Annotated in this window: 29 protein-coding genes and 1 pseudogene; 20 read left to right on the top strand and 10 right to left on the bottom strand. The window is 74.1% G+C overall.

The window, feature by feature from the left end:
- The 3 genes and pseudogenes from ACSNN9_RS11755 to ACSNN9_RS11765 all read right to left on the bottom strand — a co-directional run.
- Positions 1–3,036 (bottom strand): non-ribosomal peptide synthetase (locus ACSNN9_RS11755; RefSeq protein WP_436673067.1); only part of this gene is annotated, 3,036 nt, incomplete at its 3' end.
- Positions 3,033–4,916 (bottom strand): annotated as a pseudogene (locus ACSNN9_RS11760) (non-ribosomal peptide synthetase); the annotation flags it as partial. The gene ACSNN9_RS11755 and the pseudogene ACSNN9_RS11760, both read right to left, overlap by 4 nt.
- A gap of 20 nt (positions 4,917–4,936) precedes the next feature.
- Complete coding sequence (locus ACSNN9_RS11765; protein WP_436673068.1) at positions 4,937–5,155, bottom strand: MbtH family protein; 219 nt, start codon at positions 5,153–5,155, stop codon at positions 4,937–4,939.
- 217 nt (positions 5,156–5,372) lie between these two features.
- On the opposite strand from ACSNN9_RS11765, the gene ACSNN9_RS11770 reads away from it, so the two are divergent.
- From ACSNN9_RS11770 to ACSNN9_RS11825, 12 genes are all read left to right on the top strand, one after another.
- The gene (locus ACSNN9_RS11770; RefSeq protein WP_436673070.1) at positions 5,373–6,377 is read left to right on the top strand and encodes a TauD/TfdA family dioxygenase; all 1,005 of its coding nucleotides are present in this window, start codon (positions 5,373–5,375) and stop codon (positions 6,375–6,377) included.
- 157 nt (positions 6,378–6,534) lie between these two features.
- Complete coding sequence (locus tag ACSNN9_RS11775) at positions 6,535–13,041, top strand: amino acid adenylation domain-containing protein (protein ID WP_436673071.1); 6,507 nt, start codon at positions 6,535–6,537, stop codon at positions 13,039–13,041.
- The gene (locus tag ACSNN9_RS11780; protein ID WP_436673073.1) at positions 13,038–20,162 is read left to right on the top strand and encodes an amino acid adenylation domain-containing protein; all 7,125 of its coding nucleotides are present in this window, start codon (positions 13,038–13,040) and stop codon (positions 20,160–20,162) included. Before ACSNN9_RS11775 ends, ACSNN9_RS11780 begins: the two co-directional genes overlap by 4 nt.
- A 59-nt stretch (positions 20,163–20,221) precedes the next feature.
- Complete coding sequence (locus ACSNN9_RS11785) at positions 20,222–21,112, top strand: acetaldehyde dehydrogenase (acetylating) (RefSeq protein ID WP_436673075.1); 891 nt, start codon at positions 20,222–20,224, stop codon at positions 21,110–21,112.
- Positions 21,109–22,140 (top strand): 4-hydroxy-2-oxovalerate aldolase, encoded by a 1,032-nt coding sequence (gene dmpG, locus ACSNN9_RS11790; protein ID WP_436673076.1) that lies wholly within the window; start codon positions 21,109–21,111, stop codon positions 22,138–22,140. Before ACSNN9_RS11785 ends, dmpG begins: the two co-directional genes overlap by 4 nt.
- A gap of 41 nt (positions 22,141–22,181) precedes the next feature.
- Positions 22,182–23,168 carry a class I SAM-dependent methyltransferase gene (locus ACSNN9_RS11795; RefSeq protein ID WP_436673078.1) on the top strand — a complete coding sequence of 329 codons (987 nt, stop codon included), beginning with the start codon at positions 22,182–22,184 and terminating at the stop codon, positions 23,166–23,168.
- Positions 23,168–23,953 carry a 2-keto-4-pentenoate hydratase gene (locus ACSNN9_RS11800; protein WP_436673079.1) on the top strand — a complete coding sequence of 262 codons (786 nt, stop codon included), beginning with the start codon at positions 23,168–23,170 and terminating at the stop codon, positions 23,951–23,953. The genes ACSNN9_RS11795 and ACSNN9_RS11800 overlap by 1 nt, the downstream gene beginning before the upstream one ends.
- Before the next feature lie 115 nt (positions 23,954–24,068).
- On the top strand, positions 24,069–25,364 hold the full coding sequence (locus ACSNN9_RS11805; protein WP_436673081.1) for an aspartate aminotransferase family protein: 1,296 nt from the start codon (positions 24,069–24,071) through the stop codon (positions 25,362–25,364).
- A gap of 44 nt (positions 25,365–25,408) precedes the next feature.
- Positions 25,409–26,335 (top strand): ornithine carbamoyltransferase, encoded by a 927-nt coding sequence (locus ACSNN9_RS11810; RefSeq protein ID WP_436673082.1) that lies wholly within the window; start codon positions 25,409–25,411, stop codon positions 26,333–26,335.
- A 187-nt stretch (positions 26,336–26,522) separates the two neighbouring features.
- Positions 26,523–29,681 (top strand): type 2 lanthipeptide synthetase LanM family protein, encoded by a 3,159-nt coding sequence (locus ACSNN9_RS11815; protein ID WP_436673084.1) that lies wholly within the window; start codon positions 26,523–26,525, stop codon positions 29,679–29,681.
- A gap of 12 nt (positions 29,682–29,693) precedes the next feature.
- The gene (locus ACSNN9_RS11820) at positions 29,694–29,897 is read left to right on the top strand and encodes a hypothetical protein (protein ID WP_436673086.1); all 204 of its coding nucleotides are present in this window, start codon (positions 29,694–29,696) and stop codon (positions 29,895–29,897) included.
- Between the two features lie 97 nt (positions 29,898–29,994).
- The gene (locus tag ACSNN9_RS11825; RefSeq protein WP_436673088.1) at positions 29,995–32,922 is read left to right on the top strand and encodes an ATP-binding protein; all 2,928 of its coding nucleotides are present in this window, start codon (positions 29,995–29,997) and stop codon (positions 32,920–32,922) included.
- A 90-nt stretch (positions 32,923–33,012) separates the two neighbouring features.
- Here ACSNN9_RS11825 and ACSNN9_RS11830 read toward each other — a convergent pair whose 3' ends face one another.
- The gene (locus ACSNN9_RS11830) at positions 33,013–33,717 is read right to left on the bottom strand and encodes a hypothetical protein (protein WP_436673090.1); all 705 of its coding nucleotides are present in this window, start codon (positions 33,715–33,717) and stop codon (positions 33,013–33,015) included.
- Positions 33,718–33,801: 84 nt separating this feature from the next.
- A complete protein-coding gene (locus tag ACSNN9_RS11835; RefSeq protein ID WP_436673091.1) occupies positions 33,802–34,245 on the bottom strand; it encodes a DUF6223 family protein in 444 nt (147 codons plus the stop codon).
- A 227-nt stretch (positions 34,246–34,472) separates the two neighbouring features.
- On the opposite strand from ACSNN9_RS11835, the gene ACSNN9_RS11840 reads away from it, so the two are divergent.
- Together ACSNN9_RS11840 and ACSNN9_RS11845 are read left to right on the top strand one after the other, a co-directional pair.
- Positions 34,473–35,600 (top strand): sensor histidine kinase, encoded by a 1,128-nt coding sequence (locus ACSNN9_RS11840; RefSeq protein WP_436673093.1) that lies wholly within the window; start codon positions 34,473–34,475, stop codon positions 35,598–35,600.
- Entirely contained in the window at positions 35,597–36,265 is a 669-nt protein-coding gene (locus ACSNN9_RS11845) for a response regulator (protein ID WP_436673095.1), read from the top strand. The genes ACSNN9_RS11840 and ACSNN9_RS11845 overlap by 4 nt, the downstream gene beginning before the upstream one ends.
- A 54-nt stretch (positions 36,266–36,319) precedes the next feature.
- On the opposite strand, the gene ACSNN9_RS11850 is transcribed toward ACSNN9_RS11845, so the two are convergent.
- Positions 36,320–36,583, bottom strand: coding sequence for a type B 50S ribosomal protein L31 (locus ACSNN9_RS11850; RefSeq protein WP_436673097.1), 264 nt, complete (start codon positions 36,581–36,583; stop codon positions 36,320–36,322).
- Positions 36,580–37,881, bottom strand: a complete 1,302-nt coding sequence (locus ACSNN9_RS11855; protein WP_436673098.1) for a CobW family GTP-binding protein — start codon at positions 37,879–37,881, stop codon at positions 36,580–36,582. Before ACSNN9_RS11855 ends, ACSNN9_RS11850 begins: the two co-directional genes overlap by 4 nt.
- Positions 37,882–38,091: 210 nt before the next feature.
- Here ACSNN9_RS11855 and rpmB point away from each other — a divergent pair, with 210 nt between their 5' ends.
- The 3 genes from rpmB to rpsN are packed head-to-tail and all read left to right on the top strand — an operon-like array spanning position 38,092 to position 38,800.
- Positions 38,092–38,328, top strand: coding sequence for a 50S ribosomal protein L28 (gene rpmB / locus ACSNN9_RS11860; protein WP_436673100.1), 237 nt, complete (start codon positions 38,092–38,094; stop codon positions 38,326–38,328).
- Positions 38,328–38,495 carry a 50S ribosomal protein L33 gene (rpmG, locus tag ACSNN9_RS11865; protein ID WP_013287204.1) on the top strand — a complete coding sequence of 56 codons (168 nt, stop codon included), beginning with the start codon at positions 38,328–38,330 and terminating at the stop codon, positions 38,493–38,495. The genes rpmB and rpmG overlap by 1 nt, the downstream gene beginning before the upstream one ends.
- On the top strand, positions 38,495–38,800 hold the full coding sequence (rpsN, locus tag ACSNN9_RS11870; protein WP_436673103.1) for a 30S ribosomal protein S14: 306 nt from the start codon (positions 38,495–38,497) through the stop codon (positions 38,798–38,800). The genes rpmG and rpsN overlap by 1 nt, the downstream gene beginning before the upstream one ends.
- A 38-nt stretch (positions 38,801–38,838) precedes the next feature.
- Here rpsN and ACSNN9_RS11875 read toward each other — a convergent pair whose 3' ends face one another.
- Positions 38,839–39,216 (bottom strand): ArsR/SmtB family transcription factor, encoded by a 378-nt coding sequence (locus ACSNN9_RS11875; RefSeq protein WP_436673105.1) that lies wholly within the window; start codon positions 39,214–39,216, stop codon positions 38,839–38,841.
- A gap of 145 nt (positions 39,217–39,361) precedes the next feature.
- Here ACSNN9_RS11875 and ACSNN9_RS11880 point away from each other — a divergent pair, with 145 nt between their 5' ends.
- The 3 genes from ACSNN9_RS11880 (at position 39,362) to ACSNN9_RS11890 (ending at position 41,678) form a co-directional block, all read left to right on the top strand.
- Positions 39,362–39,688: an ArsR/SmtB family transcription factor gene (locus ACSNN9_RS11880; protein ID WP_436673107.1), complete on the top strand. Its 327-nt coding sequence runs from the start codon at positions 39,362–39,364 to the stop codon at positions 39,686–39,688.
- Positions 39,688–40,185, top strand: a complete 498-nt coding sequence (locus tag ACSNN9_RS11885; RefSeq protein ID WP_436673109.1) for an N-acetyltransferase family protein — start codon at positions 39,688–39,690, stop codon at positions 40,183–40,185. Before ACSNN9_RS11880 ends, ACSNN9_RS11885 begins: the two co-directional genes overlap by 1 nt.
- Before the next feature lie 74 nt (positions 40,186–40,259).
- On the top strand, positions 40,260–41,678 hold the full coding sequence (locus ACSNN9_RS11890; RefSeq protein ID WP_436673111.1) for an FAD-dependent oxidoreductase: 1,419 nt from the start codon (positions 40,260–40,262) through the stop codon (positions 41,676–41,678).
- Between the two features lie 18 nt (positions 41,679–41,696).
- Here the strand turns inward: ACSNN9_RS11890 and ACSNN9_RS11895 are convergent, their stop codons facing one another.
- The gene (locus ACSNN9_RS11895; RefSeq protein WP_436673113.1) at positions 41,697–42,989 is read right to left on the bottom strand and encodes an MFS transporter; all 1,293 of its coding nucleotides are present in this window, start codon (positions 42,987–42,989) and stop codon (positions 41,697–41,699) included.
- 136 nt (positions 42,990–43,125) lie between these two features.
- Entirely contained in the window at positions 43,126–44,277 is a 1,152-nt protein-coding gene (locus ACSNN9_RS11900) for a SagB/ThcOx family dehydrogenase (RefSeq protein WP_436673115.1), read from the bottom strand.
- Between the last annotated feature and the right edge of the window lie 972 nt (positions 44,278–45,249).

Genomic DNA, 45,249 nt, shown 5'->3' on the forward strand with positions numbered 1-45,249 from the left:
GGCCTTGCGGTCGATCTTTCCGTTGGCGCTGAGGGGGAGCTCGGCGAGGGTGATCCAGTGGGTGGGGACCATGTACTCGGGCAGCTGCGCGCGCAGGTGGGCGCGCAGGGTGTCGTGCTCGACGGTGTGGCCGTCGGCGGCGGTGAGGTAGGCGGCGAGTTGCCGGTCGTCGGTCGGGCCGTGGGGGTGGACGACGGCGGTGTGGACGGTGGGGTGGTCGGCGAGGGTCGCCTCGATCTCGCCGAGCTCGATGCGGTTGCCGCGGATCTTGACCTGGTGGTCGAGCCGGCCGAGGTACTCGATGGTGCCGTCCGGGCGCCATCGGGCCAGGTCGCCGGTGTGGTAGGCGCGTTGGCCGTCCTGGGCGGGGGTGAAGCGCTCGGCGGTGAGGGCGGGTCGGCCGTGGTAGCCGCGGGCGAGCTGGACGCCGGTGAGGAGGAGTTCTCCGGGGACGCCGACGGGGACCGGGTTGTGCCACGGGTCCCGGATGTGGGCGCCGGTGTTGGCGATGGGCGCGCCGATGGTGACGGTGCGGCCCGGGTGGACGGGGGTGGCGGTGACGTCGACGGCGGCCTCGGTGGGACCGTAGAGATTGTGCAGCTCGACGTCGAGGTGGGTGTGCACGGCGATGGCGAGGTCGTCCGGGAGGGCCTCTCCGGAGCAGATGACGCGCCGCAGGTGGGGCAGGGCGGTGCGGGTGGTGGCGAGGTAGGTGGTGAAGGCGCGGAGCATCGAGGGTACGAAGTGGATGGTGGTGACGCGCCGCCGGTCGATGGTCTCGGCGAGGTAGGTGGGGTCGCGGTGCCCGTCGGGGCGGGCCATGACGAGGGCGGCGCCGGTGGTCAGGGGCCAGAAGAACTCCCAGACGCTGACGTCGAAGGTGTGCGGGGTCTTCTGCAGGATCCGGTCGGTGTGGTCGAGGCGGTAGGTGTCCTGCATCCAGCGGAGCCGGTTGACGATGGCGCGGTGGTCGATGAGGACGCCCTTGGGGCGGCCGGTGGAGCCTGAGGTGTAGATCAGGTAGGCGGGGTTGCGGTCGTCGGTGCTGACGCCGGGTCGTCCGGTGGGTTCGTCGGCGAGGGTGGGGTCGTCGAGGTGGACCCGCGGGCCCGGGTGCCAGTCGTGCTGGTCGGGGGTGTCGACCAGGGTGACGGGGCTGCCGGTGTCGGTGAGCATCCAGCGGAGCCGGTCGACGGGATGGGTGGGGTCGAGTGGGAGGTAGGCGGCGCCGGTCTTGAGGACGGCGAGGAGGGCCACGGTGAGGGCGACGCGGCGCCGCGCGCTGACGGCGACGATCCGTTCGGGGCCGGCACCGAGGGCGATCAGCCGGTGGGCGAGCTGGTTGGCGCGGGCGTCGAGCTGGGCGTAGGTCAGCTCGTGGTGCTCGTCGAGCACGGCGACCGCGTCGGGGGTGGCGTCCGCCTGCGCCTCCACCAGCCGGTGGAGCAGGGTCTCGCCGGGGTGGTCGACGGCGGTGTCGTTCCAGGCCGCGAGTTGGGCCGTTTCGGTGTCGGTGAGCATGGGCAGCCGGGTGACCGGGGTGTCCGGGTCGGCGGCGACCGCGGTCAGCAGCTGCCGGTAGTGCCCGGCGAGGCGCCGCACGGTCGCGCCGTCGAACAACGCCGTCGCGTACTCGACCACGGCGGAGAAGGAGCCGTCCGCCTCCTCGGTCATCTGCATGGTCAGGTCGAACTTGGCGGTGTGCCAGAGCGTCGGCACCTGCCGCGCGTGCAGTCCCGCCCCGGCGAAGTCGGCCGCCGTGGCGTTCTGCATCACGAACATGGTCTGGAACAGCGGGTTGCGGGACAGGTCCCGCTCCGGGGACAACGCGTCCACGATCCGCTCGAACGGCACGTCCTGGTGCGACTGCGCGTCCAGCACCGTCTCCCGGACCCGGGCCAGCACCTCGACGAAGGTCGGCTCGCCGGAGAGGTCGGTCCGCAGCACCAGCGTGTTGACGAAGTACCCGATCAGGTCCTGGACCTCGGGGCGGGTACGCCCGGCGGCCGGGGTGCCCACCGCGACGTCGGTCTGCCCGGTGTAGCGGGCCAGCAGGACCTGGAACACGGCCAGCAGCACCATGAACGGGGTCGCCCGGTGCTGCCGCCCGAGGGCGGCGAGGGCGCCACCGAGGTCGGCCGGCACGGTGAACGGCAGCGTCGCGCCCCGGGGGTCCTGCACCGGCGGGCGGGGCCGGTCGGTCGGCAGCTCCAGCGGCACGAGGCCGGCCAGCCGGTCGCGCCAGTGGTCGAGCTGCGCGGTCAGGCCGGCCGCCCGCTCCCGCTGCCGCACCGCGAAGTCCGCGTACTGGATCGGCAGCGGGGCGAGTGGGGACGGCTCGCCGGCGGCCAGCGCCGGGTAGAGCGCGCCGAGTTCCCGGGCCAGCACGCCGACCGACCAGCCGTCGAACGCGATGTGGTGGACGACCAGCACCATGACGTGCTCGTCCTCGGCGAGCCGGACCAGCCGGACCCGCAGCGGGGCGTCCCGACCCAGGTCGAACGGAACGCTCGCCTCGTTGCGGAGCAGCGAGTCCAGCAGCCCCCGCCGCTGCGACGGGACGCAGCCGCTCAGGTCGGTGACCGGCAGCTCGACCGGCTCGGCCGGGCCGACCACCTGGCTCGGCCGGCCGTCCACGACCTGGTAGCGGGTCCGCAGCACCTCGTGGCGCCGGACCACCTCCCGCCAGGCGTCGCGTAGGGCCACCGGGTTCAGCGCTCCGGTCAGCCGCCAGCTGAACGGCACGACGTACTCCGCGCCGCCGGGCCGGATCTGGTCGAGCAGCCACACCCCCTGCTGCGGATAGGACAGCGGCAGCGGACCTGCCGGCCGCTGCGGCGCGTGCGGGGTGGCCCGCGACCGGTCCGGGGCCCGCCCGGCCAGCAGCGCCTCCACCAGCGCCCGACGGCGGGCGTCGGTCGAGGTCGGGGGCGGGGTGCCGGTGGCGGGGACCGGCGGGGTGTGCGCGGGATCCGTGGCGGCGCCGCCGGGAGCCGCAGCGGGGACGGATCGGGACGGACCCTCGGGACTCTTCACTCCTTGCCCACCTGCGCCAACATCGTCTCCAGTTCGGACTCGGACATCTCCGCCACCCGTTCCTCGACGGCCTCCTGGAGCACCGTCGCCAGCTCTGCCACGGTCGGTGCCTCGAAGACCGCGCTGACCGGCAGGTCGACCGGGAACCGTTCGTGCAGCAACGCGACGACCTGGGTGGCCAGCAGGGAGTGACCGCCGAGGTCGAAGAAGTCGTCGTGTATCCCGCAGCGGTCGACGCCGAGCACCTCGGTCCACACCTCGGCGACGGCCTGCTCGGTGGGGGTACGCGGGGCCGCCGTCGGCCCGTCGGTCACCGGCCCGGCCGGGGCGGGCGCCGGTAGGCGCCGGCGGTCGACCTTTCCGCTGCCGGTCACCGGCAGGTGGTCGAGGGTCACCCAGCTCCGCGGGACCATGTGGTCCGGCAGCCGCTCGGCCAGGTACGCGCGGACCGCCGCGTGGTCGGGCGGTTCCGGGCCGGCCGGCAGCAGGTACCCGACGAGCTGCGGGCCGCCGACCGCGCCGTGGTGCACGTCCACCACGGCGGCGCGGACGGCCTGGTGCCGGCCGAGCACCGACTCGATCTCGCCCAGTTCGATCCGGAAGCCCCTGATCTTCACCTGGTGGTCCAGCCGGCCCAGGTACTCGATGCTGCCGTCGGGCAGGTACCGGGCCTGGTCCCCGGTGCGGTACACGCGCTGTCCGGGCCGGTCGGCGAACGGGTCGGGGACGAAGCTGGCGGCGGTCAGGCCCGGCCGGCCGAGATAGCCCCGGGCGAGCTGGACCCCGGCGAGCAGCAGCTCCCCGGGCGCGCCGACCGGCACCGGCCGCAGCTCGCCGTCCACGATGTACGTGCGCGTGTTGGCCACCGGCCGGCCGATGGTCACCGCCTCGCCGGGCAGGCAGCGGGTGCTGGTCACCTCGACCGCCGCCTCGGTCGGCCCGTACAGGTTGAACACCTCGCAGTCGAGCCGGTCGTGCGCCGCGGCCACCAGGTCCGCGGGGAGCGCCTCGCCGCTGCACAGAACCTGCCGCACCGACGGCAGGCTGGTGCGGCCGGCGGGCAGCACGTCCAGGAAGGCACGCAGCATCGACGGCACGAAGCGGATCGAGGTGACCCCGCGCTCGGCCACCACCCGGGCCAGGTACGCCGGATCGCGGTGCCCGCCGGGACGGGCCATCACCAGGGTCGCCCCGGTGGTCAGCGGGGAGAAGAGCTCACACACGGAGACGTCGAAGCCGAACGGCGTCTTCTGGAGCACCACGCCGCCGTCGGCGCCCCGGGCGTCCGGCCTCCAGCGCACCCGGTTGACGATCGACAGGTGCTCCACGACCACGCCCTTCGGGCGGCCGGTGGAGCCGGAGGTGTAGATGACGTAGGCGGCGTTGGCCGGGCCGGCGACCGGCTCCGGGTCGTCGTCCGGCAGCCCCCGGTGGTCGTCGTCGACCCGGACCGGGGCGCCGGTGGCGGCGGCCAGCGGCCCGTGGTCGACACCCGGGCCGGTGACGACGGTCGCCGCCGTCGAGTCGGTGAGCAGGTAGCGGATCCGGTCCGCCGGCTGGTCCGGGTCCACCGGCAGGTAGGCGCCGCCCGCCTTGAGCACCCCCAGCAGCGCGACCACCAGGTCGACTCCCCGGTGCAGGCACACGCCCACCACCGACTCCGCACGCACTCCGGCCGCCCGCAGCCGGTGGGCGAGCCGGTTGGCCTCGCGGTTCAGCTCGGCGTAGCGGACGGTCCGCTCGTCGGACACCACGGCGATCGCGTCCGGGGTACGCCGTACCTGCTCCTCGACCAGCTCGTGCAGGCACTGGTCGGCCGGGTACCCGACCTCGGTGTCGTTCCACTCCGTCGGGACCCGGTGCCCGTCGGTCGCGGTCAGCTTCGCCATGGCGGTCACGACTACCGGCCCGCCGCCTGCTCCATACGCCGGCGCAGGCTGAGCGGGCGCATGTCGGTCCACACCTCGTCGATCCGCTTCAGGCACTCCTCGCGGGTGCCCTCGGTGCCCTCCGCGCGCCACCCCAGCGGCAGCTCCCGGTCACCCAGCCAGATCGAGTACTGCTCCTCGTCGTTCACCACGACCCGGTACGTGCGCTCATCGGTGTTCTCGTCGGACATGCCGGCTCCTCATCGGGAAAGGGCAGCCGTGTCGTACGACACGACACTGGTCCCACTGCCGGTCACACCCTGCCGGGACGCCATCGCCGGCCGTAGAGAAGAACCGGCAGAAAAACGCGTACGAGCCTTGCCGGGGATTCTCTTTCTGACTCATGCCTCAGCGGAGAGGCTGAGCCCTGCCGCGCAACCGCCAGCCCAGCGGCCGACAGGAGAAGCGATGAGTACGCCCCGGATGACGGTGCCGCCGCTGCCGCGCGGGTCGGCCGAGAAGGCGCTTCCGTTCGTCCTGACCGCCGGCACGCCGGGGGAGCCGATCGCCGGGCGGCTGGCCGCCGACCGGGCCGCGATCCGGGCCCGGCTGCGGGAGCACGGGGCCGTCCTGCTGCGCGGGTTCGACGTCGGCGGGGTGGACGGCTTCGACGGGGTGGTCCGCGCGCTCTCCGGGGAGCCGTTGGACTACGTCGAGCGTTCGTCGCCCCGCAGCACCATCAAGGGGCAGGTCTACACCTCGACGGACCATCCGCCGGCCGAGGAGATCTTCCTGCACAACGAGAACTCCTACCAGGCCGACTGGCCGATGGTCCTGTACTTCCACTGCCTGCGTACGCCGGCCACCATGGGCGCCACGCCGCTCGCCGACACCCGCCTGGTGCGCCAGGCCATCGACCCGGCGGTGTGTGACGAGTTCGTCGCCCGGGGCTGGATGGTGGTGCGCAACTTCCACGAGGGCTTCGGCGTGCCCTGGCAGCAGGCGTTCAACACCGACGACCGGGACGAGGTGTCGCGCTACTGCGCCCGCAGCGGCATCGAGGTGGAGTGGACCAGCTCGGGGCCGCGCACCCGGGCCCGACGCGCCGCCATGCACCGGCACCCGGGCACCGGCGAGCTGCTCTGGTTCAACCATGTGACCTTCTTCCACGTGACCACGCTGGCCGGGGAGGTCTGCGCCGGGCTGCGGGAGCTGTTCGACGAGACCGAGCTGCCCACGAACACCTACTACGGCGACGGTGGGCGGATCCCGGACGACGTGGTGGCCCACCTGCGGGACTGCTACCGGGCGGCCCAGCGGCGCTTCGACTGGCAGCGCGACGACGTGCTGGTGGTGGACAACATGCTCGCCGCGCACGCCCGGGAACCGTTCACCGGCGACCGGCGGATCGCCGTGGCGATGGCCGAGCCGTACCGCGCGGCGCTCGCGGCGGCCGGCACCGCCCCGGGCTGACCGTCGGCGGTGTGCCGGAGGGCCCCCTTCGCACACCGGACCGACGGGCGGCCCGTTCCGCACCCATCCCGGCACGGCGGCGGCGTCGCCCACCCGGCAACGGCAACTCTCCACGGCATCGCAGCGATGCCCGGCCTGGACACGGAGGCGAAGACCCATGACAGACGGCGACAGCCGGTACGTCGGCACCGGCGGGGCGGTGCCACCCGATCACGGGGACGGCTACGCCGTGTCGTCGGCGCAGGAGCAGCTCTGGTTCGTCGACCAGCTCCGCTCCGGCGCCAGCGAGTACCTCCTGCACCAGGCGGTGCGGGTGCGCGGTCCCCTCGACACCACGGCGTTGGGGGCCGCGTGGACCGAGATCAGCGCGCGGCACGAGATCCTGCGGACCCGGTACGACACGGTGGACGGGCGTGCCGTGCAGGTGATCGACCCGCCCGGCCCGGTCGAGATCGAACTCGTCGACCTGAGCGACTCGCCGGCCGACGACCGGGACCGCCGCCTCGACGAGGTGGTGGCCGCGGCCCTCGACGTCCCGCTCGACCTGCGCAAGGACCCACCGCTGCGGACCCGGCTGATCCGCTGCGCGGCGGACGACCACGTCCTGCTGTTCGTGGTGCACCACATCGCCTTCGACGGCTGGTCCTGGGGCGTCCTCGCCAGGGAACTGCACGCCCTCTACGGGGCGTTCCTCGCCGGCCGGCCCAGCCCGCTGCCGCCGCTGCCCGTCCAGTACGCGGACTTCGCCGCCTGGCAGCGCGAGAACTGGCTGTCCGGGCCGCACGTCGACGCCCAGGTCGGCTACTGGCGGGAGCGGCTCTGCGGGCTCGGCCCGCTGGAGCTGCCCACCGACCGGCCCCGGCCCGCGCAGTGGCAGGCCGACGGCGACGGCCTCACCTTCACCGTGCCGGCGGAGCTGGCGGCGGCGCTGACCCGACTCGGCGCGGACCGGGGCGCCACCCCGTTCATGGTCTTCCTCGCCGCCTTCCAGCTCCTGCTCGGCCGGTACGCCGGGCAGAGCGACGTGGCGGTCGGGGTGTCGGTGGCGGGGCGGCACGAGGTCGAGCTGGAGGACCTCGTCGGCCTCTTCGTCAACACCGTCGTGCTCCGGGCCGACCTGGCCGCCCCGGCGTCCTTCCCCGACCTGCTCGACCAGGTCCGGACGACCACGCTGGACGCCTACGACAACCAGGAGGTGCCGTTCGACCGGATCGTCGCCGAGCTGGCCCCGGAGCGGGACCTGTCCCGCAACCCGCTGTTCCAGGTGGGTTTCGGGCTGCACAACGCCGACCCGGCCCCCTTCGCCCTGCCCGGCCTGACCGTCACCGAGCAGCCCACCTCGTGGACCTCCTCCGCGTTCGACCTCTCCCTGCAACTGGTCGGGCAACCGGACGGCTCGTACCACGGGGAGGTGGTCTTCCCCACCGCGCTGTTCGACGGCGCCCGGGTGCACCGGATGGTCGCCAACTACCTGCATCTGCTGGCCGCCGTCGTCGCCCGCCGGGTCCCTCTGGCCGAGTTGGACCTGCTGGCCCCCCGGGAACGCCGGGAGGTGCTCGGCGAGTGGAGCCGGGGCGCCGACCGGGCCGCGGGCCCGGGGCTGCCGGAGCTCTTCCTCGCCCAGGCGGCGGCGACCCCCGACGCGACGGCGCTGATCGCCGACGACGGCACCGAGGTCCGCTACGCCGAGCTGGCCGGCCGCGCCCGGGAGTTCGCCGCGCACCTGCACAGCGTCGGGGTCCGCGTCGGCACCCCGGTCGGGGTCGCGGTGCACCGCGGACCGGACCTGGTGACCGCGCTGCTCGGGGTGCTGCTCGCCGGCGGCGTCTACGTGCCCCTCGCCCCCGACCAGCCCGTCGGCCGGCTGGAGTTCATGGCCGCCGACGCGGGGGTGTCGGTGCTGGTCACCGAGTCGGCCCTGCGGGGCCTGCTGTCGGCCGGTGACGCCCCGGTGGTGCTCGTCGACGCCTTCCGCGACGCCGCGGTCGGGGCCGGTCGCCCCGACGGCGCCGCGGCGTCGCCGCCGGCCACCGACCCCGACGCCGCCGCCTACGTCATGTACACCTCCGGATCGACCGGCCGGCCCAAGGGGGTCGTGGTCACCCACGCCGGCATCCGCAACCGGGTGCTGTGGTCGGTCGAGCAGTACGGGCTCACCGCCGCCGACCGGGTGCTGCAGAAGACCGCCCTCGGCTTCGACGCCTCCATGTGGGAGTTCCTGGCCCCGCTGGTCAGCGGCGGCGCGGTCGTGCTGGCCGCCCCGGACGCCCACCGCGACCCGGGCGCGATGCTGCGGGCGGTGCGGGCGCACGACGTCACGGTGCTGCAACTGGTGCCGTCCGTGCTGCGGGTGCTGCTGCACGAGTCCGACCTGTCCGGGTGCGCCGCGCTGCGGCTGGTCTGCTCCGCGGGGGAGCCGCTGCCGGTGGCGCTCTGCGAGCAGCTCCGCGCCCTGCTGCCCGTGGAGATCTGGAACACCTACGGTCCCACCGAGTGCGCGATCGACGCGACCGCCTGGCGTTACCGTGGCGACGAGGGCACCGGGACCGTCCCGATCGGCCGGCCGCTGCCCGGCTGCACCGTCCTGGTGCTCGACGCCGGCGACCGGCCGGTGCCGGTCGGGGTGGCCGGCCAGCTCTGCCTCGGCGGGGTCGGCGTGGCGCGCGGCTACCTGGGGCGACCCGCCCTGACCGGGGAGAAGTTCACCCCCGACCCGTACGCCGCCACGCCGGGCAGGCGCCTGTACCGGACCGGCGACCTGGCCCGCTGGCGCGACGACGGCAGCCTGGAGTACCTGGGCCGCCTCGACGACCAGGTCAAGCTGCACGGGGTGCGCATCGAGCCGGGCGAGGTCGAGGCGGCCCTGCGTCGGCACCCGAGCGTCGACGCGGCGGTGGCGACCCTGTACCGGCCGCCCTCGGGCGACGCCGAGCTGGTCGCGTACGTGGTGCCCGCCGCCGGCGCCCGGATCGATCCGGGCGGACTGCGCGACGCGCTCGCCGACCGGCTGCCCGCCGCGATGGTCCCGTCCACCGTGATCAGCCTGGACGCCCTTCCGCTGACCGCGAACGGCAAGCTGGACCGGGCGGCCCTGCCAACGCCCGACGGCCCCCGACCGGGCGCCGACCGGAGGTACCTGCCGCCGGCCACCGACACCGAGCGGACCATCGCCGGGATCTGGGCCGAGCTGCTCGGCGTCGAGCGGATCGGCCGGGACGACAACTTCTTCACCCTCGGCGGCCATTCCATGCTCGCCATCCGGGGCGTGCTCCGGGTGCGTCGGGCCCTCGACGTGGAGCTGACCGTCGGGCAGCTCTTCACCGCCCCCACCGTCGCCGAGCTCGCCGCCCTGGTCGACGCGGCCCGCCCCGGCGCGGGTGGCTCCGCCGACGAGCCGGCCGGTGCGGCGATCCTGCCGGTGGCGCGGGACGGAGACCTGCCGCTCTCCCTCGGCCAGCGCCGGCTGTGGTTCCTGGACCAGCTCGAACCGGGCAGCCTCGAATACCTGATCCCGATCTCGATGCGGCTGACCGGCCCGTTCGACGTGGCGGTGTTCCGGCGGGCGGTGGACGAGGTGGTCAACCGGCACGAGATCCTGCGTACCCGCTACCACTCGGTCGACGGCGAGCCCGTGCAGGTGGTCGACCCGCCGGCACCGGTCGGGTGCGAGCTGATCGACCTCAGCGGGGACCCGGACGCCGCCGACCGCGCCGAGGCGCTGCTGCGGGCGGCGGCCAGGCGTCCCTTCGACCTGGCCGCCGAGCGCGTGATCCGGGCCCAGGTGGTCCGGGTCGCCGCCGAGGAGCACCTGGTCGCGCTGACCGTGCACCACATCGCGTTCGACGTCTGGTCGATGGACATCCTCCTGCGCGAACTCGACACCCTCTACCGTGCGTACGCCGGCGGCGGCGCGGTCGCCGCCCTGCCCGACCTGCCCGTGCAGTACGCGGACTTCGCGGCCTGGGAGGCGGCCCGCCAGGACAGCCCCGAACTGGACGCCCAGCTCGCCTACTGGTCCCGACAGCTGGCCGGCGCGACCCCGCTGGAGCTGCCCACCGACCGGCCCCGCCCGGTGCTGCGCGACCCGGCCGGCGACAACGTCGTCGTCGACGTACCGACCGACGTCGGGCGGGCGCTGGCCGAGCTGGGCAACCGGGAGGGCGCCACGCTGTTCATGGTGTTGCTGGCGGTCTTCCAGGTCATGCTCGGCCGGTACGCCCGGCAGCACGACGTGGTCGTCGGCACCCCGGTCGCCGGCCGGACCCGACAGGAGACCGAGGACCTGCTCGGCTTCTTCGTCAACAACCTGGTGATGCGCGCCGAACTGGTCGACGGCCAGCCCTTCCCGGTCCTGCTCGACCAGGTGCGCCGTACCGTGACGGACGCGTTCCGCAATCAGGACGTGGCCTTCGAGCGGCTGGTCGACACGCTGCGGCCGGACCGGGACCTGTCCCGCAACCCGCTGTTCCAGGTGATGTTCGAGCTGCAACACCTGGAGCGGATGACCGCGACCCTCGGCCCGGCCGCCATCGAGCACGTCGACAGCGCGTACCCGGTGGCCAAGTTCGATCTCACCCTCTCCGTGGAGCAGCACCCGGACGGCCGGCTGCGCTGCTGGTTCGAGTACGCCACCGCGCTCTGGGACCGCCGCACCGTCGAGCGGATGGCCGGGCACTACCTGCACCTGCTCGGCCAGTTGGCGACCGCGCCGGGAACCGCCCTGCGCGACCTGACCCTGCCCACCGACGCGGAGCGGGCGTACCTGACCGGGGAGTGGGCCGGCGAGCCGGCCGGGCCGCTGGGCGCCGCCGCAGCCGCCGGCGCCGGCGTCCTGGAGCTGTTCAGCCGGCGGGTCCGGCAGCACCCGGACGTCGTGGCGGTGGAGTTCGACGGCCGGCGGCTGACCTTCGCCGAGCTGGACACCCGGGCCAACCGGCTCGCCCACCACCTGCGCGGACTCGGGGTACGCCCGGAGGTCCCGGTCGCGGTCTGCCTGGAACGCGGCCTGGAGGTGGTGGTCACGCTCCTCGCGGTGCTCAAGGCGGGCGGGGTGTACCTCCCGGTCGACCCGGACCATCCCACCGAGCGGCTGCACTTCATGCTCGCCGACGCCGGGGCGGCGGTGGTGGTCACCGTGCGGCGCTTCGCCGACCGGGTCGCCGCCGACGGCGTGGCCGTGGTCGCCGTGGACGCCGACCGGGCGGTGATCGCCGGTCGGGACGGCACCGCGCCGGACCCGTCGACCGGGCCGGACGACCTCGCCTACGTCATCTACACCTCGGGCTCCACGGGGCGGCCCAAGGGCGTGATGATCCCGCACGGCGCGTACGCCCACCACTGCGGCGTCATCGCCCGGGCGTACGACATCGCCCCCGGCGACCGGGTGGTGCTGCTCTCCGCGCTCACCTTCGACGTGGCGATGGACGGCATGATGGCCACCCTGCTGGCCGGGGCGACGCTGGTGGTCAGCGACCCGCTCTTCTGGAGCCCGGCCGAGCTGCCGGACCGGCTCGCCCGGCACCGGGTCACCCACATGGAGATCACGCCCGCGTACTACCGGGAGGTGATGGACGCCCTGCCGGCCGGTGACGACCGCCTGCGGCAGCTGAAGCTGATGAACGTCGGCAGCGACGTGGTCACCGTCGCCGACGCCCGGCGCTGGGCGGCCACCGGACTGCCCGGCCGGTTCCTGGTCAACTACGGCCCCACCGAGGCCACCGTCACCTGCCTGCTGCACCCGGTCACCGGCGACCCGCCCGGCGAGCGGGCCGAGGCGGCCCTGCCGATCGGCCGCCCGGTCCCCGGCACCCGGGCCTACGTGGTCGACGAGCACCTGGACCCGGTGCCGGTCGGGGTGCCCGGCGAGCTTCTGCTCGGCGGGGCACGGCTGGCCCGGGGCTACCTGGCCCGGCCGGGCCTGACCGCCGACCGGTTCGTGCCCGACCCGTTCGGCGACGGACCCGGCGGCCGGCTCTACCGCACCGGCGACCTGGTCCGGTACCGGCCGGACCGGACGATCGAGTTCCTCGGCCGGATCGACCAGCAGGTCAAGATCCGGGGCTTCCGGATGGAACTCGGCGAGATCGAATCGGCCCTGGCCGAGCACCCGGCGATCCGCGCGGTCGCGGTGGTGGCCCGGGAGACCCAGCCGGGGGAGAAGGGCCTGGTCGCCTACCTGGTCTGCCGCGACGGCGCCCCGCCCTCGGTCGGCGAACTCCGGGCCCACCTGGGCGAGCGGCTGCCGGACTACATGGTCCCGGCCCAGTGGATGGTGCTGGACGCCCTGCCGCTGACCACCAGCAAGAAGGTCGACCGCCGGGCCCTGCCCGCCCCGACACCGGTGCGCGCCGATCCCGGCCGGGCGTACGAGGCGCCCCGTACCCCGTTGGAGGAGACCGTGGCCGGGATCTGGGCCGCCGTGCTGGAGGTCGACCGGGTCGGCGTCCACGACGACTTCTTCGACCTCGGCGGTCACTCGCTGCTCGCCACCCGGGTGCTCGCGCACCTGCGGCAGAGCTTCGACATCGACCTGCCGCTGCGCCTGCTGTTCGAGCGGACGACCGTGGCCGACCTCGCCGACGCGGTGCACACGGCCATCGAAAACGAGATCGCACGGCTTTCCGACGCCGAGGTGGCGGAACTGCTGAAGGAGGGAAACCTGTGACCACCAGCCACACCCCGAGCGCGTCCCTGCGACAGGAACTGCTGGAGCGGCGCCTGCGGGGGGCCGGTCAGTCCCGCCGCGCCGACACCATCACCCCGGCCCCGCGCACCGGTGCGCTGCCGCTGTCCTTCGGGCAGCACCGGCTCTGGATGCTCGACCAGTTGCAGCCCGGCGGCACCGGTTACCTGATGTCCGTCGGCCTCCGGCTGCGCGGCCCGCTGCACTCCGACGCGCTGCGCCGGGCGTTGACCGAACTGGTCGCCCGGCACGAGATCCTGCGGACCCGGTACGTCGTGGTCGACGGTGAGCCGGCACAGGTCGTCGACCCGCCCGCACCGGTCGAGGTGGCGGTGACCGACCTCGGCCACACCGACCGGGAGACGGCCCGGCGGCGCCTCGGCGAGCTGCTCGCCGCGCCGGACCCGGTCGACCTGGCCGCCGGCCCGGCGTTGCGGGCCCGGCTGGTCCGGCTCGCCGAGGACGAGCACGCCCTGGTGCTCGCCATGCACCACATCTCCTCCGACGGCTGGTCGGAGGGGATCATCCTGCGCGAACTGGCCGCCCTGTACGGCGCGTTCGTCGCCGACCGGCCCTCCCCGCTCGCCCCGCTGCCGATCCAGTACGCGGACTTCGCCGTCTGGCAGCGGACCCGGCTCGCCGGGGACCGGCTGGACCGGCAGGTCGACCACTGGCGGGACCGGCTGGCCGGGCTGACGCCGTTGGAGCTGCCGACCGACCGGCCCCGGCCGCCGGTGTGGAACCCGGACGGCGGGCTGGTCACCTTCACGGTGCCGGCAGCCGTCGCCGGTCGGCTCCGTGACCTGGGCCGGGCGTCGAACGCCACCCCGTTCATGGTGCTGCTCGCCGCGTTCCAGGTCCTGCTGGCCCGCTACACCGGGCAGACCGACGTCGCGGTGGGCGCCCCGGCCGCCGGCCGGGACCGGTTGGAGGTGCACGGCCTGGTCGGGCTCTTCCTCAACACGCTGGTGCTGCGGACCGACCTCTCCGGCGAGCCGACCTTCGTCGAGGTGCTGGCCCGGGTCCGGGAGACGGTGCTGGACGCGCAGTCGCACCAGGACGTGCCGTTCGAGCGGATCGTGGACGCGTTGTCCCCGGAGCGGGACCTGTCCCGCAACCCGCTGTTCCAGACCATGTTCCTCTTCCAGGAGGGCGGGTCGGCCGGCTTCGACGCCGGCGGCCTGGTGGGGGAGGAGCTGTCCGTCGGACCGGCCACGGCGAAGTTCGACCTGACGCTCGGGCTGGCCGAGGAGGCGGACGGCTCCCTCTCCGGCGGGCTGGACTTCCCGACGGCGTTGTTCGACACCGCGACCGTGCGGCGCCTCGCCGGGCACTACCGGCAGCTGCTGACCGCGGTCGCCGCCGACCCGGGGACCCCGGTCACCCGGCTGCCCATGCTCACCGACACCGAAACGGCCCAGCTCGCGGCCTGGAACGACACCGCCGTCGACCACTCCCCTCCGGCCGCGACCCTGACCGCGCTGCTGGACGCGCAGGCCGCCCGCACGCCCGACGCGGTCGCGCTGCGCTTCGGTGGCGAGGAGCTGTCGTACCGCCGGTTGCACGCCGAGGCCGGCGTCCTCGCGCGGCGCCTGCGCCGGGCCGGGGTCGGACCGGAGTCCGTCGTGGCCGTCTGCCTGCCCCGCGGCCTGGACCTGATGCGGGCGCTGGTGGCGATTCTGAAGGCCGGAGCCGCCTATCTGCCGTTGGACCCGGACCTCCCGGCGCAGCGCCGCGCCTTCATGGTGCGCGACTCCGGCGCCCGCCTGGTGATCACGGCGGACTTCATGGCCGCTGAGGACCACGGGTCGCCCGCCGGCGATCCGCCGCCGTCCGAACCGGTCGCGCCCGCGCACGCCGCCTATCTCATCTACACGTCCGGGTCGACCGGCCGGCCCAAGGGCGCCCTGATCGAGCACCGCGCGATCGTCAACCGCCTGCTGTGGATGCAGGACGCCTACCGGCTCGACGCCTCGGACCGGGTGTTGCAGAAGACGCCGGTCGGGTTCGACGTGTCGGTGTGGGAACTCTTCTGGCCACTGGTCACCGGCGCGACGTTGGTCCTCGCCCGCCCCGGAGGGCACCGCGACCCGGCGTACCTGGCCGAGCTGATCCGGACGGAGGGGATCACGACCGTCCACTTCGTACCGTCGATGCTGCGGGCCTTCCTGGCCGAGCCCGTCGGACCGCTGCCGTCCCTGCGGCGGCTGCTCTGCAGTGGCGAGGCGCTGCCGCCGGAGCTGGCCGCCCGGGTGCACGAGCGGATCGGGTGCGAGCTGCACAACCTGTACGGCCCGACGGAGACCGCGGTCGACGTCACCGCGGTGCGCTGCGAGCCCGGCGAGCCGGTCACCATCGGCCGCCCGATCGCCAACACCACCGCCTACGTCGTCGACGCCGCCCTGGCGCCCACCCCGGTCGGGGTGCCCGGCGAGCTGCTGATCGGGGGCGTGCAGCTCGCCCGGGGCTACCACGGCCGGGCCGCCCTGACCGCCGAACGGTTCATCCCCGACCCGTTCGCCGCCGCGCCGGGGCGACGCCTGTACCGCACGGGCGACCTGGCCCGCTACCTGCCCTCCGGCCGCATCGAGTACCTCGGCCGGCTCGACCACCAGGTGAAGATCCGTGGTCAGCGCGTCGAGCTCGGCGAGGTCGAGGCCGTGCTGCACGAGGCTCCCGGCGTCACCGCGGCGGCGGTGGCCGTGCACGACGAGCAGCTCGTCGGCTATCTCGTCGGGCCGGAGACCGTCGACCAGGTGCGCGCGTACCTGCTCGACCGCCTGCCGGACGCGATGGTCCCGGCGCGCTGGACGATCCTGCCCGCCCTGCCGCTGACCGCCAGCGGAAAGGTGGACCGCCGCGCCCTGCCGGCACCCGACCGGGGCGGGGCGGGCGGCGGCCACGTCGCCCCGCGCGACGAACTCGAGAAGCGGATCGCCGACGCGTTCGGCGTGGCGCTCGGCGTCGACACGGTCGGTGTGACGGACAGCTTCTTCCTGCTCGGCGGCGACTCGATGCGGGCGATCCGGATGGTGGGGCTGCTGCGCGCGGCCGGTCTCGCGGTGTCGGTCCAGGACCTGTTCACGCACCAGAGCGTGGCCGACCTGGCGGGCGTGGTCGTCCCGACCGGGCCGGCCGAGGAGGCGGAGCCCACCGTCGACCGGTTCGCGCTGGTGAGCGAGGCGGACCGCAGCCGGCTGCCGGACGGGCTCGTCGACGCCTATCCGATCACCCAGAACCAGGCCGGCATGCTGTTCGAGATGCTGTCCGGCGGCGACCGGCCGGTCTACCGCAACGTCTCCTGCTACGGGATCAGCGACCAGCTGCCCTTCTCGCTGGACGCGCTGCGGGAGGCCGGGCGGCTGCTCACGGACCGGCACGAGATCCTGCGCACGTCGTTCGACCTGTCCAGCTACTCCGAGCTGATGCAACTCGTCCACGCGTCGGTCGACCTGCCGATCGGCTACGACGACCTGCGCGGGCTGCCGGCCGACGAGCAGGAGGAGGCGGTACGCGCGCACCTGCGGGCCGAGCGCGTCCGCCCGTTCGACATCACCACGGCGCCGCTGTTGCGCTACCACGTGCACCAGGTCGGCGACTCCGAATGGCGGCTGACCCACTCGGAGAGCCACGCGATCCTCGACGGCTGGAGCCACACCTCCACGGTGGCGATGCTGATCGCGTTGTACCGGACGCTGCGCGGGGGCGAGCGGCCCGCCCTGCCGCCCCCGCCGGCGGTGCGGTTCGCCGACTTCGTCGCCCGCGAGCGCGAGTCCCTCGCCTCGGTGCCGGACCGTGACTTCTGGGCGGCGACCGTCGCCGGGTCGGACCGGCTCGAGCTCCCGCCGGAGTGGGGCACCGAGTCGGACGCTCCGGCGACCGTCATCGAGGTGCCGTGGGCCGATCTGCGTCCCGGACTGCGCCGGCTCTCCGCCGCCGCCGGCACCTCGCTGAAGAGCGTGCTGCACGCCGCGCACCTCAAGGTGATGAGCATCGTCACCGGCCGGCGGCGGTTCTTCAGCGGCCTGCTGTGCAACGGCCGCCCCGAGCGGCTGCGCGGCGACGAGGTGTTCGGCATGTTCCTCAACACCGTGCCGTTCGCCGCCGACACCTCCGCGCGCACCTGGCGCGCACTGGCCGAGGCCGTCTTCGCCGGCGAGGCGCGCCTCTGGCCGCACCGCCGCTACCCGCTGCCGTCCATGCAGCGGGAGTGGGGCAACGGCACGCCACTGCTGCGGGTCGGCTTCTCGTACCTGGACTTCCACGTGCTCGACGGTCCCGCCGAGTCGGTCGAGATGGTCGACGACTTCAGCCCGAGCAGCGTCGGGCTGGACGTGTGGACCTTCCCGGGAGTCCTGCGCCTGGGCGCCCGGCCCGCCGACATCGACCGGCCGTACCTCGAACTGCTGGCCCGGACCTACCGGCACGTGCTGGAGGCGATGGCCGCCGATCCCGACGGCGACACGGACGTCGGCCTGAGCGCCGCCGACCGGGCCTGGGCGGTCGAGGCGTACCAGCCCGTCGAGCGGTTCCCGGCGGAGCCGTTCGTCCACGACCTCGTCGCCCAGCGCGCCGCCGCCGTGCCCGCCGCGGTGGCGGTGCGGCACGGCGACGCCACGCTCACCTACCAGGAGCTGGACAGGCGGTCCGACGCCCTCGCCGCGCGCCTGGCGGAGCTGGGCGTGCGGGCGGACACGATCGTCGGCATCCACCTGCCCCGCGGGAGCGACCTCATCGTCGCGATGCTGGCCGTCCTCAAGGCCGGCGGGGCGTACCTGCCCCTCGATCCCGCCTATCCCGCCGAGCGGATCGGCGACATGATCCGCGACGCGGCGCCCGTGGTCGTGCTGACCGACGCCGGGCTGGCCCCGACGCTGCCGTGCACGGCAGCCACGGTGCTGGTCGCCGACCTCGCCGACGGCGGGCCCCGGGCGGCGCGCCCCCCGGCGGTGCGGCTCGGCGGGGACAACCTCGCCTACGTCATCTACACGTCGGGCTCCACCGGACGGCCCAAGGGCGTCGCGGTCACCCACCGCAGCGTGCTCAACTTCTGCCACGCCCAGCGACGGGTGCTGGACGCGCACGCCGGGGACGAGGTGCTGCAGTTCGCCTCGCCCAGCTTCGACGCGTCGGTCTGGGAGATCCTCCTGGCCCTCGCCAACGGCGCGGCGCTGGTGCTGCCCCCGCCGGACGTCGACCCCGGCGACCTGCGCCGCCACGCGGCCGAGCTCACCCACATGACCCTGCCGCCGCCGCTGCTGGACCGCCTCGACCCGGCCGCCTTCCCGCGCCTGCGGGTGCTGACCACCGGCGGCGAGGCGTGCACGGCCGACCAGGCGGCGCGGTGGGCCGACCGGGTCCGCGTCCTGCACGCCTACGGGCCCACCGAGACCACCGTCGTCGCCACCATCGCGGAGCTGCGGGCCACGGACACGGCACCGCCGCCGATCGGGCTCCCGCTGGACAACGTGCGCGCCTACGTCGTCGACGACGAGCTGCGCCTGCTGCCCCCCGGGGTACGCGGGGAACTGATGCTCGGCGGGGCGGGCGTGGTGCGCGGATACCTCAACCGGCCGGCACTCACCGCCGAGCGGTTCGTGCCGGACCCGTACGCGTCCCGACCGGGCGAGCGCATGTACCGCACCGGCGACGTGGTCTCCCGTGACCCCGACGGCACCCTGCACTTCCACGGGCGCCGCGACCACCAGGTCAAGGTGCGCGGGTTCCGGATCGAGCTCGGCGAGATCGAGCACGCCCTCGCCGCCCACCCGGCGGTGGCCGCCGCGGTGGTCGCCGTGCACCGGGCCGGCACCCCGGACGCCTCGCTGGTCGCCTACACCCGCCCCGCGAACGGGACGGCGGCGTCCCCGGCCGCGCTGCGCGACTTCCTGCGCGAGCGGTTGCCGCAGCACCTCGTCCCGCACCACTACCTCTCGGTGGACGACTTCTCGTACACGCGCAACGGCAAGGTCGACCGGACCGCCCTTCCGGCGCCGGACGGCTCGCGGCCGGTGACCGACGTCGAGTACGTCGCCCCGCGCTCGGACGTCGAACAGCACATCGCCACCGCCTGGAGCGAGGCGCTCGGCATCGAGCGGATCGGTGTGCACGACGACTTCTTCGACCTCGGCGGCCACTCGCTGGCGATGATGCGGCTGACCGCGACGCTGCGCAGCCGGCACGGCTACGAGCTGACGTTCGGCTCGTTCGTCGAACACCGCACCGTCGCCGGGCTGGCCGCGACCCTCCAGGATCCGGCGGCGGCGCCGGCCGGCGCGATGATGTGGCTGCGGCGCGGCGGCGACGGCCGGCCACCGCTCTTCTGCGTGCACCCCGGCGGCGGCAGCGCCCACTGGTACCTGCGCCTTGCCCCGCACCTGCACCCGGACCAGCCGGTGGCGGCGTTCGAGTGGCCGGGCCCGCACCCGGCGGGGACGCCCACCACGGCGGAGATGGCCGCACGCTACGACGACGAGCTCCGCCGGGCCCAGCCGCACGGACCGTACCGGCTGTTCAGCTGGTGCGGCGGCAGCGGCATCGCCAGCGAGATGGCCCACCGGCTGGTCGAGGACGGGCACGAGGTGACGCTGATCCTGCTCGATCCGGGCCTGGACATCCACACCCGCGCCGACGCCTGGAGCGAGCTCGCCCTGATCCGCCGCCTCGAACTGCTGCTCGAGGAGGTGGGCACCGGTGGCGACGAGGCCGACACGCCGGAACGCCGCCGGGAGATCCTCGACCTGCTCGAGCACCTCGTCGACGACGTCGACGAGGAGACCGGCGTCGCGCTGCCCGAGCGCGGCGTGGGGGACTCGTGGCCCCGGCAGGTCCGGATCTGGCGCGAGGTCATGGAGGTGGACGTCGAGTACCGGCACCGCCCCTGGCCCGGGCGGCTGGAACTGGTCGTCAGCGACGAGCTCGCCTGCGGCCAGCACGAGGTCACCTCCGGCCAGAGCTACCCGGACTACCTGGCGCGCTGGGAGGAGCTCTGCACCGGCGGCGTGCGGGTGCACCGGGTGCCGGGCGACCACTTCAGCGTCATCAAGCCGCCGCTCGTCACCGAACTCGCCCGCGTCATCACCGACGTGCTCGGTGAGGGCTGACCGTTGTCACGGATGCCGGGCGCGCCCACCGGGCGCGGCCGGATGAGAGGAAGAACTGGATGAGTACCCACACGAGCCCACCACCGCTACAGGTAGCCATCGTGGGCACGGGCAACATCGGAACCGACCTGCTGTTGAAGGTCGAGGCGTCCCCCCTGCTGAAGTGCGTCCTGTTCGCCGGGCGCCGCGCCGGGTCACCCGGCATCCAGTTGGCCGAGAGCCACGGGGTGCCCACCAGCGTGGACGGGATCGACGCGGTCGCCGCCCGCGCCGAGCACATCGACCTGGTCTTCGACGCGACCTCGGCCGAGGACGCCACCCGCCACTGGTCGGTCGTCGCGCCCACCGGGCTGCCGTTCGTCGACCTCACGCCGGCGCACCTCGGGAAGTTCTGCGTGCCGGCCCTCAACCTGGACGACTGCCTCGACGAGCAGTACCTCAGCATGGTCACCTGCGGGGGACAGGCGGCGGTTCCGATGGCCCACTGCATGGCGGAGGCCGCGGAGGGGATCGACTACCTGGAGATCGTCTCGGCCAGCGCCTCGGCCAGCGTCGGCCCCGCGTCACGGGCCAACCTGGACGAGTACGTGCACACCACCGAGCAGGCGACCATCGACTTCTGCGGCGTGCGGCGCACCAAGACCGTGCTGGTCATCAACCCCGCCGAGCCCGGCATCGTGATGCGCAACTCCATCGCGGTGACGACCGCCGAACGGATCGACCTGGACGCCCTGCGCGCCTCCGTCGCGATGATGGAGAAACAGATCAGGTCGTACGTCCCCGGCTACCGCGTCGTCGTCCCGCCGGTGGCCGTCGGGGACCGGGTCACGATCATCGTCGAGGTCGAGGGCCGAGGCGACTGGTTCCCGCGCTACGCCGGCAACCTCGACATCATCACCTGCGCCGCGCTCGCGGTCGCGGAGGCCCGGGCAGAACGGCGGCGGTCATGAGCGGCGCACCGAAACTCAGCATCTGCGACACGACCCTGCGCGACGGCAACCACGCCGTCGCCCACCAACTCGGCCGCGCGGACATCAGCGCGTACGCGCGGGCGGCCGAGGCGGCCGGCGTGGACGTCGTCGAGGTCGGCCACGGCAACGGGCTCGGCGCGTCGTCCATCCAGGTCGGCATGGCCGCGCTCAGCGACGCCGAGATGCTGCGCGCCGCCAAGGCCGAGCTGCGTACCGCCCGGCTCGGCGTACTGTCCATCCCCGGCTTCGCCAGTGTCGAGCGCGACCTCAAGCCGGCGCTGGACTGCGGCGTGGACGAGGTCCGCGTCGGCGCGCACTGCACCGAGGCGGACGTCACCCGCCAGCAGGTCACGATGCTGAGGGCGATGGGCGTCGCGGTCAAGGGCATGCTGCTGATGAGCCACATGGCCTCCGCGGCGAAGCTGGTGGAACAGGCCCGGCTCATGCAGAGCTACGGCGCCGAGGCGGTCATCCTGATGGACTCCGCCGGCGCGTACACGCCGGAGAAGGTCCGCGAGAAGGTCGGCGAGCTCGTCGAGAACCTCGACATCGAGGTCGGTTTCCACGCGCACAACAACCTCGGCATGTCGGTCGTCAACAGCATGGCGGCGATCGAGTCGGGGGCCACCATCGTCGACGTCACCGCGCGCGGCTTCGGCGCGGGCGCGGGCAACGCGCCGATCGAGCTCGTCGCGGCCAACCTGCACGTCGAGCAGCTCGAGACCGGCATCCAGCTCTTCGGCGCGCTGGACGCGGCCGACGTGGCACAGGAGCGTTTCGTCAAGCACGTACCCACCAACGACAGCGTCACCATCGCCAGCGGGATCGCCGGCGTGTTCTCCGGGTTCGCCGCGCCGGTGCGGCGCGCGAGCGCCCGCTTCGGCGTCGACCCCCGCAGGATCCTGCTGGAGCTGGGCAACCGGCGGGTGGTGGCCGGCCAGGAGGACACCATCATCGAGGTCGCCATGGCGCTGGCCGCCGAGCAGGAGACACCCAGCCAGGTGTGAGTGGGTCGTCAGGGTTCGCATCAAGTGACGTAGGAGGAGCAATGCAACGCCATTCCTCGCTCGACGGCGCGGCCGACCTGGCCGCGGTCGCCGCGCTGCTGCAGATCGGCGCGGAGATCGGAGTGGACCGGCTGCTGGACTCGGGCGGCACGTTCAGCGCCGCGGAGCTGGCCGCGACCGCCGACCTCCCGCAGGCCGGCGTGGACGACTACCTCGCCGCGCTGGTCGCCGCCGGACTGGTGGTCGGCACGGAGGTCCCGGACCGGTTCCGGGCGGCCGAGGACTACCCGGACCGGCGGTACGCGGCCGGCTACGTGTCCTGGGCCATGAGCGCGAACGGCCCGTTCCTCGCCAACGCCCGGGAGTTCCTGGCCGACCGCGACGCGGCCGCCCGGGTCCACCGGCGCAACGGGCGCCGGGTGGCGGTCAGCTCCCGGTGGATCGGCGAGCGGGCGTTCTATCCGCCGATCGTCGACCGGGTCGTCTCGGCCGGCGCCCTGCGCGTGGCGGACCTCGGCGCCGGCGCGGGCGGGCTGCTCATCAGGCTCCTGGGGCAGGACCCGGCGCGTACCGCCGTGGCGCTCGACAGCAGCGGCGCCGCGTGTGCCGCGGCGCGGGAGGCCGCCGCCGCCGCGGGGGTGGACGACCGGCTCCAGGTCGTCGAGCGTACGGTCGAGTCCCTCGCGGACGATCCCGGACCGGTCGAGGGCGCGAACGCCGTGCTGGCGTGCTTCGTCATGCACGACATCGTGGCGGACGAGGCGGTGGCGAAGGCCGTCCTGGGCGCCTGCCGCGACGCGCTCGCCCCGGGCGGGTTCATGGCGGTCGCCGACGCGGTCTCCTATGCGCCCGACCCCGCGGAGCGGAGGTTCAGCGCGCTCTTCACCTACCTGCACGCCAGCTTCATGAACGTGACCCTCCCGACCGAGCGGCGGTGGCTGGACACGTTCCAGGCGGCGGGCTTCTCCCGGACCGAGTGCGTGCCGCTCGGCGTGCCCGGCGGCCGGCTCTTCGTGGCGGTCAGGTAGTGGCCGACACGCTGTCCCTGCACCGCGAGCTCGCGTGCGAACTGCGGACGGCGGCGCGGACCCTTCGTGCCGTGCCGCCGGTCTCGGTCCGCCACCCGGAGCTCGACCTGGCGGACGCCTACGCCATCCAGAGCGAGCTGCGCGAGATGGACCTGGCGGCCGGTGCGGTCCTGGCCGGGCTCAAGATCGGTGCGACGAGCGAGGCGATCCAGTCGATGTTCGGCATCGACCATCCCGACTTCGGCTACCTGACCGACCGGATGGTGCTGCCCGACGGGGCCGACCTCGACCTGAGCCGGTTCATCGCCCCGAAGGTCGAGGGCGAAATCGCGTTCCGGTTCGCGGCGGACCTCGCCGGCCCGGCCGTGACCGCGCGCGACGTGCTGGCCGTCACCGCGGAGGTCCTGCCGGCGCTGGAAGTGCTCGACAGCCGGATCCAGGACTGGCGGATCGGCCTCGTGGACACCGTCGCCGACAACGCCTCGTCGGCGTTGGCCGTCCTTGGCGCCGGCGTGCCGCCCGACACGGCGGACCTGGCCGACGCGCGCATGCAGCTGCGTAGCCGCCACGTCGCGCAGGAGGGGCGGGGCTCGGCCGTGATGGGCCATCCGGCCGAGTCCGTGGCGTGTCTGGTCCGCATCCTGTCCGGCTTCGGGACCGGGATCGAGGCCGGGCAGCTCGTGCTTTCCGGTTCCTGGGCGGCGGCCGTGGACCTCGTGCCGGGGGACACCGTACGGGCCTCCTTCGGCGCCCTCGGCTCGGTGTCGCTGACCACGCGCGGCTGACCCGGCGGGGCCCCTCGGCCCCGGCCGGGCCGACCGACCGCCCGCTGGTCGGGCAGCACCCACCCGACGACCTGTTCGACGACGAGACGACTACGACCGAGGAGACCCCGGACCGATGACCATGCTGGTGGACGAGACGGTACCGCCGCACAAGGCGGCCTACGACTTCTCCCTCTTCGAGGCGATGGAGTCGGAGGTGCGTTACTACTGCCGCAAGTTTCCGGTGGTGTTCGACCAGGCCCGGGGCGCCGAGCTCTACGCCGAGGACGGTCGGATGTTCACCGACTTCTTCTGCGGCGCCGGCACCTTGAACTACGGCCACAACCATCCCCACCTCAAGCGCCGGATCACGGAGTACCTCGCCAGGGACGGCGTGATGCACGGCCTGGACATGTACACCGTGGCGAAGCGGACCTTCCTGAGCCGGCTCCGGGAGCAGGTGCTGGCCCCGCGGGGGCTGGACCACAAGGTGCAGTTCTGCGGGCCGACCGGCACCGACGCGGTGGAGGCGGCGCTGAAGGTGGCCCGCCGGGCCACGGGACGGCGCGGCATCGTCTCCTTCACCGGGGCCTACCACGGCATGTCCCGCGGGTCGCTGGCGGTCAGCGGTGGCCGCCGGGCCCGCGCCGCCGGGCAGGTGGGCACGGCGGACGTGACGTTCGTGCCGTACGAGGACGGTCCGGCGGGACCGTTCGACTCGATCGGCTACCTGGAGCGGATGCTGTCCGACCCGTCGTCGGGGCTGGACCTTCCGGCCGCGGTGATCGTCGAACCGTTGCAGATGGAGGGCGGGGTGTACCCGGCCTCGGCCGACTGGCTGCGCCGGCTGCGCGAGCTGACCACCCGGCACGGCATCCTGCTCATCTTCGACGAGATCCAGTCCGGCTGCGGACGGACCGGCACGTTCTTCTGCTTCGAGCACGCCGACGTGGTGCCGGACATCATCACCGTCTCCAAGGCGATCGGCGGGTACGGCCTGCCGCTGTCGATGGTGCTGTTCCGACCGGCCCTCGACGTCTGGTCGCCGGGGGAGCACACGGGCACCTTCCGGGGCAACCAGCTCGCCTTCGTCGCCGGTGCCGCCGCCTGCGAACTCTGGGGCCAGGAGGGGTTCCGGACCACCGCCGTGGTCGGCGCCCGGCGGCTGGAGCGCTTCGGCGCCGAACTGCGCGACAGCGAGCCGGCCCTCGCCGTCCGGGGTCTGGGCATGGTCCTCGGCATCGACCTGCGGGCGGCCGGCGGCGCCGAGCGGGCCGACCGGGTCCAGCGGCGCTGCTTCGAGACCGGGCTGATCGTCGAGCTCTGCGGACGCGACGACGAAGTGATCAAGGTGATGCCGCCGCTCACCATCGACCTCGCCCGGCTGGAGCGGGGCCTCGCCGTGCTGCGCCGGGCCATCCAGGCCGGCTGACCGACCCGCCACCCGCCACCCGCGACCGTTCCCGGAGGAGCCCGATGGACCGTCGTCCCCGCCGTCACCTGCTGTCGATCCAGGACCTGAGCGACGCCGACCTGCGGCACCTGGTGGCCCGCAGCGCCGACCACGCCGCCGGTCGGGTCCGCCCCGCCGACCAGTTGCGCGGTCTGGTCACCGCGGTCTACTTCCGCCGCACCTCGACGCGGACCCGCACCGCCTTCTCCAGCGGGGCTCTGCGGCTCGGCTCGCATCTGATCAGCTACGGCCCGGGGGATCTGCAACTGAACACCGGCGAGACGGTCGAGGACACCACCCGGGTGCTGTCCGAGATGGTCGACCTGTTCGTCGCCCGGACCGCCGACCCGATCGCCGAGCTGCGGGCCTTCGCCGCGCAGGACCGGATGGGGGTGATCAACGCGATGAGCGCCGAGGAGCACCCCACGCAGGCGCTGGCCGACCTGAGCGCCATGACCGAGCGGTTCGGCCGGGTCGACGGGCTGCGGGTGCTCTACGTGGGGGAAGGCAACAACACCGCCGCCGCGCTCGCGCTCGCCCTCGGCCGGTTCACCGGAACCCGGCTGTACCTGCGCACGCCGCCCGGGTACGGGCTGGACCGGGACGTCCTCGCCGCCGCCGAGGTGGCCGCCAAGCGGACCGGCTCGGCAGTCGCCGAGGCGCACCACATGACGGACCTGCCGGAGGTCGACGTCGTCTACACCACCCGCTGGCAGACCACCGGCACCACCAAGCCGGACCCGGACTGGCGCCGAGTCTTCGCGCCGTTCCAGGTCGACGGGGCGGTCCTGGCGGCGAGCCCGCAGGCGGTGTTCATGCACGACCTGCCGGCGCACCGGGGTGAGGAGGTCACCGCCGGGGTGCTGGACGGGCCCCGCAGCATCGCCTTCGACCAGGCCAGGCACAAGATGTCCAGCGCGCAGGCCGCGCTGGAGTGGTGCGCCGGGTGAGCCGGCCGCCGGTCGCCGCGGCACCTGTCCGACCGGTGCCACGGCAGCGGCCGGCGGGCGCGGGAGCGTCGGCGAGCCGGCCCGCCCCGACGCGTGGCGGGCATCCCGGGCCGGGGTCGGTGCGCCGCCGAAATATGGGTACCGGCTACCCATGTGACCCCTTCGGGGGCGCCGGCACGATATCGGCATGGACAGGTCGGGGACGCGGGACGCGGCGGCGGTGAGTGGTGCGGGCGGCGCGTGGTGGGCGCCCGGCCTCACGCTCGCCGAGCGGGTACGGGCAACCGGTGACGGCGGACCCGTCGCCGTCGACCCCGTGTCCGCGCAGGCCGTGCAGCGGCTGCAGGACTGGCGCTCGGCGTACGAGCTGGGGACGACGGGTCAGTTCGCGAACCGCCTGGCGGCCCTGAGCATCACCGAGCGGCAGTTCCTGGCTCTCCTCGACCGGCCGCCGTCGGCGCTGGCGGACGGGTCGGACGCGCCCGCCTGGGCCGGGTTCACCGAGCGGGCGCTCGGCCTCGCCCCCGACGAGGCCCTCCAGTTGCCCGCCGACACCCCGTGGTCCGACGCGTTCGCCGGGGTGCTGGCGCCGTTCGTCACGGTCGCCTGCGCCGACCTGCGGCAGCGGGTACGCGCTCCCGGGACGTCCACGGTGGTCGACCTCGCCGCGGTGTACGCCGGGTTCGCCGACGTGCTGCGCCGCAGGCTGGTCGCGACCGCGTCGCGTACCTTCGTCCTGGAACTCAACGTCGCCCGCGCCGCCGGCCGGTTGGTGGGCCCCACGCCCGAGCACCGGTTCGCCGCCTTCGTGGCCGACCTCGCCGAGCGCGAGCGGCTGACCCGGCTGATGACGGACTACCCCGTGCTGGCGCGGCTGCTGGCGACCGCCTGTCGGCACGCCGTCGAGGCGACGGCCGAGCTGCTCGACCGGTTCGTCGCGGACCGGCCGGAGATCCTCCGCCGGTTGCTCGACGGGCGCGATCCGGGGCCGCTGACCGGATTCGACGTGGCGGGGGACTCGCACGGGCACGGGCGGGCGGTGGCGATGCTGCGTTTCGCCTCCGGCGCCCGGGTGGTCTACCGGCCGCGCTCGGTTGCCGTCCACGTGCACTTCAACGAGGTGCTGGACTGGCTGAACGGGTTGCTGCCGGAGTTGGAGCTGCGCACGTTGGCCGTGCTCGCCGGCGGTGGCTACGGGTGGATCGAGGCCGTCGACCGTGCCCCCTGCTCCGACGTCGGCCAGGTGGGCGCGTTCTACCGCCGGCAGGGGGTGCTGCTCGCTCTGCTGTACCTGCTGGGCATGACGGACATCCACCACGAGAACCTGATCGCCTGCGCCGACCAGCCCGTCCTCGTCGACGTCGAGACGCTGCTGCACCCCGACCTGCCGGTGCCGACCGCCGCGCCCGATCCCGCCGCCCGGGCGCTGCGGACGTCGGTGTACCGCACCGCCCTGCTGCCGCAGCCGCTCATCGGCGAACGCGGCCTGCTGGACGTCTCCGGCCTCGGTGGCGACCCCGGCGCGCAACAGCTCCGGGAGGCCGTCGAGTGGGCCGGGGCCGGCACCGACACGATGCACCTGGTACGCCGGTTCGCGCCCGTGCGGGCCGCCGAGAACCGCCCGATGCTGGACGGCGTCCCGGCCGACGCCGCCGAGTACACGGCCGAGCTGCTCGCCGGCTTCCGTGCCGCGTACCGCGCCATCGCCCGGCGAGCCGGCGACCTGACCGGCCCGGACGGCCTGCTGCGGCGCTTCGCCGCCGACGAGCTGCGGGTCATCGTCCGGTCGACGCGGACATACACCGTGCTGCTGAGCGAGTCCACCCACCCCGACGTGCTGCGCGACGCGCTCGACCGGGACCAGATCTTCGACCTGCTCTGGGCGGCCTCGGTGGACGACCCGGTGCGGAACCGGCTGGTGTCCCGCGAGATCGAACAGCTCTGGGACGGCGACGTTCCCCTGTTCACCTGCCGTTCCGAGGACCGGCACCTGGCCGGTGGCGACGGCGTCGGATTCGTCGACCTGCTCGACGAGCCGGTACTGGCGACCGCCCTGCGCAAGATCGCCGGCATGGGCGTGGTCGACCAACGCGACCAGGAGTGGATCGTCCAGGCCGCGCTCGCCGGCCGGCTCGGCGGGGCACGCCACGAGTGCGCCGAGCCGGTGCCCGTGCGGTGGGAGGCGACGGCACCGGACCCGGGCAGGCTCCTCACGGTCGCCTGCGGCATCGCCGACAAGATCATCGCAGACGCCTACGACGACGGCGTGTTCGCCAACTGGCTCGGGCTCGAGCCGGTGGACGGCGGGCACAGCACGATCATGCCGCTGGGCGCGGGGCTGGGGACCGGGTACCCGGGCACCGCCCTCTTCCTGGCCGAACTGGCCCGGCTCACGGACGTCGACCGCTACGCCGAGGCCGCCGGCCGGGCGGTGCGCCAGCTTCCCCTGTTGCTCTCCGCGCTGGAGACCCGGCCGCACCTGGCCGGCACGGTCGGCAGCGGCGGGTTCACCGGCCTCGGGGGGATCGCCTACGCGGTCGCCCGGCTCGCCGGCATGCTCCAGGACGACGCGCTCGGCGACTCCGTCGAGACGGCGGTACGCCTCGCGGCGATCGCCGCCGCGACGGAGACCAACCTGGGCGTGCTCGACGGGCTCGCCGGCTGTCTCGCCGCGATGCTCGCCGTCAACGAACTGACCGGTCTGCCGCTCGCCGCCGAGACGGCCCGCGACTGCGCCAAGCGGCTGCTGGCGGCCGCCCCCTCGCTGCCCGCGCAGCCCGGCTTCGCCACCGGCACGGCCGGGATCGGCTGGGCCCTGCTGCGATTCGCGCGGGTGGAAGGCGACGAGCGGCACGCCGAGGCCGGCCGCGCGATGGTGGCCCGCGCCGCCACCGGCCCGGTCCCGCAGCCGTCGACCCACTCGTGGTGCCACGGCGTCCCGGGAATCGCGGCCGCCATCGCCGACCAGGGCCCGTTGCTGGCAGACCCCGCGCTGGCCGCCTTCGTGGACCGCGCGGCGACCGCCGTGTCGAAGACCGGGCTGGTCGGCGACCACAGCCTCTGCCACGGGGAGCTGGGCCGGCAGGAGATGCTGTCGGTCGCCGCCGCGCGCGGTCGCCAGGCCGCGGTCAGCGTTCGCTCCGACCAGGCCGGACAACTGGTCGCGGCGCTGGACCAGGCCGGCCCGCGATGCGGCGCCGCCGGCGGCGTGAGCGTCCCCGGCCTGCTGGACGGCCTGGCCGGGATCGGCCACGGACTGCTCCGTATCGGCTTCGCCGACCATGTGCCCTCGGCACTGCTGCTGCATGCCGAGCCGACGACATCCGGACGCGGTGTCGGGAACTAGAAGGGGGAAGATATGCGGGACGAGTTGACTGCTCCTCATCCGGCGGGGTCGGTCGAGGAGCACGAGTCAGCCGACACGCACCCGGCGGGCGAGATAAAGCTCAGCTTCCTGCGGCACCTCGGCAGGCGGTCGGGCATCCTCACCGGCCTGATGGTGGCCGCGCCCGCCGTCGCGGGCATCATCGACACCGGCACCGGGGGGCACTCGGGGGCGTAGGCACGGCCGGCGGCACCGTTGTCGTGTCGCCTCATCGACAGCGGGCGTTCCGCGTTGGACGCGCCGATGCGGGTGCCGCTCACGTTAGCCTGCGGGCATGCGCTTCTCCTCGCCGGTGGTGATCGGACGTGACTCCGAACTCCGCGTCGTCGACGCTCGGCTGACGGCCACGCGGGCCTCGTCCGGCGGGACGGTCTTCCTGATCGGCGAGGCGGGGATCGGCAAGACCCGGCTCGCGGAACACTGCGCGCACGCTGCGGCGGAGGCCGGCATGGAGCTGCTACGGGGACGTAGCAGCTCCACCGGCCCCATCGTGCCGTTCCGCCCGCTGACCGAGGCGATCTTCTCGCTGTCGCGTACGGGCCGGCTGCCGGACAACAGGGAACTGGCGCCCTACCGACCGGCCCTCGCCCGGCTCGTCCCGGAATGGCGGGACCCCGCGGTGCCGGAACGGGTGGCTTCGATCGTCGAACTGGCCGAGGCCGTCCTGCGGCTCGTCACCGCCGTGGCGGGCAGCCGGGGCTGTGTGCTCATCCTCGAAGACATCCACGACGCCGACGCCGAGACCCACGCCGTCGTGGAGTACCTGGTCGACAACCTCGCCGACCTGCCCATCCTCATGGTGGCGACCATGCGGCCGGGCAGCGGCCCGGCGACCGATCTGGCCTGGGCCGCGGCGGTGCGCCGGACGGCGACCGTCGTCGAGCTCCACCGCCTGTCCGACGAGGAGGTGCGCGAACTCGCCTCCGCCTGCCTCGGCGCCGACGCCCTGCCCGCCGAACTGACCGACCGGCTGGTGCGCGACAGCGAAGGCAACCCGTTCGTCGCGGAGGAACTGCTCAACAGCATGATCGGCGCGCGCGCACTGGTCCGGGACAGCGACGGCTGGCGGTTCACCGACGACTCGGCCATCGCGCTGCCGAACACCGTCACGCTCAGCGTGACCCGCCGGCTGGCCAGCCTCGACCCGCAGGCGCGGACACTGCTGCACACCGCCGCGGTGCTGGGCCGTCGGTTTCCCGTGGCCGCGGTCCGGGCGGCGACCGGTCTCGAGGAGCGGGCCATGCTGAGCCACCTGCGTTCCGGGGTGGACGTCGAAGTCATCATGCCCGACCGGTCGACGCCCGACTGGTACTCCTTCCGGCACGCGTTGACCGCCGACGCGATCCTGACCGCGCTCACCCCGGCCGAACGGTCCGCGCTGGCGAAACGCGCCGCCGACGCGCTGGAGTCGGCGTACGCCGGTCTGCCCGGACACTGGTGCCAGCTCGCGGCCGAGCTCCGGCAGACCGCCGGCGACAACCACGCCGCGGGTCTGTTGTTCGCGGAGGCGGGCCGGCGGGCACTCGGCGACGGCGCGACCACGTCGGCCGTCACCCTGCTCGACCGCGCGTACCAGCTGATGTCCGACCCACCCGACCCCGACGCACGCGCCGGCATCCTCGAGTCGCTGCTCAACGCCCTGGCCGAAGCCGGCCACGCGGACCGGGCGTTCGCCCTGGTCAACGACGCGACCTGGGTGAACGCCGTGACCCTCGGCGTCGAGCAGCACGTCAGCCTCCGGACCCGGCTCGCCTGGGTCGCGGTCACGACCGGGCGGTGGTCCGACGGCGCGTCCCAGGTGCGCATCGCCCGGGCGATCCTCGGCAGCACCCCGCCGCCGGGGCCGGCGGCCCGGGTGGACGTGGTCGAGGCACACCTGATCTTCGGCGACGGCGACGGCTGTGGCCGGACCGCGGAGGCCGAGCAGCTCGTGCTCAAGGCCCTGGCGGTGGCCGAACAGGTGTCGATGGCGGAGACGGCGTGTCAGGCACTGCAACTCCTGGCCATGATCGCCCGGGCCCGCAGCTTCGACGAGGCGGAGTCCTACCTGACCAGGATGTTGAGGATCGCGGAGGAACACCGCCTGCCCCTGTGGCGCATCAACGCGCTGTTCCGGCTCGGGGTCAACCAGAGTATGCGGACCGGTGAGCAGACGCTGCTGCGCCAGGCGGAGCAGGCCGCGCAGCTGTCCGGCGCCATCATGCTCGGGCACAGCATCGAGGGCGTGCACGCGATCCGTGCCGTGATGCAGGGCGACTACCCGACAGGTGACGAGCTCGCCGCCCGGTGCGCCGCGGCGACCGCCCGGCTACGCAACATCGACGATCAGCAGTTCGCCCTGGTCACGGCCGCCGCCTCCGCCGCCCACCGTGGACAACGGCGACTGATGGAGCGCAGGCTCGAGGAGTTCCGGGCGGCCGGTGGGGGAGAGTCCGGGCACGTCCCCCTGGCCTACGGCTTCTGCGAAGCCGTCTGCGCGCTGCTGGAGGAGGACCGGCCGGCGGCGATCCGGGCCCTCGACCTGGCCCGGGCGTGGGAGGACGACCACCCGAACACCTACTACATGACGGGTCGCTTCGGACTGCGGCCGCTCCTCGACGCGCTGGCCGGGTCCGTGGACCGCACGGGCATGGAGGCCGTGGCGCTGGCCCCGGGAGCGAGCCTGCGCTGGAACCGGCAGTTTGTGCACCTGGGAAAGGCGGTGGTGCACGGGCGCGCGCGGCAGCGCGAGCGGGCCACCGCGGAGGTCGCGCTGGCCCTGGACGCCGCAGCGCCCTACCGCATGGCCCGTCACCTGGGGTTGCGGCTGGTCGCCGAGGCCGCGCTCGCCGACGGGTGGGGCGAGCCCGTCGCCTGGCTGCGGGCAGCGGAGGACTACTTCCACAACGTCGACGCGCCGGTGATCGCCGGGGCGTGCCGGGGCCTGCTCCGTCAGGCCGGCGCATCGCTCGGGCAACGGCGCTCCGGTCACGACCGCATCCCGGCCCGGCTGCGCGCCGTCGGGGTGACCGTGCGCGAGCACGAGGTGCTCGTGCTGCTCGCGAAGGGCCACGACAACCAGGACCTCGCCGCGCTGCTGCACCTCTCGCCGCGTACGGTCGAGAAGCACGTCGCCAGCCTGCTGCTCAAGACCGGGCACGCGAACCGGAAGGCGCTGCGCGACAGCGTGGACGATCTGCTGCGGCATCCGCCGCACCTGTAGGCCGGCGCGGCGCGCGGTCCTGATCGCCCACGGTGACACGTCGACGGGCTCGGACAGCCCGACCCGTGCCGGCGGTCGCCCGGTGTCCGACTAGAGCACCATCGGGAGGGGCTCGACCCAGCAACTCGCCACGTCCGGCTCGATCAGCCGGCGTGCCTCCTCGGCGTCCGCCTCGGTGAGGAAGACGCCCAGGTTGTGTCGCGTCCGGCGGCCGTCCTGCTCGGTCACCGCCGTGAGCAGGTGCACGTGACGGTGCCGCTCGCGGCGTACGCCCTCCGGCATGCCGGTGCGGAACGCCTCGGCGACGGCCTGGGGCGAGGCGACGTCGAGTTCGCCGCCGACCCCGGCGAGGGGCTTCGTGGGCCAGACCGGGTCGTACGGGCTGAAGGCGTTGAACAAGGACGGCCGCAGGTACGACAGCACCCCCTCGCTCCACCCGACGGCGAGGGTGACGACATGACCGGCCGCGCCCTCACTCTCCAGGATGAGCACGCGCGCCTCGGACGGGAGACGGCCTGCGCCGTCCCGCTCGATCCGCGCGGCCTCGTCCGCCGTCGCGCACCGGATCGCCAGGCCCCGGTAGGCGCCCTGCATCCGCACCGCCTCGATCGGCGTGAACAGCACCTCGACGGTCGTGGGAAGGCGGTCGTGCTCCCCGGGCAGGTGGTCCGCCCGCAGCAGCAGCTGGCCGTGCGTCGCCGAATACGACCACAGGACGAAGTGCCGCTCGCTGCGGAAGAGTTCCGCGCCCGGACGGAAGTCCTCGTCCCTGTTCAGCCACACACACTTCGTCATCCCGCCACGATCGGTCAGTGACGGGCAGCCGTCAACGTCGGGCGCGACCTGGTGCGGGCCGCGAGGCCCGCGTCGTTCAGCCGGTCAGCCGGTACGGCGGGAGCGGGCCAGGGCCAGGCCGCCGAGGACCAGGGCGGTCAGCCCCAGCACCAGGGCCAGGTAGGCCCCGCCTCGCCCGTTGCCGGTGCCGATGCCGCTGTCGGAGGTGGCCACCACCACCCCGCCGAGAGCCGTGCCGACCAGCGCCGCCGCCAGGGCCACGGTGGCGCCCAGCCGCCCGTTGCCGGTGCCGAGGCGACTGGTGGGGCGGGCCAGGGCCAGCCCGCCGACGACCACGCCGGCCAGCCCCAGCACGGCGGCCACGGTCGCCCCGAGCCGCCCGGCGCTCATGGTGAGGACGCCGGCGGCGGCCGGCTGGCCCGTGACGTGCGCGGCCGCCGGTGCGGCGGGCCCGAACCCCCCGAGCAGGGCGGCTGCGGTGGCGGCGAGCACCAGTCGGAGCGACTTCGGGGTTCCTGACGAGCTCATGTCCGTCTCCTTTCGTACGTCTCGTTCCCGAGGCGTGGATGTCGCCCGATCATGTCGCCGGGCGCACCGCCGGTCGTCCCACTGACGGAGGCAATCCGTGCTGCCGCCGGTGGCGCGGCCGGCTGCTGCGGACGCCGCAGGCGACGGGACGGTACTGCGCCTGCGGTAGGCGGCCGCTCGTCTGCGAGGGGGAGTCGTCCGCGGCCGGATCTGGCTAGGGTGCGCCCATGTACCCAGGACGGTCCGGCATTCCTGCCGGTGTCAGAGATTGGGCGGTCGCCGTCGGCGTGGCGGCGACCCTGCTGGTCGCCGGGCTGTCCGGTGACGGCTCCGCCGCGGGCGTCGACCTGCTCGGCTACGCGTTGCTGGTGGCCGGTGGCCTGGCGTTGGCCGCCGCTCGTCGGGCTCCGGTTGCCGTCCTGGCCGTCACCGGGCTGTGTGCGGTGGGCCACCAGGCGGTCGGCTTCGACGTGCCCGCCGTCGCGTTCCTGTTCGCGGTGTACGCCGCCGTGCGGGCCGGCCACCGCATCGGCACGGTCGTGGCGGCGGTGCTGATGCTGGCCGCCCTCCCGCTCGCGGCCCTCGCCCTGCCACCGGACATGTCCGTGGGTGAGGCGTTCGCACGGGCCCGGGGTGCCCTCGAGCTGGCCTGGCTGGTCGCCGCGGGTGCGGCGGGAGAGGCGCTGCGGCAGGCCGAGCGGCGGGCCGACGAAGCCGAACGCACCCGGGAGGAGACCGCGCTGCGCCGCGCCGACGAGGAGCGGCTGCACATCGCGCGGGAGCTGCACGACACGCTCACCCACCAGATCTCGGTCATCAAGGTGCAGGCCGAGGTGGCCGTCCACCTGGCCCGCAAGCGGGGTGAACAGGTGCCGGAGGCCCTGCTGGTGATCCAGGAGGCCGGTCGTGAGGCGACCCGGGAACTGCGCGCCGCCCTGGAGGCGCTGCGCGACGACGGCAGGACGCCGCCGCATGGGCTCGCCCACCTGCCGGCACTGGTGGAACGGGCCCGTAGGGCCGGCCTCGACGCGACGTTGACGATCGAGGGACGACGTCACGACGTGCCGGCCGCCGTGGACCGGACCGCCTACCGGATCGTCCAGGAGTCGCTCACCAACGTCACGCGGCACGCCGCCGCCGCCACGGCGTCGGTCCGGATCGACTACCGGCCGGACGCCCTCGCGATCCGGGTCGACGACGACGGCAGGGCCACGCCGGGCACCGCCCCGGTGCCCGGCGTCGGGCTGCTCGGGATGCGCGAACGCGTCACCGCCCTCGGCGGCCGCCTGCGCGCGGAGCCACGCGACGAGGGCGGCTTCAGCGTCCACGCCGAACTCCCCGTGGGCCGATCGTGATCCGCGTCCTGCTGGTCGACGACCAGCCGCTGCTCCGCAGCGGATTCCGCGCGCTACTCGACGTCGAGGACGACATCGAGGTGGTGGCCGAGGCCGCCGACGGGAAGGAGGGCCTGGCGCTCGCCAGGGAGCACCTGCCCGACATCGCGCTCGTCGACATCCAGATGCCGGTCATGGACGGCATCGAGACGACCCGGCGCATCGTGGCGGACCCGGCCCTGGCCCGGGTGCACGTCGTCATCCTGACCAACTACGGCCTCGACGAACACGTCTTCCACGCGCTGCGCGCCGGCGCGGCCGGTTTCCTCGTCAAGGACATCGAGCCGGAGGACTTCCTCCACGCCGTACGCGTCGCCGCGCGCGGCGACGCGCTGCTCGCGCCGTCGATCACCCGCAGGCTGATCGACCGGTACGTCACCGAGCCGCAGCACCTGGCTGCCGAGGCGGGCCTGCCCGGGCTGACCAACCGCGAGCGGGAGGCCGTCGCCCTGGTCGCGCGGGGCCTGTCCAACGACGAGATAGCCGACCGCATGGTGATCAGCCCACTGACCGCGAAGACCCACGTCAACCGGGCCATGGTCAAGCTGCACGCCCGGGACCGGGCCCAACTCGTGGTCCTCGCCTACGAGTCCGGCCTGGTCGCTCCCCGGACGCGGGACAGGTGACGGGCCGGGGTCGCCGTTCACCCCGGCCCGTCACCCCGTCGATGCGCGCCCCGGTCAGCGTGGCCGCTGCGGTCCACGGCGGGCGTACTTGGCGCGGAACTTCTCCACCCGTCCCGCGGTGTCGAGGAGGCGCTGCCGACCGGTCCAGAAGGGGTGGCTGGCGGCGGAGACCTGCACGTCGATGACGGGGTACGTGTTGCCGTCGGTCCACTCGACCGTCTGCTCGCTGGTGGCGGTGGAGCGGGTGAGGAAGGCGAAGTCGGCGGCGCGGTCGCGGTAGACGACGGGACGGTAGGTGGGGTGGATGCCGGGCTTCATGCGGATTCTCCCTCGAGGGCGGTCGGGTCGGTGTCGGTCGGGCCGAGGTCGGCGAGCGGGAAGCAGTCGGCGAACGGGTCGTCGAGGCGGCGCCAGGCGTCCTCACCGTCGGCGAGTTCGGCGTCGGTGAGCAGGCAGCCGGCGAGGGTGCGGTGCAGCGCCGACGGGTCGAGGTCGAGGCCGACGAAGACCAGGTGCTGATGCCGGTCGCCGTAGTAGGGGTCCCAGTCCAGCGCGGCGGCGAGCCGGCGGTCGTCGGAGGCCTCGTCCCAGTACGGGTCGGGAAGGGCGGCCAGCCACCGGCCGAGTGAGCCGAGCCCGAGGCCGCCGCCGGCGAAGTCCCAGGCGACGACCGTCTCGGGCTGGCTGGCCAGCCACAGGTGCCCCCGGGAGCGGACGACCTCCGCGTTGACCTCCTCCAGGGCGTCGTGCAGCCGCCGGGGGTGGAACGGCCGGCGCGCGCGGAAGACCACCGAGACCACCCCGCAGTCGGGGTGCGGCTCGTGCACGCCGAGGACGCGGCCCTCCAGTCCCCGGGCCAGGACGCCCGGGGTCTCGGGGCGGTGCCGGTGGGTGCCGCGTAGCTGCCGGGTCAGCGCGCCGGCGTCGACGACGTCGCCGTCGACGCGGACCTGCGCCGCCCATGGCGCCATCCGCTCCAGCAACACCGACAGCCGGCTGGTGTCGTACGTCCCCTCGCGCGACTGTCCCCACAGGACGAGGGTGTCGGCGTACTCGATGTGCCGGACGATGACGTCGGCGAGCGCCCGGTGGTCGTTGTCGGCGGCCTGGATCCCGAGGGCCTTGAGGTCGTCGGTGCTGACCAGGCCGTCGAGCAGGTGTTCGGCGTCGACCACGGTCACGTAGGAGTCGACCCGGACCAGGTCGGTCAGCGCCACGCCGTCGACGAGACAGTGCGCGCAGACGGCGGCCACCGCCTCGGGCTCGACCACCTCGGGCAGCATCAGCACCAGGTCACGGCGCGGATGTGCGCGGGCCAGCCGGGCGAGGGTGGGCAGGACGTCCTCCCGCAGGGTGCAGGAGACGCAGCCGTGCGCGAGCGTGATCCGCTCGTCCTCGAGCACCCCCGAACCGTCGCGCACCATGCGGTGCACGCTGCCGGCGCCGAGGCCGGCGAGATCGTGCCGGACCAGCAGCAGCGCCGGGTCCGCGGCGAGCAGGGCACGGGCGACGGCGTACGTGGCGGACGGCCAGAAGCCACTGAGCACGGTCAGCGAGGGGCGGGCGTCCGCCGTACGGGCGAGGGCGTCGGCCGGTGCCAGTGGAGACGTCGACATCGCGGTCCTCTCGACTCAGATGAAAATGATTGTCATTATAAGCATGCGGTCGACGCGTCGGTGGGCGGCGCCCCGGGGTCGTCGGGTGTCGCTCCGGCTCGTCCGGTGCCGGTGGAGGGCGCCCGCACCCCGCCTGGCGGCCGCCCGGACGGCCGATGTAAAAATGAAAACGAGTTTCATTATGGTGAGCCGCAACATGAAGGAGCAACCGTGTCGCGACGCTGTGACGTCACCGGGGCGAAGCCGAGCTTCGGCAACGCCGTGTCCCACTCCCACCGACGCACCCGTCGCCGGTGGAATCCCAACCTGCAGAACCACCGCTACTGGCTGCCGTCGCAGCGGCGGTGGGTGAGCCTCACCCTGACGGCCAGGGCGCTGAAGAGCGTGGACCGCAAGGGCGTCGAGAGGGTCGTGGCCGAGCTGCGCGCCCGGGGGGTGACGCTCTGATGGCCCGCCAGACCGACGTGCGGCCGATCGTCCGGCTGCGCAGCACCGCCGGCACCGGCTACACGTACGTGACCCGCAAGAACCGCCGCAACGACCCGGACCGCCTGGTCCTGCGCAAGTACGACCCGGTCGTGCGCCGGCACGTCGAGTTCCGCGAGGCGCGCTGATGGCCCGCAGGAGCCTGGGTGGCCGGCAGGCCCGCCGGGAGGACCTCGTCGCCCGGCACGCCGAGCGCCGCGCCGAGCTCAAGCGGACCATCGCCCATCCGGACACCGACCCGGCCGTACGGGAGGAGGCGGTGCGCCGGCTGGCCCGGATGCCCCGGGACTCCAGCCCCGTACGACTGCGCAGCCGCGACGTCGTCGACGGCCGGCCCCGGGGCGTGCTCTCCCGGTTCGGCCTGTCCCGGGTGCGGTTCCGCGAGCTGGCGCTGCGCGGGGAACTGCCGGGCGTCCGCAAGGCGTCCTGGTGACGAGGCCGCCCGATCTGGGCTGAGTCTCCGGCGGGATCCTACGACGCGGCGGCGGGCTCGACGGTGAGCAGCGCGGCGAGCTGGCGCAGGAGGGCCGGGCGGGCCCGGTAGTAGACCCAGGTCCCACGCCGCTCGGCGTCCACCAGTCCCGCCTCACGCAGCGTCTTCAGGTGGTGCGAGATCGTCGGCCCCGTGAGGTCGAAGGCGGGGGTGAGGTCGCAGACGCAGGCCTCGCCGCCGTCCGCCGAGGCGATCATCGACATCAGCTGCAACCGCACCGGATCCCCGAGCGCCTTGAACGCGGGGGCGAGCGCCGCGGCCGTCCCGGCCGGCACGCGGCGCTGCGCCAGGGGAGGGCAGCAGGGCGCGTCGGCGGTCAGGTCCAGGTGGGGGAGCGGGGCCGCTTGCTTCGACATGCCTCTAGGTTGACATCCCTCTAATCAACGTGCAACCTTCTGCTTAGACGAACGTCAAGACAGGTTCGGTGGAGCGACCACCCGTCGCGCCCTCGCCTGGTAGCGTTCGATCGTCAATCGGCGATAAGCGATAGAAGGAGTCGCGGTGGACGAGTTGCTCGACCGGACCACGGCGCAGACCTATGCGTCCTGGTTCCGCGCCCTGGCCGACCCGACCCGGGTGCAGATCGTCGCATACCTCGCCCGGCGCGCCCGGCCGATGAGTGTGGGGGAGATCGTCGCCGCGATCGGCCTGGCGCAGTCCACCGTCTCCCAGCACCTGAAGATCCTGACCGAGGTGCGGTTCGTGCTCGTCGAGCCGGTCGGCACCGCCCGCCACTACCGCATCAACGACGCCTGCGTCGGTTGCTTCCCCTCCGCCGCCGACGTCGTCATGGGCCGCCCCGCCCCCTGTCCGGACGGAGCCTGCTGATGGCCGCCGCCACGGTCCGCCCGATGCGCCCGCGCGACGCCGAGCGGGTGCTGGCGATCTACCAGGCCGGTCTCGACGGGGGCGATGCCAGCTTCGAGACATGCGCGCCCACCTGGGCCGCCTTCGACGCGGCCAGGCTGCCCGACCACCGCTTCGTGGCCGTCGACGGCGGCGACAGCGTGGTCGGCTGGGTCGCCGTCTCGCCGACCTCGACCCGCCCCGTCTACGCCGGAGTGGTGGAGCACTCCGTCTACGTCGACCCCGGGGCGCGGGGTCGTGGCGTGGCCCGGCTCCTGCTGGACGCGCTCGTCGCCTCGACCGAGGCGGCCGGCGTCTGGACCATCCAGTCCGGTGTCTTCCCGGAGAACACCGCCAGCCTCAGCCTGCACCGGCGGGCCGGCTTCCGCATCATCGGCGTTCGCGAACGGGTGGGCCGCCACCGCGGCCGGTGGCGCGACGTCGTCCTCCTCGAACGGCGCAGCCCGGTCGTCGCCTGACCGCTCCCGTCCCCGGAAGCCGGCCCCGTCCAGCCCTTTGATTCGACAGTTTTCTAACCAAGTGGAGTTGTCTGATGAGTACCCTGAACGACCTGCCCGTCGTGGTGATCGGCGCCGGACCGGTGGGCCTGGCCGCCGCCGCGCACCTGCACGAGCGTGGCATCGCCTTCACCGTCCTGGAGGCCGGCGACACCCCGGGCGCGGCGGTGCGGCAGTGGGGGCACGTGCGGGTGTTCTCCCCGTGGCGTTACGACATCGACCCCGCCGCCCGCCGGCTCCTGGATGACGCCGGCTGGGTCGCCCCCGACCCGGAGGCCCTGCCCACCGGCGCGGAGCTGGTCAGCGACTACCTCCAGCCCCTCGCGGAGCTGCCGGCCCTCAAGCCGCACCTGCGCTACGGCGCCCGGGTCGAGGCGATCAGCCGCCTCGGCCTGGACCGGCTGCGCACCGCCGGCCGCGAGCACACGCCGTTCCTGATCCGCCTCGCGGACGGCGCCGAGCTCCTCGCCCGGGCGGTCATCGACGCCTCCGGCACCTGGTCCACCCCGAACGTCCTCGGCGCCTCCGGCCTGCCCGCCCGGGGCGAGGCCGACGCCGCCGCGCTCCTGGAGCACGCGCTGCCGGACGTCCTCGGCGCGGACCGGGCGCGGTTCGCCGGCCGGCACACCCTCGTCGTGGGCGCGGGTCACTCCGCCGCGAACACGCTGCTGTCGCTGGCGGAGCTGGCCGCCGCCGAACCCGGCACCACGGTCACCTGGGCGATCCGCTCGGCCAGTCCCGCCCGCACCTACGGCGGCGGGGACGCCGATGCTCTCCCGGCGCGCGGTGCCCTCGGCTCCCGGCTGCGCGAGCACGTCGACGCCGGCCGGCTCCGACTGCTCACCGGCTTCTCCGTGCACGCGCTCACCCCGACCGACGACCGCGTCGCGGTCGTCGTCCGGCACGCCGACGGCGGCGAGGAGTCGATCACCGTCGACCGGATCGTCGCCGCGACCGGCTTCCGGCCCGACCACTCGATCGCCGCCGAGCTGCGACTGGACCTGGACCCGGTGATGGGCGCCACCCGGGCCCTGGCCCCGCTGATCGACCCGAACGAGCACTCCTGCGGCACCGTGCCCCCGCACGGGGTCGACGAGCTGTCCCACCCGGAGGCCGGCTACTACGCGGTCGGCATGAAGAGCTACGGCCGGGCGCCGACGTTCCTCATGGCCACCGGCTACGAGCAGGTCCGCTCCGTCGTCGCCGCCCTCGCCGGGGACTGGGCCGCCGCCCGCGACGTCCAGCTGGACCTGCCCGAGACCGGGGTGTGCAACAGCAACCCCGCCGAGTCCGTCGACGGCGACGGCTGCTGCGGTCCCGCTCCCGCCGCCGAGCCGGCCGGCCGCGGTCTCGCCACCGGCATCTCCGGGGGCCTGCTCTCCACCCCGCTGCGCCTGGTCACCCTCGATGCCGCCCCCGCCAGCGGTCGGACCGGCGGCTGCTGCGCCAGCTGACGCGGCGGGCCGTGGCCGTCAGCCGGTCACGGCCCCGTTCCGCGTACCCGATCCGCGGCGACCCCCGCCATCCGACGTCGGTGCGGTGGCGGGGTCGCTGAAGGTGCTGACGCCGGGCACCAGCAGCGTGACGGCGCTGGCCGCAGCCGTCAGGGCGGCCGCCGCGATGAGAGTGGGCTGGATCCCGAACGCCGCGACCGCCGGCCCGGTGAGGGCGTAACCGACCGGCAGCAGGGCGAAGGCGCTGAGCTGGTCCAGGGCGAGGGTCTTGCCGAGCACCTCGGCGGGGATCTCGCGTTGCAGGGCGGAGAGCCAGGAGATGAAGTAGATCTCCACGACGAATCCGCCGAGGGCGAAGCAGAGCGCCGTGACCGGTAGCGGCAGGGCGAAGGCGAGGCTGGCGGGCAGGGCGGCGTAGGTGGTGAGGGCGAGCATGCTGACCGTGCCGGGCCGCCGGGGCCGCCACCGCCCGGCCAGCGCGATGGCCGGGAGGGCGCCGGCGGCGGCAGCGGCGAGGACGAGCCCGTAGGCGAGTTCGCCGCCGAGGCGGTCCGCGGCGATCAGCGGGAGCAGCGTCAGGCTGGGCGCGGTGCCGGCGAAGAGCTGGACCGCGACGGCAGCCATGACGGCGGCGACCCAGGGACGGCGCCGGACGGTGGCGATGCCGGCCGCGGCGTCGGCCAGGATGCTGGTCCGGGCCCGGTTGTCGGCGGCGACGTCGCGTACGCCCAGCACCGCGAGGGCGCCGGTCGCGAACAGGAGGGCGGCCAGGCCCAGCGCGGCGTGGATGCCGATGGCGGTGACGATCGCGGCCCCGGCGAGCGCCCCGAGGAGGGTCGCGGAGCGCTGCACGGCGGACATCAGGGCGTTGCCGCGCTCCAGCAGGGCGGCGGGGAGCAGCGCCGGGATCAGGGACCGCATGGCCGGCCGGGACAGGGACTCGGCCACGCCGGACAGCGCGGTGACGATGCCGAGCGCGGCGAGGGGCAGATCGTCGAGGGCGAGCAGCGTGCCGAGGACGATGGCGGTGCGGAGCAGGTCGGCGGTGAACAGGATCCGGGGCCGCGAGACGCGGTCGGCGAGGATGCCGCCGGCGAGCAGGCAGACCACCAGGGCGATCGCCCGGCCGGCGAGGATGACGGCGATGGTGCCGGCACCGGCCCCGAGTTGTACGGCGTGCAGCGCGAACGCGACCGGCAGGATCTGGTCGGCGACCGCCCCGGCGGACTGGCTGGCCCACACCCGCAGGAACCGCGGATGCTGGCTGAGCTTCTCCGCCGTGCCGGTGGCGGGGCTGGTGGGTGCGCTCATGGCGTGGGGAGCGTGCGGTGGTGGCCGGTGGCGGACGGGCCGCCGAAGGACACCGGGCGGGCGGCGGGGCCGTGCGGGACCCCACGGCGGGCGGCACCGGGAGCAGCGGTGGGGACGCCGATGCGGCCGGTCGGGCTCATCCGAGCTGTTCCGGGCCGGTCGTCAGGTCGGCCGGTGACCGGTGTGCGCTGGCGGCCAGGCGGGCCGGTGCGGGATATCCCGGCCCGGCGGCCCGGGCGCCGTCATCCGGTGCGGGATTGCCGGCGGAGAGCAGGTAGGTGGCGAACTCCTCGTCGGGGTCCACCCCGAGCATCGCCTCGACGCGGCTGTCGTGGAACGCCACGGTCTGGAACGGCGCCAGGCCGAGGGCCGTGCAGGTCAGCGCGAAGGTCTGCCCGTAGTGGCCGGCGTCGAACATCCACAGCCGGTAGGCGCGGGGGTGCCGGTACTTCCAGGACAGGCGGGCGGCGACGGTGGTGGTGAGGCAGCTGAAGGCCCCCTGGTATGAGGCTTCCTGCTCGTAGACCAGGTCGGCGATGCGCTGCCGGTCGACGGTGGGGTCGAGGAGTTCGAGGCGGTGCACCTCGGGCGCGTAGTGGTAGAGGCCCGCCGGCACGCCGCTGACGTCGAAGACCGCGACGTAGCACTCGACCTCGTGCCGGCCGCCGGCAGAGGCGCTGACGCGGCCCTGCTGCGGGCCGAACGCGCCGCCGTCGAGGAACCGCTGGGGGGCGAAGGTGCAGGCCAGCACGGTGGCGAGCGCGTCGATGCCGACGGGGGTGCCGGCGAACGCGCGGTGGGTGCGCCGGGCCGCGAACACCTCCTCGACGGGCGTACGCAGCGGCAGGTTGCGCCGGGGAAGGTGCACGGCCGGGGCGTCCGGGTACCGCTTGAACGGTGCCGGAGGTTCACCATCGGCGGCGATCTGCGCGGCGGTGGCGTCACGTCGCGGCGAGTCCACGAGGTAGTTGGCGTCGCGGGCCTCGGTGTGCATGCGGGCCGCGATCGGCCCCCAGTGCTGCCAGACGGGCGGGGTGTCGGCGTCGTCGGTGTCGGCGACGAGGATGCCGGCCTCACGGAGCTTGTGGACCGCCTGGGTGGCGGCGTCGGCAGCCTCGCCGCCGAAGTGGGCGGCGACCTCGTCGACCTCGGTGAAGTCGTCCAGCCGCTGCAACAGGTTCAGCAGGTCGGGGGTGACGCGCAACCATCGGCGTTGACCGGGCAGGGCGACCATCAGCGCATCGTTGTCCCAGCGGCAGATGAGCTGGTCGCGGCGACGTACACGCATTCCGGTGCCCTTTCGACGACGAAGCACGATGGACAGAATGGTGCCGGACCCGCGCGCGGGTCCGGCACCGCTCTGGTCAGGCAGCCCCGTGGTTCAGGATTTCCTCGTTGGTCTCGACGATAACGATGTCGAACGCCATGGCGTGTACCTCCTCTCCAGCGCGGTGGACTTGGTGCACCCCTGGACGCGACCGTCTCCGCCGGCGTTCGAGACGGGCGTTCGGGGGAACTTCAGTGCCGCGAGAACGCATCCGGGACGCGGATTCGTTGCTCGGGAGATGGGGCAGGAAAGCCGCCTGCGGCGGTCTTTCGGAGCCAGCGACGACGGAATGCGGAATTGGTTTCCGAACGGTGCGCCGTCACGACATCTCCCTTCCGTGCTCCCTGGCGGCAATAGAGAAGGTAGCGAATGCGTCGTTGCTTTGCCAAGGGGTCGGCAACGGTTCATCCGCCGGTATACAGCGAGAATCAATGGGAATGCGAGGGGTCCGCCAGGGCGGGCGGCGGGCGGTGCACCGGGCACCCGCGACCAGGGTGGGAGGCGGCCGTCCAGCGGCCGGCGCACCCGCGTAGACGCCCTGGCCAGGGCGTCTACGCGGGCGTCATCGCAGCTGGTCTATCCCTGGGTGGCCAGCGGAAGGCCGACCTCGTCGCGGGCGTGGCTGCCCCGGCGGAACGGAAGTCCCTTCCGATGGGTCGGGGGTGGGCCATTCGTGGGTGGACCGGTGTATGGCGCCCCGAAGCCGCCGGCCATTTCCGTTGTCGGGAGAGTCGACAACTCCGGTCCGGGGTCCACGCGATGGGTCGCCGAATTCGGGCGCGCTCCAGCCTCACCGCGCCGGTCAGCGCGCGCAGCTGCCGGGCCTGTGCCGGGCGCCGATCATCGCGCGGCGGCCACGGCCGATCGCGGGCCCGTCGGCCGGCGTCCTCGTGCCGCAGCGGGGGAGCAGGGGGAGCGGGGGGTGGTCAGCGC

The sequence above is a fragment of the Micromonospora sp. URMC 107 genome (assembly GCF_051386315.1).
Classification (GTDB): Bacteria; Actinomycetota; Actinomycetes; order Mycobacteriales; family Micromonosporaceae; genus Micromonospora.

Bases quoted from the DNA above. Each gene is read 5' to 3' on its own strand.
- ACSNN9_RS11765 (WP_436673068.1), bottom strand. From the start codon at position 5,155: ATGTCCGACGAGAACACCGATGAGCGCACGTACCGGGTCGTGGTGAAC.
- ACSNN9_RS11770 (WP_436673070.1), top strand. From the start codon at position 5,373: ATGAGTACGCCCCGGATGACGGTGCCGCCGCTGCCGCGCGGGTCGGCC.
- ACSNN9_RS11775 (WP_436673071.1), top strand. From the start codon at position 6,535: ATGACAGACGGCGACAGCCGGTACGTCGGCACCGGCGGGGCGGTGCCA.
- ACSNN9_RS11785 (WP_436673075.1), top strand. From the start codon at position 20,222: ATGAGTACCCACACGAGCCCACCACCGCTACAGGTAGCCATCGTGGGC.
- dmpG (WP_436673076.1), top strand. From the start codon at position 21,109: ATGAGCGGCGCACCGAAACTCAGCATCTGCGACACGACCCTGCGCGAC.
- ACSNN9_RS11795 (WP_436673078.1), top strand. From the start codon at position 22,182: ATGCAACGCCATTCCTCGCTCGACGGCGCGGCCGACCTGGCCGCGGTC.
- ACSNN9_RS11805 (WP_436673081.1), top strand. From the start codon at position 24,069: ATGACCATGCTGGTGGACGAGACGGTACCGCCGCACAAGGCGGCCTAC.
- ACSNN9_RS11810 (WP_436673082.1), top strand. From the start codon at position 25,409: ATGGACCGTCGTCCCCGCCGTCACCTGCTGTCGATCCAGGACCTGAGC.
- ACSNN9_RS11815 (WP_436673084.1), top strand. From the start codon at position 26,523: ATGGACAGGTCGGGGACGCGGGACGCGGCGGCGGTGAGTGGTGCGGGC.
- ACSNN9_RS11820 (WP_436673086.1), top strand. From the start codon at position 29,694: ATGCGGGACGAGTTGACTGCTCCTCATCCGGCGGGGTCGGTCGAGGAG.
- ACSNN9_RS11825 (WP_436673088.1), top strand. From the start codon at position 29,995: ATGCGCTTCTCCTCGCCGGTGGTGATCGGACGTGACTCCGAACTCCGC.
- ACSNN9_RS11830 (WP_436673090.1), bottom strand. From the start codon at position 33,717: ATGACGAAGTGTGTGTGGCTGAACAGGGACGAGGACTTCCGTCCGGGC.
- ACSNN9_RS11835 (WP_436673091.1), bottom strand. From the start codon at position 34,245: ATGAGCTCGTCAGGAACCCCGAAGTCGCTCCGACTGGTGCTCGCCGCC.
- ACSNN9_RS11840 (WP_436673093.1), top strand. From the start codon at position 34,473: ATGTACCCAGGACGGTCCGGCATTCCTGCCGGTGTCAGAGATTGGGCG.
- ACSNN9_RS11850 (WP_436673097.1), bottom strand. From the start codon at position 36,583: ATGAAGCCCGGCATCCACCCCACCTACCGTCCCGTCGTCTACCGCGAC.
- ACSNN9_RS11855 (WP_436673098.1), bottom strand. From the start codon at position 37,881: ATGTCGACGTCTCCACTGGCACCGGCCGACGCCCTCGCCCGTACGGCG.
- rpmG (WP_013287204.1), top strand. From the start codon at position 38,328: ATGGCCCGCCAGACCGACGTGCGGCCGATCGTCCGGCTGCGCAGCACC.
- rpsN (WP_436673103.1), top strand. From the start codon at position 38,495: ATGGCCCGCAGGAGCCTGGGTGGCCGGCAGGCCCGCCGGGAGGACCTC.
- ACSNN9_RS11875 (WP_436673105.1), bottom strand. From the start codon at position 39,216: ATGTCGAAGCAAGCGGCCCCGCTCCCCCACCTGGACCTGACCGCCGAC.
- ACSNN9_RS11885 (WP_436673109.1), top strand. From the start codon at position 39,688: ATGGCCGCCGCCACGGTCCGCCCGATGCGCCCGCGCGACGCCGAGCGG.
- ACSNN9_RS11890 (WP_436673111.1), top strand. From the start codon at position 40,260: ATGAGTACCCTGAACGACCTGCCCGTCGTGGTGATCGGCGCCGGACCG.
- ACSNN9_RS11895 (WP_436673113.1), bottom strand. From the start codon at position 42,989: ATGAGCGCACCCACCAGCCCCGCCACCGGCACGGCGGAGAAGCTCAGC.
- ACSNN9_RS11900 (WP_436673115.1), bottom strand. From the start codon at position 44,277: ATGCGTGTACGTCGCCGCGACCAGCTCATCTGCCGCTGGGACAACGAT.